58 protein-coding genes and 1 riboswitch (2 of these 59 cut by a window edge) are annotated in these 54328 nt (G+C 65.3%); of the genes, 33 read left to right on the top strand and 25 right to left on the bottom strand.

Annotation, left to right across the window (positions count from 1 at the left end):
• Together AABA84_RS17290 and AABA84_RS17285 are read right to left on the bottom strand one after the other, a co-directional pair.
• Positions 1 to 998, bottom strand: the 5' portion of a protein-coding gene (locus tag AABA84_RS17290; RefSeq protein ID WP_338312579.1) for an acyl-CoA dehydrogenase family protein. 136 nt of this gene lie to the left of the window's left edge; only the first 998 of its 1134 coding nucleotides appear in the window; its start codon is at positions 996 to 998; the stop codon falls past the left edge of the window.
• Between the two features lie 35 nt (positions 999 to 1033).
• On the bottom strand, positions 1034 to 1576 hold the full coding sequence (locus AABA84_RS17285) for an OsmC family protein (protein ID WP_338306488.1): 543 nt from the start codon (positions 1574 to 1576) through the stop codon (positions 1034 to 1036).
• A 246-nt stretch (positions 1577 to 1822) separates the two neighbouring features.
• On the opposite strand from AABA84_RS17285, the gene AABA84_RS17280 reads away from it, so the two are divergent.
• A complete protein-coding gene (locus AABA84_RS17280) occupies positions 1823 to 2500 on the top strand; it encodes a TetR/AcrR family transcriptional regulator (RefSeq protein ID WP_338312578.1) in 678 nt (225 codons plus the stop codon).
• 157 nt (positions 2501 to 2657) lie between these two features.
• Positions 2658 to 3863, top strand: a complete 1206-nt coding sequence (locus AABA84_RS17275; protein WP_212251798.1) for a GGDEF domain-containing protein — start codon at positions 2658 to 2660, stop codon at positions 3861 to 3863.
• A 73-nt stretch (positions 3864 to 3936) separates the two neighbouring features.
• On the opposite strand, the gene AABA84_RS17270 is transcribed toward AABA84_RS17275, so the two are convergent.
• Entirely contained in the window at positions 3937 to 5490 is a 1554-nt protein-coding gene (locus AABA84_RS17270) for an alpha/beta hydrolase (RefSeq protein ID WP_338312577.1), read from the bottom strand.
• Between the two features lie 147 nt (positions 5491 to 5637).
• Here AABA84_RS17270 and mddA point away from each other — a divergent pair, with 147 nt between their 5' ends.
• The 4 genes from mddA to AABA84_RS17250 are packed head-to-tail and all read left to right on the top strand — an operon-like array spanning position 5638 to position 8864.
• Entirely contained in the window at positions 5638 to 6429 is a 792-nt protein-coding gene (mddA, locus tag AABA84_RS17265; RefSeq protein ID WP_338312576.1) for a methanethiol S-methyltransferase, read from the top strand.
• Positions 6426 to 7112, top strand: a complete 687-nt coding sequence (locus AABA84_RS17260; RefSeq protein WP_283814281.1) for a helix-turn-helix transcriptional regulator — start codon at positions 6426 to 6428, stop codon at positions 7110 to 7112. Before mddA ends, AABA84_RS17260 begins: the two co-directional genes overlap by 4 nt.
• A complete protein-coding gene (locus AABA84_RS17255) occupies positions 7109 to 8086 on the top strand; it encodes an NADPH:quinone oxidoreductase family protein (RefSeq protein ID WP_338306491.1) in 978 nt (325 codons plus the stop codon). Before AABA84_RS17260 ends, AABA84_RS17255 begins: the two co-directional genes overlap by 4 nt.
• A gap of 25 nt (positions 8087 to 8111) precedes the next feature.
• Entirely contained in the window at positions 8112 to 8864 is a 753-nt protein-coding gene (locus tag AABA84_RS17250) for a hypothetical protein (RefSeq protein WP_212251806.1), read from the top strand.
• A gap of 42 nt (positions 8865 to 8906) precedes the next feature.
• Here the strand turns inward: AABA84_RS17250 and AABA84_RS17245 are convergent, their stop codons facing one another.
• The 3 genes from AABA84_RS17245 to AABA84_RS17235 all read right to left on the bottom strand — a co-directional run bounded on the left by AABA84_RS17245 (position 8907) and on the right by AABA84_RS17235 (position 12384).
• A complete protein-coding gene (locus AABA84_RS17245; protein WP_338306492.1) occupies positions 8907 to 9344 on the bottom strand; it encodes a DUF2721 domain-containing protein in 438 nt (145 codons plus the stop codon).
• Positions 9345 to 9388: 44 nt separating this feature from the next.
• Positions 9389 to 10828, bottom strand: a complete 1440-nt coding sequence (locus AABA84_RS17240; protein WP_212251810.1) for a DUF1254 domain-containing protein — start codon at positions 10826 to 10828, stop codon at positions 9389 to 9391.
• A 356-nt stretch (positions 10829 to 11184) separates the two neighbouring features.
• Positions 11185 to 12384, bottom strand: a complete 1200-nt coding sequence (locus tag AABA84_RS17235) for a TrmJ/YjtD family RNA methyltransferase (RefSeq protein WP_212252809.1) — start codon at positions 12382 to 12384, stop codon at positions 11185 to 11187.
• Positions 12385 to 12722: 338 nt separating this feature from the next.
• On the opposite strand from AABA84_RS17235, the gene AABA84_RS17230 reads away from it, so the two are divergent.
• Both AABA84_RS17230 and AABA84_RS17225 read left to right on the top strand, forming a co-directional pair.
• Positions 12723 to 13937, top strand: a complete 1215-nt coding sequence (locus AABA84_RS17230; protein WP_028142824.1) for an NADP-dependent isocitrate dehydrogenase — start codon at positions 12723 to 12725, stop codon at positions 13935 to 13937.
• Between the two features lie 97 nt (positions 13938 to 14034).
• A complete protein-coding gene (locus AABA84_RS17225) occupies positions 14035 to 14535 on the top strand; it encodes a DUF3455 domain-containing protein (protein WP_338312575.1) in 501 nt (166 codons plus the stop codon).
• A gap of 4 nt (positions 14536 to 14539) precedes the next feature.
• On the opposite strand, the gene AABA84_RS17220 is transcribed toward AABA84_RS17225, so the two are convergent.
• Both AABA84_RS17220 and alaS read right to left on the bottom strand, forming a co-directional pair.
• Positions 14540 to 15766, bottom strand: coding sequence for a cyclic nucleotide-gated ion channel (locus AABA84_RS17220; RefSeq protein WP_338306495.1), 1227 nt, complete (start codon positions 15764 to 15766; stop codon positions 14540 to 14542).
• A gap of 6 nt (positions 15767 to 15772) precedes the next feature.
• Positions 15773 to 18454 carry an alanine--tRNA ligase gene (alaS, locus tag AABA84_RS17215; protein ID WP_212252817.1) on the bottom strand — a complete coding sequence of 894 codons (2682 nt, stop codon included), beginning with the start codon at positions 18452 to 18454 and terminating at the stop codon, positions 15773 to 15775.
• 233 nt (positions 18455 to 18687) lie between these two features.
• Positions 18688 to 18776: riboswitch (glycine riboswitch) on the top strand.
• A 144-nt stretch (positions 18777 to 18920) separates the two neighbouring features.
• On the opposite strand from alaS, the gene gcvT reads away from it, so the two are divergent.
• The 3 genes from gcvT to gcvP are packed head-to-tail and all read left to right on the top strand — an operon-like array spanning position 18921 to position 23333.
• The gene (gene gcvT / locus AABA84_RS17210) at positions 18921 to 20069 is read left to right on the top strand and encodes a glycine cleavage system aminomethyltransferase GcvT (RefSeq protein WP_338312602.1); all 1149 of its coding nucleotides are present in this window, start codon (positions 18921 to 18923) and stop codon (positions 20067 to 20069) included.
• A 10-nt stretch (positions 20070 to 20079) separates the two neighbouring features.
• On the top strand, positions 20080 to 20448 hold the full coding sequence (gene gcvH, locus AABA84_RS17205; protein ID WP_212252819.1) for a glycine cleavage system protein GcvH: 369 nt from the start codon (positions 20080 to 20082) through the stop codon (positions 20446 to 20448).
• Between the two features lie 17 nt (positions 20449 to 20465).
• Positions 20466 to 23333, top strand: coding sequence for an aminomethyl-transferring glycine dehydrogenase (gcvP, locus tag AABA84_RS17200; protein ID WP_212252821.1), 2868 nt, complete (start codon positions 20466 to 20468; stop codon positions 23331 to 23333).
• A gap of 118 nt (positions 23334 to 23451) precedes the next feature.
• Here the strand turns inward: gcvP and AABA84_RS17195 are convergent, their stop codons facing one another.
• Together AABA84_RS17195 and recA are read right to left on the bottom strand one after the other, a co-directional pair.
• On the bottom strand, positions 23452 to 24453 hold the full coding sequence (locus tag AABA84_RS17195) for a hypothetical protein (protein WP_212252823.1): 1002 nt from the start codon (positions 24451 to 24453) through the stop codon (positions 23452 to 23454).
• 106 nt (positions 24454 to 24559) lie between these two features.
• Complete coding sequence (gene recA, locus AABA84_RS17190; protein WP_063195387.1) at positions 24560 to 25648, bottom strand: recombinase RecA; 1089 nt, start codon at positions 25646 to 25648, stop codon at positions 24560 to 24562.
• Between the two features lie 425 nt (positions 25649 to 26073).
• Here recA and AABA84_RS17185 point away from each other — a divergent pair, with 425 nt between their 5' ends.
• The gene (locus AABA84_RS17185; RefSeq protein WP_212252825.1) at positions 26074 to 26277 is read left to right on the top strand and encodes a hypothetical protein; all 204 of its coding nucleotides are present in this window, start codon (positions 26074 to 26076) and stop codon (positions 26275 to 26277) included.
• Between the two features lie 155 nt (positions 26278 to 26432).
• Entirely contained in the window at positions 26433 to 26600 is a 168-nt protein-coding gene (locus tag AABA84_RS17180) for a hypothetical protein (RefSeq protein WP_212252827.1), read from the top strand.
• A gap of 620 nt (positions 26601 to 27220) precedes the next feature.
• Here the strand turns inward: AABA84_RS17180 and AABA84_RS17175 are convergent.
• Positions 27221 to 27529: a DUF2798 domain-containing protein gene (locus tag AABA84_RS17175; RefSeq protein ID WP_212252829.1), complete on the bottom strand. Its 309-nt coding sequence runs from the start codon at positions 27527 to 27529 to the stop codon at positions 27221 to 27223.
• Between the two features lie 323 nt (positions 27530 to 27852).
• On the opposite strand from AABA84_RS17175, the gene AABA84_RS17170 reads away from it, so the two are divergent.
• Both AABA84_RS17170 and AABA84_RS17165 read left to right on the top strand, forming a co-directional pair.
• A complete protein-coding gene (locus AABA84_RS17170; protein WP_212252831.1) occupies positions 27853 to 28050 on the top strand; it encodes a hypothetical protein in 198 nt (65 codons plus the stop codon).
• A 167-nt stretch (positions 28051 to 28217) separates the two neighbouring features.
• Positions 28218 to 28451, top strand: a complete 234-nt coding sequence (locus tag AABA84_RS17165) for a DUF6894 family protein (protein ID WP_212252833.1) — start codon at positions 28218 to 28220, stop codon at positions 28449 to 28451.
• 82 nt (positions 28452 to 28533) lie between these two features.
• Here the strand turns inward: AABA84_RS17165 and AABA84_RS17160 are convergent, their stop codons facing one another.
• Positions 28534 to 28788 carry a hypothetical protein gene (locus AABA84_RS17160; protein ID WP_095425257.1) on the bottom strand — a complete coding sequence of 85 codons (255 nt, stop codon included), beginning with the start codon at positions 28786 to 28788 and terminating at the stop codon, positions 28534 to 28536.
• A gap of 151 nt (positions 28789 to 28939) precedes the next feature.
• Positions 28940 to 29236 carry a hypothetical protein gene (locus AABA84_RS17155; RefSeq protein WP_091965475.1) on the bottom strand — a complete coding sequence of 99 codons (297 nt, stop codon included), beginning with the start codon at positions 29234 to 29236 and terminating at the stop codon, positions 28940 to 28942.
• Between the two features lie 366 nt (positions 29237 to 29602).
• Between AABA84_RS17155 and AABA84_RS17150 the strand changes: the two genes are divergently transcribed.
• Positions 29603 to 30067, top strand: a complete 465-nt coding sequence (locus AABA84_RS17150; protein WP_338306506.1) for a PaaI family thioesterase — start codon at positions 29603 to 29605, stop codon at positions 30065 to 30067.
• Between the two features lie 124 nt (positions 30068 to 30191).
• Here the strand turns inward: AABA84_RS17150 and AABA84_RS17145 are convergent, their stop codons facing one another.
• On the bottom strand, positions 30192 to 30485 hold the full coding sequence (locus tag AABA84_RS17145; protein ID WP_026201704.1) for an HdeA family protein: 294 nt from the start codon (positions 30483 to 30485) through the stop codon (positions 30192 to 30194).
• 182 nt (positions 30486 to 30667) lie between these two features.
• Between AABA84_RS17145 and AABA84_RS17140 the strand changes: the two genes are divergently transcribed.
• Positions 30668 to 30910, top strand: coding sequence for a PilZ domain-containing protein (locus AABA84_RS17140; protein WP_212252839.1), 243 nt, complete (start codon positions 30668 to 30670; stop codon positions 30908 to 30910).
• Between the two features lie 44 nt (positions 30911 to 30954).
• On the opposite strand, the gene AABA84_RS17135 is transcribed toward AABA84_RS17140, so the two are convergent.
• Positions 30955 to 32991 (bottom strand): pyrroloquinoline quinone-dependent dehydrogenase, encoded by a 2037-nt coding sequence (locus tag AABA84_RS17135; RefSeq protein ID WP_338312574.1) that lies wholly within the window; start codon positions 32989 to 32991, stop codon positions 30955 to 30957.
• 13 nt (positions 32992 to 33004) lie between these two features.
• Positions 33005 to 33229: a hypothetical protein gene (locus tag AABA84_RS17130; RefSeq protein WP_212252841.1), complete on the bottom strand. Its 225-nt coding sequence runs from the start codon at positions 33227 to 33229 to the stop codon at positions 33005 to 33007.
• Positions 33230 to 33393: 164 nt separating this feature from the next.
• Between AABA84_RS17130 and AABA84_RS17125 the strand changes: the two genes are divergently transcribed.
• Positions 33394 to 33798, top strand: a complete 405-nt coding sequence (locus AABA84_RS17125) for a hypothetical protein (protein WP_212252843.1) — start codon at positions 33394 to 33396, stop codon at positions 33796 to 33798.
• 99 nt (positions 33799 to 33897) lie between these two features.
• A complete protein-coding gene (locus AABA84_RS17120; protein WP_212252845.1) occupies positions 33898 to 34233 on the top strand; it encodes a hypothetical protein in 336 nt (111 codons plus the stop codon).
• A 78-nt stretch (positions 34234 to 34311) separates the two neighbouring features.
• Here the strand turns inward: AABA84_RS17120 and AABA84_RS17115 are convergent, their stop codons facing one another.
• From AABA84_RS17115 to AABA84_RS17100, 4 genes are all read right to left on the bottom strand, one after another.
• Positions 34312 to 34668 (bottom strand): carboxymuconolactone decarboxylase family protein, encoded by a 357-nt coding sequence (locus tag AABA84_RS17115; protein WP_212252847.1) that lies wholly within the window; start codon positions 34666 to 34668, stop codon positions 34312 to 34314.
• 10 nt (positions 34669 to 34678) lie between these two features.
• The gene (locus AABA84_RS17110) at positions 34679 to 37903 is read right to left on the bottom strand and encodes an efflux RND transporter permease subunit (RefSeq protein ID WP_338312573.1); all 3225 of its coding nucleotides are present in this window, start codon (positions 37901 to 37903) and stop codon (positions 34679 to 34681) included.
• A complete protein-coding gene (locus AABA84_RS17105; protein WP_246550995.1) occupies positions 37900 to 38922 on the bottom strand; it encodes an efflux RND transporter periplasmic adaptor subunit in 1023 nt (340 codons plus the stop codon). Before AABA84_RS17105 ends, AABA84_RS17110 begins: the two co-directional genes overlap by 4 nt.
• A 101-nt stretch (positions 38923 to 39023) precedes the next feature.
• The gene (locus AABA84_RS17100) at positions 39024 to 39323 is read right to left on the bottom strand and encodes an ArsR/SmtB family transcription factor (RefSeq protein ID WP_246550997.1); all 300 of its coding nucleotides are present in this window, start codon (positions 39321 to 39323) and stop codon (positions 39024 to 39026) included.
• Between the two features lie 115 nt (positions 39324 to 39438).
• Between AABA84_RS17100 and AABA84_RS17095 the strand changes: the two genes are divergently transcribed.
• The 4 genes from AABA84_RS17095 (at position 39439) to AABA84_RS17080 (ending at position 43816) form a co-directional block, all read left to right on the top strand.
• Positions 39439 to 40725: an NAD(P)/FAD-dependent oxidoreductase gene (locus tag AABA84_RS17095; RefSeq protein ID WP_212252853.1), complete on the top strand. Its 1287-nt coding sequence runs from the start codon at positions 39439 to 39441 to the stop codon at positions 40723 to 40725.
• 94 nt (positions 40726 to 40819) lie between these two features.
• Entirely contained in the window at positions 40820 to 41023 is a 204-nt protein-coding gene (locus tag AABA84_RS17090; protein ID WP_212252855.1) for a YgaP family membrane protein, read from the top strand.
• 39 nt (positions 41024 to 41062) lie between these two features.
• The gene (ccoG, locus tag AABA84_RS17085; protein ID WP_338312572.1) at positions 41063 to 42502 is read left to right on the top strand and encodes a cytochrome c oxidase accessory protein CcoG; all 1440 of its coding nucleotides are present in this window, start codon (positions 41063 to 41065) and stop codon (positions 42500 to 42502) included.
• A gap of 150 nt (positions 42503 to 42652) precedes the next feature.
• The gene (locus AABA84_RS17080) at positions 42653 to 43816 is read left to right on the top strand and encodes a GNAT family N-acetyltransferase (RefSeq protein ID WP_338312571.1); all 1164 of its coding nucleotides are present in this window, start codon (positions 42653 to 42655) and stop codon (positions 43814 to 43816) included.
• Between the two features lie 6 nt (positions 43817 to 43822).
• On the opposite strand, the gene AABA84_RS17075 is transcribed toward AABA84_RS17080, so the two are convergent.
• Together AABA84_RS17075 and AABA84_RS17070 are read right to left on the bottom strand one after the other, a co-directional pair.
• Positions 43823 to 44488 (bottom strand): DsbA family oxidoreductase, encoded by a 666-nt coding sequence (locus AABA84_RS17075; protein ID WP_338312570.1) that lies wholly within the window; start codon positions 44486 to 44488, stop codon positions 43823 to 43825.
• 92 nt (positions 44489 to 44580) lie between these two features.
• On the bottom strand, positions 44581 to 45402 hold the full coding sequence (locus AABA84_RS17070; RefSeq protein WP_212252863.1) for a helix-turn-helix domain-containing protein: 822 nt from the start codon (positions 45400 to 45402) through the stop codon (positions 44581 to 44583).
• 101 nt (positions 45403 to 45503) lie between these two features.
• Between AABA84_RS17070 and AABA84_RS17065 the strand changes: the two genes are divergently transcribed.
• Complete coding sequence (locus AABA84_RS17065) at positions 45504 to 45734, top strand: hypothetical protein (RefSeq protein WP_212252865.1); 231 nt, start codon at positions 45504 to 45506, stop codon at positions 45732 to 45734.
• Between the two features lie 38 nt (positions 45735 to 45772).
• Positions 45773 to 46171, top strand: coding sequence for a hypothetical protein (locus tag AABA84_RS17060; RefSeq protein ID WP_338306516.1), 399 nt, complete (start codon positions 45773 to 45775; stop codon positions 46169 to 46171).
• Positions 46172 to 46214: 43 nt separating this feature from the next.
• Here the strand turns inward: AABA84_RS17060 and AABA84_RS17055 are convergent, their stop codons facing one another.
• Positions 46215 to 46778 carry an SET domain-containing protein gene (locus tag AABA84_RS17055; RefSeq protein ID WP_212252869.1) on the bottom strand — a complete coding sequence of 188 codons (564 nt, stop codon included), beginning with the start codon at positions 46776 to 46778 and terminating at the stop codon, positions 46215 to 46217.
• A 163-nt stretch (positions 46779 to 46941) separates the two neighbouring features.
• On the opposite strand from AABA84_RS17055, the gene AABA84_RS17050 reads away from it, so the two are divergent.
• Positions 46942 to 47547: a hypothetical protein gene (locus tag AABA84_RS17050; protein ID WP_338306728.1), complete on the top strand. Its 606-nt coding sequence runs from the start codon at positions 46942 to 46944 to the stop codon at positions 47545 to 47547.
• Between the two features lie 21 nt (positions 47548 to 47568).
• Here the strand turns inward: AABA84_RS17050 and AABA84_RS17045 are convergent, their stop codons facing one another.
• Positions 47569 to 48312, bottom strand: coding sequence for a TetR/AcrR family transcriptional regulator (locus tag AABA84_RS17045; RefSeq protein WP_338306517.1), 744 nt, complete (start codon positions 48310 to 48312; stop codon positions 47569 to 47571).
• Between the two features lie 106 nt (positions 48313 to 48418).
• Here AABA84_RS17045 and AABA84_RS17040 point away from each other — a divergent pair, with 106 nt between their 5' ends.
• The 7 genes from AABA84_RS17040 (at position 48419) to AABA84_RS17010 (ending at position 53844) form a co-directional block, all read left to right on the top strand.
• Positions 48419 to 49816 carry a carotenoid oxygenase family protein gene (locus AABA84_RS17040; protein WP_338312569.1) on the top strand — a complete coding sequence of 466 codons (1398 nt, stop codon included), beginning with the start codon at positions 48419 to 48421 and terminating at the stop codon, positions 49814 to 49816.
• 73 nt (positions 49817 to 49889) lie between these two features.
• Positions 49890 to 50165 (top strand): hypothetical protein, encoded by a 276-nt coding sequence (locus AABA84_RS17035; protein ID WP_338306519.1) that lies wholly within the window; start codon positions 49890 to 49892, stop codon positions 50163 to 50165.
• A 76-nt stretch (positions 50166 to 50241) separates the two neighbouring features.
• Complete coding sequence (locus AABA84_RS17030) at positions 50242 to 50817, top strand: hypothetical protein (protein ID WP_338306520.1); 576 nt, start codon at positions 50242 to 50244, stop codon at positions 50815 to 50817.
• A gap of 12 nt (positions 50818 to 50829) precedes the next feature.
• The gene (locus tag AABA84_RS17025; protein WP_338312568.1) at positions 50830 to 51384 is read left to right on the top strand and encodes an inner membrane-spanning protein YciB; all 555 of its coding nucleotides are present in this window, start codon (positions 50830 to 50832) and stop codon (positions 51382 to 51384) included.
• Positions 51385 to 51485: 101 nt separating this feature from the next.
• Positions 51486 to 51782, top strand: a complete 297-nt coding sequence (locus AABA84_RS17020; RefSeq protein WP_338306522.1) for a hypothetical protein — start codon at positions 51486 to 51488, stop codon at positions 51780 to 51782.
• 11 nt (positions 51783 to 51793) lie between these two features.
• On the top strand, positions 51794 to 52714 hold the full coding sequence (locus AABA84_RS17015; protein WP_338312567.1) for an SH3 domain-containing protein: 921 nt from the start codon (positions 51794 to 51796) through the stop codon (positions 52712 to 52714).
• Positions 52715 to 52797: 83 nt separating this feature from the next.
• Complete coding sequence (locus AABA84_RS17010) at positions 52798 to 53844, top strand: DUF3616 domain-containing protein (RefSeq protein WP_338312566.1); 1047 nt, start codon at positions 52798 to 52800, stop codon at positions 53842 to 53844.
• 58 nt (positions 53845 to 53902) lie between these two features.
• Here the strand turns inward: AABA84_RS17010 and AABA84_RS17005 are convergent, their stop codons facing one another.
• A protein-coding gene (locus AABA84_RS17005; protein ID WP_038948099.1) for a fumarate hydratase crosses the window boundary here: on the bottom strand, positions 53903 to 54328 show its end. 1230 nt of this gene lie beyond the right edge of the window; only the last 426 of its 1656 coding nucleotides appear in the window; its start codon lies off the right edge, out of view; it ends in the stop codon at positions 53903 to 53905.

The following is a 54328-nucleotide window of genomic DNA, read 5'->3' as shown; positions in this document are numbered from 1 at the left end:
TGCGCCGCCGCGACGCTGGCCTCGCCCGCGCGCAGGCGCAGCGCGATCACCTTGCGCCAGTAGGTCTCGTCCTCGTTGTAGGGATCGCGCGCCAGCGCCATGGTCTCGGCTTCGAGCTCGGCGGCGAGATCGCGGAAGTGCACCGGCTGCTGCGGCAAATAGCGGTTGATGTGGCCGAGGGGACTATCGACCTCGCCCATGATGTTGATGCAGTCCTTGATGAGGCCGAGCGCCATGCCGGCCTGCAGCAGGATGAACCCGGCGCGGATCCTCTTGACGAAGGGGCCGGCGGGGTCGGCGAGGATCAGCTCGTCGGGCACGAAGACGTCGCGGAACTGCACGCCATAGGTGCCGGTGCCGTCCATCGCCATGAACGGCTTGCACGGCGTCAGCGTGATCGCCGGGTCCGAGCAGTCGGCGAGGAACATCACAGTGCCGGGCTCGCCACTTGCGATGCCCTGATCGTCCTCACGCTCGAAGATGGTGCCGAAATAATGGTCGGGACCGAGATTGGAGACCCAGGGCAGCGCGCCGCGCACGATGTAGCCGCCCTCGACCTTGCGCCCTTTCAGCTTCAGCTTCTCGATCCCGAAAAAGCTCTTCATCGGGTTGGAGAGCCCGGTGCCGCCGAGCACGCGGCCGGTCGAGAAGGCATCGCCGAAACGCTTTGCGAGCTTCAGATTGGTCGAGTTGGCGGCGTACCAGACCAGCGTGTTCTGGCACCAGGCCATGAAGGCCGTCGCCCCACACACCTCGCCGATCGCAGCCATCGCCTGGATGGCACAGCGCAGGTCGGCCGGACCTTCGTGCGGCACGTGACTGCCCCAGGCGCCGACCGCGCCGAACTTGCGCAACAACTCGGCCGGATAGACCGAGCCGTCGTCGATACCGACGGCAAGCGGCGCGAGATCTTCGCGCGCGATCCGCGCCACCTCCCCTGCAATGGACGGTGCGGGCTGATCCAAACTTTCGGCCCGCGATAAAGCCAGTGACCCCATGATCGTCTCCCGCACCTTGTCCTGGTTGCTATCAGCTAGATGCCGACCTCGAGATTGACCGGGCGGGTGAAGGTGTTGGCGACCGGCGACCATTTCTTCACATGGGCGACCAGCGCGTTGACCTCGTCCTGCGAGACGCCCTCGCACGCCATGTCGACCTTGACCCGCACGTCGGTGAAGCCGACCGGCTTGTCCGAGGTATCGCCGGTGCCCCAGACCGCGGTGATGTTGAGGTCGCCTTCGAGCTCGAGCTCGAGCTTGTTGACGATCCAGCCGCGATGCACGGCGTTGGCGTGCAGGCCGACGGCGAGGCACGAGCCGAGCGCGGCAAGCGAGGCTTCCGACGGATTCGGCGCGGTGTCGTCACCCAAAAGGCCCGGCGGCTCGTCGACGATATAGGGCGGCAGATTGCGGATGTAGTTGGCGTGACGGAATTTGCCTTCCGCGACCGTCTTGCACTTCAAGGTCTTGACGACCTTCGGATTGGCCTTGCCGCTCGCGATCAGTTGCTCGAGGCCATTCTTGTCGATGGGCGCAAGGCACCCCGTCAGCACTGTCTTTTGAACGACGGCAGTCATCATCTTCTCCCTGGCAGCCGTGGAAAACGGCAGGATACCGAACGGTCTGTTTCCTTGCATGGAGCGTGCCAGAAGAGGCCGAAAACGAAATGCGAGGCATTGGAGCCGCTTAGCGATGGCTGCCTGCGGATTGATCAGCCGCGCTCTGCTCAAAGGCGATGCAGATGAGATCACCGATGCGAATCTTTTTGGCGCGGACGAGATGCGGCTTGATGATACCGCGCGGCTGCGATTAAGTTGCAGTCCATGGCCAAGCCTTCACTGAACAAGTCCTCACTGAACAAGATGTCGTCGAAGAAGAACGCGCCGCATTCAGGCGCTGGCGACGACGAATCCGCGCGCGGGCGCCTGCTCAGCGCCGCCTCGCATCTGTTCTGCAAGAATGGGATCAACGCCACCGGCATCGATGCGATCATCGAAGAGGCCGGCACCGCGAAGACCACGCTTTACAAATTGTTCGGCTCCAAGACCAACCTCGTCAACGCGGTGCTGGAGAGCGAAGGCAAGCAATGGCGCGAATGGTTCATCGGCGCCATGGAAGACGGCGGCGGCGACGCGCAGGCGAAACTCACGCGCATCTTCCCGGCCCTGAAGAGCTGGTTTGCCGAAGAGCGCTTCTACGGCTGCCCCTTCATCAACGCGGTCGGCGAGCACGACAAGGACGCCAAGCAGTTCCGCAACATCGCACTGAAGCACAAGAAGATCGTGCTCGGCCACATCGAGAAGCTCGCCGGCGAGCTCGGCTCGAGCGAGCCCGCGGTGCTTGCCCATCAGCTCGGCCTCCTGATCGACGGCGCGATCGTCGCCGCGATGATCTCGCGTGATCCCGGCGTGGCAGATACGGCGGCGCTGACGGCCGGCCCCCTGCTCGGCCAATCCAAGTCGAAGAAGAAGCGCGGCGCAGACCAGCTCGAGACGGTGTGACCTCACACCTGCACCAAACCGCATCTTCCTGCACGGCCGCCGTGCGCGTCGGCCGGTTTACCATGTGCCAAGCAACGGCCGGCGATCCCTGGCTGCCTTAAAAGGCTGTTAGGAGCGGTCATCGTTGTTGGCGCCCGGAATACGGGGACGCTCTGCAATGCAATCGGACAAGGGACTCTACAGTGCGCCGCGCTGGCGCCTGACACGCTGGCTCGCCGAGCCGGGGCCAGGCGCGCCCGACGACATCCGGGCCGCCCTCATCGCCCAGCTTTATGGATCGCTGCCGGTGTTTGCCGCCGGCGCAGTCAATACGATTGCCGTTGCCGCCGTGATTGCCGGCCGTAAGCAGACCGCGCCGTTCGTGATCTGGCTGGTGATGGAGATCGCGATTTGCCTCGCCCGTCTCGTCGTGCTCGTGAGCGCGCATCGCGCGGCGCACCTGCAGCGACCGACACCGACCGACCTTCATCTCCTGCTTGCGGTCGCCTGGAGTGCCAGCGTCGGATTTGGCGCCATTGTCAGTCTCGCCAGCGGCGACTGGGTCGTTGCCATGCTGGCGTCGCTGTCGGCGGCGGCGATGGTCGGCGGAATCTGTTTTCGCAATTTCAGCGCGCCGCGGCTGGCCGGGACCATGATCCTGTTGAGCCTCGGCCCCATCGTCCCCGGCGCCGCGCTCGCGGGCGAACCGCTGTTCTACATCGTCTTCCTTCAGGTGCCGATGTATCTGGCCGCGATGACGGCCGCGGCCTTCCGCCTCAACCGGATGCTGGTCACCACCATGCGCGCCGAGCGCGAGAACAGCCATCGCGCCCATCACGACGCGCTCACGGGCCTGCTCAATCGCGCAGGCTTCGTCGAGGCGCTCGGCGGCAGGCTTGCAGCGCGCGCCGAACGGCCGTTCGCGGTGATGTTCTTCGACCTCGACAATTTCAAGCCGATCAACGACACGTTCGGACACGCGGCGGGGGACTCGGTGCTGAAAGCGGTGGCCGCGCGCGTGCGCCGGCTGCTGCCTGATGACGCATTGGTCGCCCGAATGGGCGGTGACGAATTCGTGGTGCTCCTCGACGGCGTCACCGCCGAGACGGCACAGCAGACGGGACATCGCCTCATCAGCGAGGTCGCATTGTCCTATGAGCTCAGCGGCGAGATGCACGCCTGCATCGGCGCCAGCGTCGGCATTGCGCTGTCACCGGATCACGGCGCCGACGTCGCCGGATTGCTGGCTGTCGCCGATGCCGCGCTGTACCAGGCGAAGTCGGGCGGCAAATCGCGTTGCTGCCTGGCGTCGGTCGGGTCCAACCTCGCGGCGTTGCGCCAGCTCCAGCAGGGCCCGAAAGCCCCTCTCCCAAGCGCGGCCTGAGGCGGAGCTCGGAGGGTGGATTAGCGAAGCGTAATCCACCAAATCGATATCAGCGAGCAATGGGAGCGGTGGGTTACGCCCTGCGAAGTGGCAGCGCATCCGTGAATCGCTTGATCGCCGCGAGCACCGGGCGCTGATCGCCGGCGAAGAACCAATGATCGTTGCCGTCGAGCTCGACGAACTCCGCACCGCTGATCCGGCTCGCGATATCGCGGCCGGCCGCGATCCGCACCGCCTGGTCGCCGCGCCGGTGCAGCACCAGCGTCGGCACGGCGATCTGCGCCAGGAGATGCCGCACGTCGGCGTCGCGAAAGGCCTCGAGCACGGCCGAGATGCCGCCGGGACTGGACGCCGCACGCAATAGCCCGGCCCACCAGGCGCGCGCCTGCGGATCACCGGCCAGACTCGGCGCAAAGGTCTCGATGCCGACCGGGCCGCCCCATTGCGCGACGAGCTGGCGGCTCCAGGCGTCGTACTGGCTGGCGCGCAACGCGTACGGATAGTCCTCCGCCCAACATCCCTTGGCCAGCGCACCGAACAGGATGAGCCCGGCCACGCGGCGCGGTTCGTCGACCGCAAATTTGACGCAGGCCGGCCCGCATTCGGAGGCGCCGAACAGCACCACGCGGCGCGAATCCACCGCCCGCAGCACGGTGCCGATATCCTCAGCGGTGACGTCGATCCCCGGGGCCGATCCGACCCGGTCGGACAGCCCGATGCCGCGACGGTCGAACACGATGAGACGCCCGAGCTTCATCAACGACGCCAGGAACGTCCGGCTTGCAGGGCTCTCCCAGGCCCGCTCCACATGCGACACGAAGCCGGGCATCACCAGGATATCGAGCGGGCCGCTGCCATAGGTCTGATACGCCAGGTGCACGCCGGCGCCCTTCACATAGCGCGTGGTCGGAACAGCGTTCAGCGCCGTTGCGGGACTCATCAGCGCCTCGGTCTCGGCTTCCGGCGCAACCCCGAGTTCGTCCCGCAGCCGCTGTGTCAGGGCCGCATGATGACGTTCGGCCGCGCTGCGGTCGCCGGCCAGCAGCAGGCTGCGGATCAGATGCCGGCCATAGACTTCGCTGAGCGGATCGAGTTCAGCCAGCCGTCCCGCATGCGCGGCCGCGGCAAAATGGTCGCCGGCGGCATTCTTGTCCTGCACGAGACGCTCGAGCGCATGCATGAGCCGTCCCCTCAGCGCCTCCCGGTGAAAGAACGCCCAATCGTCGAACTCGGGACAGTCGCCTAGCGCAAAGCCCGCCAGGAAGTCGCCGCGATAGACCCGGCAGGCCTCCTCGAAGTCGCCGCGGTCACAGGCGCTCTCGAATGAATGCGCATCGGCCTTCAGCACGGCGGCCGGAGACCACCGCACGCTGGTGCGGTCGGTCTCGAATACCGGCTGACCGAGCGCGAGCTCGACGCGATGAAGCAGCCGCCGCAGCCGGGCGAGGCCCGTCTCTCGATCGGTCTCAGGCCAGAGCAGCGTGGCAATGACGTCGCGCGCGACCGCCGCCTTGGCCTCCGCCAAATAGACGAGCAGCGCAAGACCCTTGCGCAGGTTCAACTTGATCGGACGGCCGTCAGCATGGACCTCCGGGAACCCGAATGTCTCCAGCGAGAAAGCCGTCATGGAAATCCTCTCTCCCCCCAGGGCGTCCCCAGGGGACGCACAGGGGACGGCGCCGCGGTAGCCATCGGCCCAGATCGAGCCGGCTCGCCGGCGGCCGCCTCGAGCTCTGCATGCGGCACCGCTGGATCAGGCACAATAGGAAAAACCATGTTCTCACGCCTCGCAATCCTGCTCTACGCAATCGTGAGCTATGCCGTATTCACGGTGTCCTTCCTCTATGCACTCGGTTTCGTCGGCAATTATGTCGTACCCAAGTCAATCGATCAGTCGATCGACGTCGGCAACCCTTCGAACTTGACCGAGGCCATCGTCGTCAACCTGCTGCTGATGAGCCTGTTTGCCATCCAGCACAGCGTCATGGCGCGCCCGGCCTTCAAACGCTGGTGGACCAAAGTTCTTCCGGTGGCCTGCGAGCGCAGCACCTATGTGCTGCTTTCCAGCCTCATCCTCCTCCTGCTGTTCTGGCAGTGGCGTCCGATCCCGATATCGATTTGGCAGACCAGCGGAATCGTGGCGTGGTTGCTGACCGCCGTCCATTGGCTCGGCTGGCTGATCGCATTCGCATCGACCCACATGATCGATCATTTCGACCTGTTCGGCCTGCGCCAGGCCTTCTCGTCGCTGCGCGGGACCGAGTTGCCCGGTCAATCCTTCAAGGCGCCACTGCTTTACAAGATCGTGCGGCATCCGATCATGCTGGGCTTCCTCCTCGCATTCTGGGCCACGCCCGAGATGACCGCCGGCCATCTGCTGTTCGCGCTCGCGAACACCGCCTATATCCTGGCCGCGTTGCAGTTCGAAGAACGGGATCTGATCGCGGAGTTCGGGGAGACCTATCGGCAGTATCGCCGCCGCGTGCCGATGCTGGTGCCGCGCCTTTTCGCGCGGACCCGGACCAAAGACCGTGACGTGACCCGGAGCATCGGAGCGCCCCGATGAGCGCGATGGTGTGGAGCGTGTCCCCCTGTCCCCAAATGTCTGCCGACGCTGCCATGTTTGCCGATGCTTTCGACGGGCTCCATGCCGGGATGTATCTGGTCGAGGCGGACGCCCATCTCATTCACACTAATATCGCCGGCCGGGCCCTCATCGATGCGGGGGACATCCTGCATGAGGTTCGCGGGCGTCTCGTCATCAGTGATCTGCCCGCCAACCTGACATTGCAACGGGCGTTCGCCGCGGCGGGCCGCGCGGAGTGGATTCCCGCCGCCGGCGCGACTGCCGTGCCGATGACCGGGATGGACGGACAGCGCTACGTCGCCGATACGCTGCCGCTGCCCGCGGGCCCGCGCCGACGCTCCGGCGCAAACCACCGAGCGGCGGCAGCGCTGTTCGTTCGCAAGACGGCGCTGCTGATCCCGTCCCGGGCGGACGTGATCAGCAAGGCGTTCAAATTGACGCCGGCCGAGTTACGCGTCCTGCTCGCCATCGTCGAGCTCGGCAGCATTCCCGAAGTCGCAGCGACGCTCGGCGTTGCCGGATCGACGGTCAAGACGCATGTCCGCCGTCTGTTCGAAAAGACCGGCGCGGCGCGGCAGGCTGATTTTGTCAAGATCGTCGCAGGATACGCGACACCGCTGAGAGAATTCGCCAAATGCAACCCCGTTGGAGCGCCACGATGAAAGCGGTTCTGTGCCATTCGTTCACTGGACCCGACGATTTGCGCCTCGGCGAGATCGATGCGCCCAAGCCTGCCGGCGATGAGATCCTCATCGACGTCCACGCGGCCTCCGTCAGCTTCATGGACCAGTTGCTGGTCTCGGGCCTCTACCAGATGCGGCCGCAGACGCCCTTCGTGCCCGGCACGGAATCATCCGGAACCGTCGTCGCGGTCGGCGGCAAGGTGACAAAGTTCGCGCCCGGCGATCGCGTGGCCTGCAGCAGCTGGACCGGCGGCTACGCCGAACGGATGATCGCGAAGGAGTCGAAGACCGTACGCCTGCCTGACGGCGTCGCGTTCGAAGCGGCGGCAACCATCCTGCACAATTACGGCACGGCCTATTATGCGCTGGTCGAACGGGCACGAGCCGAGCGCGGCGAAACGCTGTTCGTCACCGGCGCTGCCGGCGGGGTTGGACTGGCCGCCGTCGACCTCGGCCGCCATCTCGGCCTGCGCGTCGTCGCCGGCGTCGGCTCCGACGACAAGGCGGCCCTGGTCCGCGGCTACGGCGCCAGCGAGGTCATCAACTATCGCAGCGAGGATCTGCGCGACCGGATCAAGTCGATCACTTCAGGAAACGGTATCGATGTCGGCTTCGACAATGTCGGCGGCGCGATTTTCGAGCAAATGGCCCGGCTGATGAAATGGGGCGGACGGCTGATGCCGATCGGCTTCACCGGCGGCGAGATTCCGTCCATCCCGATGAACCTGCCGCTGCTGAAGAACTATTCCATCATCGGCGTCTTTGCCGGCGCCTGGGCGGAGAAATTCTCCAACGAGGCAGCGCGCATGAACGCCACGCTGATGCAATTGCTGGCGGAGGGACAAATCCGCCCGCACATCGACCGCATCCTCCCTTTGGAGGAGGCCGGCGAGGCCATGCGCGCCGTGGCCAACCGGACGGTTCAGGGACGAATTGTGCTCAAGATCAGGTAGAGTGCGCCAACTCTGAGGAAGACTGATGGCTCCGATCATCATCGACAAGCGCTATTGCGGCCCTCCGAACTCCGGCAACGGCGGCTATGTCTGCGGCCGGCTCGCCCGTCACATTCCCGGGGCTGCGGAGGTGACGCTGCGCGCTCCGCCTCCCCTGGACACGCCGCTCGATGCGATCGCGAGCGACGGCGGCACATGGGAGCTTCGCAATGGCGACACAGCCGTCGCCACCGGCCGCGCCGTGAGCGTCGAGCTTGCAGAGGTCGAGACAGCCAGCTTGCCGGAAGCCCGCGCGGCCGAATTGCTGGCGCTGTCCAGGCCGCACGAACATCCGCTGCCACACTGCTTCGTCTGCGGTCCCGCAAGGGCGCAAGGCGACGGCCTGCGCATCTTCGCCGGCCCGCTCCGCCGCCAAGCACAAACTCCCGTTCTCGCCGCGAGCTGGGCCCCCGACCCGAATCTCGCCGCCGAGGATGGCCTCATCGCGCCCGAATTCCTCTGGTCCGCGCTCGATTGCCCCACCGGCTTTGCCTGCAATTACGATCAGCAGAGCGGCAGCTTCGAGAAGACCCCGCTCCTGCTCGGACGGATGTCAGCCCGCATCGAAGCCCGCCCCCACCCCGGCGAGCCCTGCATCGTCACGGCCTGGCCCACCGGCCGCGACGGCCGCAAGCGCACAGCCGAGGCGGCATTGCATGATGAAGGTGGGAGATTGCTGGCGGTGGCGCGGACGACCTGGATCGCGGTGGAGCGCGACGTGCAGCTCGGGCGCGGGTAATTCGCCGCCGACGGACATGCGCAGGCGGCGGCTTCCGCGGCGCTAGCTCCCCAGATCGTACTCGTGCACGGAAACCCTGATCTCGCGGACGAGATTTATCAGCGCCAGGGTGAAAAACCCGAGGGCAATGGCGAAAAGCACAGCGACACCGTATTCGTGTCGCAGTTGATAGTATGCGCTGATGAACGCCACGATCACGAGCAGGCATGTCAGGATCGCGCTTGTTCCGGAGAACAGGATAGCCCGGTTCAGCAATTCGGCACGACGCCGCAGCTGAGGCAGATCCTTGTCGAGCCTCAACCTGGCGCCGTCACCATCCAGGACAGCATTGAGCGCTTGAATCCGGTCGCTGACCCGGTTCATGCGGGCGATCAGCAGCGAGACAAACCCGGCAACCGCTCCGAGAACGAAGGAAGGAGCGGTGACCTGAACGATCACCTGCGACAATTGCTCGACCGACGGAGTATCCGGAAACAGCATCTCGCCTCCCGCGCCATCGTTCACCGGCTGAGCAGGATATCTCCCTAGCTGCTCGTCACTTGCCGGACGGGAGGCGGCTTCCAGGTCCCGTTGACGATCGAGGGTGACTTCTCGTTCGGCCAGTACATCCGCAACATCAGGACGAACTTGCCCGCCGGCGCGGGAAGCCAATTGCTCTCCTTGTCGGGGCCGGGACTGTCCTTCTGGATGTAGAGATCGACCGAACCGTCCGGATTGGCTTTGAGATTCTGGCGGGCGCTGATCGACTGGCGGTTGATCGGATTGGCGATGAAGAAGTAGTTCTCGTCATACATCGTGATCGACCAGAAGCCTCCGACCGGAGGAAGCTGCCCCTTCGGGAAACGCATCACGTATTTGTTGCTGCCGACGTACCCTTTCCCGTCGGCGTCCTTCTGGGATGTCGGATAGCACGCATCCTGGATCCGGTTGGCGCCAAGGCCGATGGCCGTGACAAGCGCACGGTTGAGATAATTGGTGCCGTAGATACCGGCTTCGCTGTCGAAGGCCCAGCCGTTGATGTTCTTGATCGCCTTGTTGACCTTGAACTGGAGCATGATGCGGTCGAATGCCACCTGCGGGACGCGCTTGGCGAAGGCAGCATCGAATTTGCTCGCGTCAAAATCCTTGCCGGAGACAAGACCGATCTTCGCGAATTTGGCGACCTCAGCCGCGTCGGCGGCGGCCGGCGGATTGCGCTTCATCAATTGCGCGAGAAGGGTGAAATAGGCCGCGGCGTCCAGGCGGTTGACCTGCTCGCGCACCGCCGTCTTCATGTCGATCGACGCATCGACCTTGCCTGCCGGGGGCGTAAAGGACTTGTCGTATGCGCTGAGCGGCACGAGCTTGAACTGGTCCTGCGCGGCGTGCACGGCCGCGTAGTCCTCCGGCGTACCGGTGCAGTAGATGCGGCCCAAGATCCACACCATGCCCGTGGGGGATTTGTATTCCTTGACGCCGGCGGGAAGCGTTCCCTTCCAGCCCGGGCCGGTGATCGCATAGGTCTGCGCCTTGGTGCCGGTGGTGCGCTTGCCAGGCACCTGGAAGACATTGGTCCAGCCGTCCAGCATCGGAAACAGGAAGTAGCGGTCCTTCATGTCCGGCATGCTCAGGACCCAGGGCTCGTCTCCCACGTCGATCCAGGCCGTCGTGTAGAGCGTATCGGCATTGGGTGCCGTGACATCCTTGAAGGTGGCATCAGGGTACTTGCGGAGCTTGACGAATTGCCCCATCGGCCCGCGCGTGCCTTCCACCGCCGCAACGTTCGTCATGACCCGGCGGGTCATCTCCATCGTCACGAGAGGATATCCGTAGATATAGGCATCCTGGGCGAGCCAGAAATCTTCGCCGCCCTCCAGGGCCCTGACAACAGGACCGTCAAACTCGGCACGTGCGGTGCGGGAAATCGCGAGCGCCGATACAGCGGCGCTGAAGGCGGCAAGTGCTTGGCGACGGCTGATTGACATATCGAACCCTCCCTGTTGCCTCAAAACCGTAACGGGCGGGGTTCCATGTTCCTTGACATGCATCAATGGGGCTGGATGGTCTTGGGCGCAGCGCCGCTCGCTCGCCTGGGCGTGGCCGCCACGCCTGCGTCAACTGGCGGTAGAAGTGGTGGTTACGCCAACGCTAGCCTTCCCTAGACGACGTGTGCTCTTGGCACTCCCAACTCGTAGGGCGGGCAAAGGCGCGTAGCGCCGTGCCCACCACCTCTGTCTGAGCTTCGTCGATCGACATAGGTGGGCAAGCTTCCGCCTTCGCTCTTCGAGCTACGGCGGACAAGCCGCTTTGCCCACCCTACGAGACCTGCGCTCGACGACAGCTACGCCCTCTGCTCCATCATCCCCTGCAGCCGCACCAGCTCTGCCTCGAGATCGCGCTCTACGTCCGCCGCCCGGATCTCGAGCACACGATAGTCCCGTGCCTCGAGCCAGGCCCGACGCGCCGCGCGATCCGCTGCGATCGCTTCCCCCTCACCCGGATTCACCAGCTCGATCGCGATCCGGTGCGGGAACGAGACGAAGTCCGGGATGTGGCGGCCGACCGGGGTCTGGCGTTTGAACTGACCTGCGAAGCGACGATCACGTGTCAGCGCCTGCCAGAGCAGCCGCTCGGCATCGGTCGGGTTGCGGCGGAGCAGGCGGGCGAGGCCGCGCACGGTCGATCCGCTGTCGGGCACGCCGCCGCCCTGCCCGTGCTCGGCGAGCAGCGCGCGTAGCCGCGTGGCCTGCTCGCCGTCGAGCACGCCGCCCTTGGCCGGGCCCTTACGTCCCTCGGCGATCGCCATGATCACCCCGTGCAGGGTGTGCATGTCCTGCTTGGTCGGCTCCATCCGGCTGAAGATGTTGCGCAGGTTCACCAGCATGGTGTCGCGCTTCTCGGCCGGGCGCAAAAATTCCACCTTGTCGAGCTCGCGGATGAGGTTGTCGAAGAACGCCTGCATCTGGTGCTGCGAGGCGCGCTCGGAGCGCTCCGGCATGGCGTGGGGCAACTCACCGGATGTCGCCAGCTTGAACCATTCATAGCCGACCAAGAGCACGGCCTGGGCGAGGTTGAGCGAGGCGAACCCCGGATTGACCGGGAAGGTGATGATGCGGTTGGAGAGGCCGACCTCCTCGTTGGTCAGCCCCCAGCGCTCGCGGCCGAACAGGATGCCGGCCTTGCCCCCGCTGGCGACGTGCCCGGCGATCTCGCTGGCTGCGGCTTCCGGCCCGACCACCGGCTTGGCCTGGTCGTGGGGGCGAGCCGTGGTCGCGAACAGCAGGTCGAGGTCGGCAACGGCCTCGCCGACCGTGCCAAACAATTCGACCTTTTCCAGGATGTGGTCGGCGCCGGCGGCGGCCCGCTGTGCCGCGATGTTGGGCCAGCCGTCCCTGGGGTTGACGATGCGCAGGGCGCCCAGGGCAAAATTGCCCATGGCGCGTGCGGCCATGCCGATGTTTTCGCCGAGCTGCGGCTCGACCAGGATCACGATGGGACCGTCGAGGGACAAACCCGCCTTGCTCTTGTCAGTCCCCGACATCTCGTTTCGCTTTCACTCTGGTTCTCAAGGCCTTGCAAAGGCCGCCTTAGGAATTGATTCAAACCGGCCGCCGGTCGAGCGCCGCCCTGCCGCCTGTCGTTTGCCTGTCCTGACAGAATTCTCAAGGAAAATAACGGGGTTAGAATCGACTTTTGAATCTCTTCTGAAGCCTCAGGCCGCCCCCGCCGGGGGGCCGTCGCCCGCCCCCCATCCGGGCAAGCTGGATCGGCTAAAAGTGCATAATCCCTTGGCTTTCGCCCGCCGCGTCTGGGTGCTAAGAGGCGGCGGATATTCCCGTGGCGCGCCAAAAGCGCCGTTCCCAAGAGGCTTCCCCGATCATGGCAAAAATCAAGGTATCCAATCCCGTCGTCGAACTCGATGGCGACGAGATGACCCGGATCATCTGGCAGTACATCAAGGACAAGCTGATCACCCCGTTCCTGGATGTCGAGCTGATGTATTTCGACCTGGGCATGGAGTACCGCGACCACACCAACGATCAGGTCACCATCGACGCCGCCGAAGCCATCAAGAAGGTCGGCGTCGGCGTCAAGTGCGCCACCATCACCCCGGACGAGGCCCGGGTGAAGGAGTTCAACCTCAAGCAGATGTGGAAGTCGCCGAACGGCACCATCCGCAACATCCTCGGCGGCGTGATCTTCCGCGAGCCGATCATCTGCAAGAACGTGCCGCGCCTGGTTCCCGGCTGGACCAAGCCGATCATCATCGGCCGCCACGCCTATGGCGACCAGTACCGCGCCACCGACTTCAAGTTCCCCGGCAAGGGCACGCTGTCGATGAAGTTCGTCGGCGAGGACGGCACCGTGATCGAGAAGGAAGTGTTCAAGGCGCCCGACGCCGGCGTCGCGATGGGAATGTACAACCTCGACGACTCCATCATCGACTTCGCCCGCGCCTCGCTGAACTACGGCCTGCTGCGCAACTACCCGGTCTATCTCTCGACCAAGAACACGATTCTGAAGGTCTATGACGGCCGCTTCAAGGACATCTTCCAGGACATCTACGACCGCGAATTCAAGAAGGAATTCGAGGCCAAGGGCCTGACCTACGAGCACCGCCTGATCGACGACATGGTGGCCTCGGCGCTGAAATGGTCCGGCGGCTATGTCTGGGCCTGTAAGAACTACGACGGCGACGTGCAGTCCGACACGGTCGCGCAGGGCTACGGCTCGCTCGGCCTGATGACCTCGGTGCTGCTCACCCCCGACGGCAAGACCGTGGAAGCCGAGGCCGCCCACGGCACGGTGACCCGCCACTACCGCGAGCACCAGAAGGGCAAGGAGACCTCGACCAACTCGATCGCCTCGATCTTCGCCTGGACCCGCGGCCTGTCGCACCGCGCCAAGCTCGACAACAATGCCGAGCTCGCCAAGTTCGCCAACACGCTGGAGAAGGTCTGCGTCGACACCGTCGAGGCCGGCTACATGACCAAGGACCTCGCGCTGCTGGTCGGCGCCGACCAGCGCTGGCTCTCGACCACCGGCTTCCTCGACAAGGTCGCCGAGAACCTGACCAAGGAGCTGGCGGCCTGAGCCGACCGCAATTTCGCCCGACTGGGCCAGACATCATCGCGGGCCGCGCTCAAAGCGCGGCCCGTTTCTTTTTGAGACCTTGCGCGGAGATGCCACCATGTTCATCAAGCTTGCCGGCCCCACACTGCTGCTCGCGGCCCTGATCGGACCGGCCGGAGCTGCCGAGCCGCTTCCCGACGCCATCGCCGCACCCGGAGAGAGCGTCGTGCTCAGCGTCCACGCCGAGGGGGCACAGGTCTATGAGTGCAAGGCTGGCCCCGATGGCAAGCTCGCCTGGGCCTTCCGCGAGCCGATCGCGACGCTGCTGTCCGAGGGCAAGACCATCGGCCGGCACTATGCCGGCCCGAACTGGGAGCTCGCCGACGGCAGCGCCGTCGTCGCCAAGGCCGCCGGCAACGCGCCGGGCACAACAGTGGCCGACATCCCCTGGCTGAAGCTGGAAGTGACCGCCCGCCGCGGCAGCGGCGTGCTGACGCCGGTCACGACCGTCCAGCGCATCAACACCCATGGCGGCAAGCTCGACGGTGCGTGCGACAAGGCCGGCGAGTTCAGGAGCGCGCCCTACTCCGCCGAGTATGTTTTCCTGAAGAAAGGCTGACCGCTCAGCGGTCGGGGTTCTCCTTCTCTGCCTGCGCCAGCTCTGCCGCCGCGAGATCGCCGCTGTCGGCGAGCCGCGCCTTGGCGGTGGTGTGGACGTGGTCGGCGAGCGTCGGCATGCGCGCGATCAGGGCGTGAAAGTCCTGGGCGTCGAGCACGAGCAGGCGCGTCTTCCGCGTCGCCGTCACCGTGCCGCTGCGCTTTGTTTTATGCAGCAGCGCGATCTCGCCGAAGAAGGTGCCGTCCGTGAGCCGCACATGCTGGCTCGGCAGCGCGATCTCGACCTCGCCGGCGGTGATGAAATACATCGACGAGGCCGCATCGCCCCGCCGCACCAGGATCTCGCCCTGCTCGATGGTGCGCGCGCGCAAGAGCCGCATGATGTCGGCGATCTCCGCGGCCGACAGATGCGAGAACAGCGGCACCCGCGCCAGCATGCCCCAGGTGACGACGAAATCGCGCCGCTTCACCTCTTCGGCAAAGGCCGTGGAGATGATCGCGACAGGCAGCGCGATCATGGCGAAGCCGCTGATGATCGTGAACACCGAGATGAGCTTGCCGAGCGCTGTCACCGGCACGACGTCGCCATAGCCGACGGTGCCGAGCGTCACGATCGCCCACCACATCGCATCCGGAATGGTGCCGAGCTTGCTGGGCTGCACGTCGCGCTCGATGGCGTAGAGCAGCGAGGCGAAGGTCAGCACCGCGCCGATCAAAATGACGATGCAGCCGATCAGTGCCCGCCGCTCGGCATGCACGGCCGCGAGCAGCGAGCGCATCGCCGGCGAGTACCGTATCAGCTTGAAGAACGGCAGCACGCCGAGCGCCGCCAGCGTCGCATGCCGGCCGGTAGTGAGCACGACGGAAGCGGGCAGGAACGCCATGAGGTCGATGATGCCGAGCGCGGAGAAGGCGTAGCCGAGCCGGTCGGACAGCGCGGAGGCGTTGCGCTGGGTATGGCCCGCCACGGTCCACAGCCGCGCCAGATATTCCAGCGCGAACACGATCACGGACAGGATGGTGACGGCTTCGAACAGCGTGCCGAACTGCGCGTCCAGCTCCGGCACCGAGGCGAGGATCATCGCGGCCACATTGAGCACGATGACGCCGATGATGATCTGGATGAAGCGCGACCCGGCTGAATAAGCCAGCGGATCGTGCTCCAGCAATTCGTAGAGGCGATCCCTCAAGTTGGGATCGCGCAAGCCACGTCCTCGCGGAACGGGGCGCATGGCGGCTTACGCGCCCGCCATCGCTTTTTCGATCGCCGCCAGCGCCTCGGTCGCCTTGGCCCCGTCAGGGCCGCCGGCCTGCGCCATGTCGGGCCGGCCGCCGCCGCCCTTGCCGCCGAGCGCCTCGGAGGCAACGCGCACCAGATTGACCGCGTTGAAGCGCGCGGTGAGGTCGGCGGTGACGCCGACCACGATGCCGGCCTTGCCGTCCTCGGTGACGCCGACGATGGCGACGACGCCGGAGCCGATCTGCTTCTTGCCGTCGTCGGCGAGGCTCTTGAGATCTTTCATCTCGATGCCCTCGACCGCGCGCGCCATCAGCTTGACGTCGCCGATTTCGCGCACGCCGCTGGCTGCGCCATTGCTGCCGGCCGAAGCGCCGCCGCCCATCGCCAGCTTCTTGCGGGCGTCGGAGAGCTCGCGCTCGAGCTTCTTGCGCTCCTCCATCAGCGCGGTGATGCGCGCCGGAACGTCGTCGAGCGAGGTGCGCAGCTCGTTCGCCGCGGTCTTGGCCAGCGCCATGGTCTCGTTGGCGTGCCTGCGCGCATAATTGCCGGTGAGCGCCTCGATGCGGCGCACGCCGGAGGCGACCGCGCTCTCGCCCGTGAGCGTGATCAGGCCGATATCGCCGGTGCGCCTCACGTGGGTGCCGCCGCAGAGCTCGACCGACCAGCCGAGCGCATTGGCGCCGCGCTCACGCGCGGTCCGGCCCATCGAGACGACGCGAACTTCATCACCGTATTTCTCGCCGAACAGGGCGCGTGCGCCGGCTTCGCGGGCCTCGTCCACGCCCATCACACGCGTGGTGACCTCGTCGTTCTCCAGCACCACGTCGTTGGCGATGTCCTCGACCCGGGCCAGCTCCTCCGCCGTGATCGGCTTCGGATGCACGAAGTCGAAACGCAGCCGATCCGGCGCCACCATCGAGCCGCGCTGGGCGATGTGGTCGCCGAGCACCTGGCGCAGCGCCTCGTGGATGAGATGCGTCGCCGAGTGATGCGCACGGATCGACGAGCGCCTGGAATGATCGACCTCAAGCTGCAGCGCGGTGCCGAGCTTGACTTCGCCGCTCTCGACGGTGCCGACATGCACGAAGAAATCGCCGAGCTTCTTCTGCGTGTCGGTGACGCGGAACTTGATGCCGCCCTCGCCCGTGAGCACGCCGGTGTCGCCGACCTGGCCGCCGGATTCCGCGTAGAACGGCGTCTGGTTCAATAGAAGCGCGCCCGTCTCGCCGGCCTTGAGGCTGGCGACCTCCGCACCATCCTTCACCAGCGCCGACACCACGCCTTCGGCGCTCTCGGTCTCGTAGCCCAAAAATTCGGTAGCCCCGAGCTTTTCGCGCAGCGGGAACCAGATCGCTTCGGAGGCCGCTTCGCCCGAGCCCTTCCAGGATTCGCGCGCCTTGGCCTTCTGGCGCTCCATCGCATCGGTGAACGAGGCCTGGTCGACGCCGATGCCGCGCGACTTCAGCGCGTCCTGCGTCAGGTCGAGCGGGAAGCCGTAGGTGTCGTACAGCGTGAAGGCGACATCGCCATCGAACATGTCGCCCTTTTTCAAGGACGCGCTCTTCTCGTCGAGGATGGCGAGGCCCCGCGACAGCGTCTTGCGGAAGCGGGTCTCTTCCAGCCGCAGCGTTTCCTCGATCAGGTTTTCCGCGCGCATCAGGTCGGGATAGGCCTGGCCCATCTCGCGCACCAGCGCCCAGACCAACCGATGCATCAGCGGCTCTTTCGCACCCAAGAGCTGCGCATGGCGCATCGCGCGGCGCATGATCCGGCGCAGCACGTAGCCGCGGCCCTCGTTCGAGGGCAGCACGCCGTCAGCGACCAGGAACGCCGAGGAGCGCAGATGGTCGGCGATGACGCGGAACGAGGCCACGGTCTGCTCGTTCGGCCCGCTGCCGAGCGCGGACGCGGTCGCATCGATCAGATGACGGAACAAATCGGTCTCGAACACGCTGTCGACGCCCTGCATGATGCAGGCCATGCGCTCCAGGCCCATGCCGGTGTCGATCGAGGGACGCGGCAGATCCACGCGCTCCTCTTTCGTCACCTGCTCGTATTGCATGAACACGAGATTCCAGAATTCGAGGAAGCGGTCGCCGTCCTCTTCCGGCGAACCGGGAGGGCCGCCCCAGATGTGATCGCCGCGGTCGATGAAGATCTCCGAGCACGGGCCGCACGGGCCGGTGTCGCCCATCGCCCAGAAATTGTCCGAGGTCGGGATGCGGATGATGCGGTCGTCGGAGAAGCCCGCGATCTTCTTCCAGAGCCCGTGCGCCTCATCGTCGGTGTGGTAGACGGTGACGAGCAGCTTGTCCTTGTTGAGCCCGAAATCCTTGGTGATCAGCTTCCAGGCGAGTTCGATCGCGCGCTCCTTGAAATAGTCGCCGAACGAGAAGTTGCCGAGCATCTCGAAGAAGGTGAGATGGCGCGCGGTGTAGCCGACATTGTCGAGGTCGTTGTGCTTGCCGCCGGCGCGCACGCATTTCTGCGACGTGGTGGCGCGCTGATAGGGCCGCTTCTCGACGCCGGTGAAGACGTTCTTGAACTGCACCATGCCGGCATTGGTGAACATCAACGTCGGATCGTTGCGCGGCACCAATGGCGAGGACGACACGATCTCGTGGCCGTTCTCGGCAAAGAAGTTCAGAAAGGTCGACCTGATCTCGTTGACGCCGCTCATGTTCATCCAATCGGGTGTGCTTGGACCCGCTTCTCGCCATCCAAACCGTAACGTTAAGGCTGATATCTGCGGGCCACAGCGCTTTTAGACAAGGCCAGCTTCGCTGTCCAGAAACTGTGCAAGGAGATCAGAGGGTTGCCGCAGGCGCTCAATCCGGTTGCAATCCCGTTGATAGGGCAAGCGGACGCGTTGACAGGCTTGGCCGCCCTGTGGTCTGTACCCATCTGTATCGTACGGCCACGTCGGGAGAGACCGGCACTGGTGCCGGCGCCGAAGGAGCAACCGCCCCGGAAACTCTCAGGCAAAAGGACCGCGTGGCTTTGACAGCATCTGGAAAGAGGCGCCGACGGGCTTAGACCCGGACGGCGTCCGCCGACGGGATAATACTCTCAGGCACAGCGACAGATGGGGCTTCGACTGGTGTCCTCAGGGAATCGTCCCGGGGGAACCGCCGAGGGCCCCTGTGATGCTAGCGCGCGACGACCAAGATTCCCTGAAACGTACGCCCCTTCATGGGCTTCATGTCTCCCTGGGCGGCAAGATGGTGCCGTTCGCGGGCTATGACATGCCCGTGCAGTACCCCGCGGGCGTGCTGAAGGAGCACCTCCATACCCGAGCCTCCGCCGGCCTGTTCGACGTCTCCCATATGGGCCAGATCGCGCTCCGGCCGAAATCCGGCAAGGTGGAGGACGCCGCCCGCGCGCTGGAGCGGCTGGTGCCGCAGGACATCGTGGCGATTGCGCCGGGACGGCAGCGCTACGCCCAGTTCACCAATGAAGACGGCGGGATTCTCGACGATCTCATGGTCGCCAATTTCGGCGACCACCTCTTCCTGGTCGTCAACGCCGCCTGCAAGGAAGCCGACGAGGCACATCTGCGCGCGAATCTCTCTGGCGACTGCGTCATCGATTCTCTCCCAGACCGCGCGCTGATCGCGCTGCAGGGGCCGAAGGCCGGGGCGGCGCTGGCGAAATTGTGTGCAGAGGCGCCCGCCATGACATTCATGGATGCCGGCCCGCGCAAGGTTGCCGGCCTCGGCTGCTTCGTCTCGCGCTCCGGCTACACCGGCGAGGACGGTTTTGAAATTTCGGTTCCCGCGGCCGATGCCGAACGTCTCGCCAAGACGCTGCTCGAGAACCCCGACGTGCTGCCGATCGGCCTCGGCGCCCGCGACAGCCTGCGGCTGGAAGCCGGGCTCTGCCTTTACGGCCACGACATCGACACCGCGACCACGCCGGTCGAGGCCGCGCTGGAATGGTCGGTGCAGAAGAGCCGCCGCAGCGGCGGCGCCCGTGCCGGCGGCTTTCCCGGTGCCGACAAGATCCTCGCTCATTTCGATAACGGCGCGGCCCGCCGCCGCGTCGGCCTGCTCGCCCAGGGACGCGCGCCGGTGCGCGAGGGCGCGCTGCTGTTTGCTGACAGCACGGGCGGCGAGCCGATCGGACAAGTCACATCGGGCGGTTTCGGCCCGACCCTGAGCGCGCCGGTGGCGATGGGCTATGTGCCTACCGCATCGAGCGCGCTCGGCACACAAATCTTCGCCGAGGTGCGCGGCCAGCGGCTGCCGCTCACTGTCGCCGCCATGCCCTTCGTGAAAAACACCTACAAACGCTGAGGATTCGAGAATGACCACGACGCTGTACAGCTCCGACCATGAATGGCTCGCCATCGAGGGCGACGTCGCCACCGTCGGCATCACCGACTACGCCCAGCAGCAGCTCGGCGACGTCGTGTTCGTCGAACTGCCCAAGGTCGGCCGCGCGCTGAAGAAGGCAGAAGCCGCCGCCGTCGTCGAATCGGTCAAGGCCGCCTCCGACGTCTACGCGCCTGTGACCGGCGAGGTGCTCGAGACCAATGCCGAGCTCGCTGCCGAGCCGGCGCTGGTGAACTCGGACGCGCAAGGCAAGGCCTGGTTCTTCAAGATCAAGATTGCCGACAAGAGCGAGCTCGGCGGCCTCATGGATGAAGCCGCGTACAAGGCACATACGGCTTAAGGACGATGGAGCAAGCGATGACCGCGCACCGCAAGACCAACGGCGACACCGCCGCCAGTTTCGTTCGCCGCCACATCGGCCCGTCGGCGCGCGATGTCACCGCAATGCTTGAAACTGTCGGCGCCAAGAGCGTCGACGCGCTGATGGCGGAGACGCTGCCGGCCTCGATCCGGCAGGTCATCCCGCTCGATCTCGGCAGGCCGCTCAGCGAGACCGAGGCGATCGCGCATATGGGCGAACTCGCGGCCCAAAACCAGGTCTTCACCTCGCTGATCGGCCAAGGCTATTCCGGAACGATTTTGCCCGCGGTGATCCAGCGCAACATCCTGGAGAATCCGGCCTGGTACACCGCCTACACGCCCTACCAGCCCGAGATCAGCCAGGGCCGGCTGGAGGCGCTGCTCAACTTCCAGACCATGATCTGCGACCTCACCGGGCTCGACGTCGCCAACGCCTCGCTGCTCGACGAGGCGACCGCCGCGGCGGAAGCGATGGCGCTCGCGGAGCGGCATTCGCAGGTCAAGGCGCAGGCTTTCTTCGTCGACAAGGACGTGCATCCGCAGACACTCGCTGTGATGCGCACCCGCGCCGAGCCGCTGGGCTGGACCCTGATCGTCGGCGATCCCCTCACCGATCTCGCTGGGAGTGACGTGCTCGGCGCGCTGCTGCAATATCCGGGCTCTTCGGGCGCGGTGCGCGACCTCAGGCCCGCGATCGCAACACTGAAGGCCAAGGGCGCGCTCGCGATCGTGGCCGCCGATCTGCTGGCACTGACGCTGCTGGCTTCGCCCGGCGAGCTCGGCGCCGACATCGCGATCGGCTCCGCGCAGCGTTTTGGCGTACCGATGGGCTATGGCGGGCCGCATGCCGCCTATATGGCGGTGCGCGATGCGCTGAAGCGCTCGCTGCCCGGCCGCATCGTCGGCCTCTCGGTCGATTCCCGCGGGATGCCTGCCTACCGGCTCGCGCTGCAGACCCGCGAGCAGCACATCCGCCGCGAGAAGGCGACCTCCAACATCTGCACCGCGCAGGTCCTGCTCGCCGTGATCGCCTCGATGTACGCGGTCTATCACGGGCCCGAGGGGCTGACGCAGATCGCGCGCCACGTTCACCGTCGCACGGCCGTGCTCGCGGCTGGCCTGCGCAAGCTCGGCTTCGCGCCTGATAGCGAGAGCTTCTTCGACACGATCAGCGTCGATGCCGGTGCCAAGCGCGCCGAGATCGTTGCGCGCGCGGCGGCCGAGAAGATCAATCTCGGCGTCGGCGACACCAGCTTGCGCATCGCGCTCGACGAGACCACGACGGCTGCGACGGTCGAAGCGGTCTGGCGTGCCTTCGGCGGCACGCTTGCCTATGCCGAGTTAGATGCGACCACGCGCGAAGCGCTGCCGGAGGCGCTGAAGCGCGCGACCTCCTTCCTCACCCATCCCGTCTTCCACGCGCATCGCTCGGAGACCGAGATGCTGCGCTACATGCGCAAGCTCAGCGACCGCGACCTCGCGCTCGACCGCGCGATGATCCCGCTGGGATCCTGCACCATGAAGCTGAACGCGACCACCGAGATGATGCCGCTGACCTGGCCGGAGTTCGGCTCGCTGCATCCGTTCGTCCCGCGCGAGCAGGCACGCGGCTATCACGCGCTGTTCGCGCGCCTGGAAAAATGGCTGTGCGACATCACCGGCTATGACGCGATCTCGCTGCAGCCGAATTCCGGCGCGCAGGGCGAGTACGCCGGACTGCTTGCGATCCGCGGCTATCACGCGTCGCGCGGCGAGGCGCACCGCAAGATCTGCCTGATCCCCTCCTCCGCCCATGGCACCAATCCGGCTTCGGCCGCGATGGTCGGCATGGACGTGGTGGTGGTCGCCTGCGAAAAGAACGGCGACGTCGACGTCAATGATCTCCGCGCCAAGGCGGAAAAGCATGCGAACGATCTCGCCGCGGTCATGATCACCTATCCCTCGACCCACGGCGTGTTCGAGGAGCACATCCGCGAGATCTGCGACATCGTGCATGGCCATGGCGGCCAGGTGTATCTCGACGGCGCCAACCTCAATGCGCAGGTCGGTCTCTCCAGGCCCGGCGATTACGGCGCCGATGTCAGCCACCTCAACCTGCACAAAACCTTCTGCATCCCGCACGGCGGCGGCGGCCCCGGCATGGGCCCGATCGGCGTCAGGACGCATCTGGCGCCGTTCCTTCCCGGTCACCCCGCGACGCAAGGCGACGCACCGGTCGGCCCGGTCTCGGCCGCGCCGTTCGGTTCGGCCTCGATCCTGACCATCTCCTACATCTACATCCTGATGATGGGCGGCGAAGGCCTGAAGCGCGCCACCGAGATCGCGATCCTCAACGCCAACTACATTGCGGCGCGCCTCGATCCGCACTTCCCGGTGCTCTACAAGAACGCAAAGGGCCGCGTCGCCCATGAGTGCATCGTCGACCCCCGTCCGCTGAAGACCACAAGCGGCGTCACCGTCGACGACATCGCAAAACGCCTGATCGATTACGGCTTCCACGCGCCGACCATGAGCTTCCCGGTGCCGGGCACGCTGATGATCGAGCCGACCGAATCGGAATCCAAGGCCGAGCTCGACCGGTTCTGCGACGCCATGATCGCGATCCGGAAAGAAATCGCCGAGGTCGAGGCCGGCCGCTTTGAGATCGCGGCGTCACCGCTGCGCCATGCTCCGCACACCGTGCACGACATCGCCGATGATGATTGGAAGCGCGCCTATACCCGCGCCGAAGGCTGCTTCCCCGCGGGCACCTCGCGCAACGACAAATACTGGAGCCCGGTGGGGCGCGTCGACAACGTCTATGGCGATCGGAATCTCGTGTGCTCCTGCCCACCGGTGAGCGATTATGCGGAGGCTGCGGAGTAAGACACGGCGGAGGTTACGTAGGGTGGGCAAAGCGGAAGCGTGCCCACCACCCTTTCGCCGCGTTGGAATATGGTGGGCACGGCGCTTGCGCGCCTTTGCCCACCATACGGCTGCTGACTTAAGGCGCAATCAACAATCGACTTTCGCGATCCCAACGCCATAGCTGCTCATTGGTCAGCAGCGTACCGCCCAACCAGCGCCGAATCGGATTGTGACGGCGAAAATCCTGCCGACCATCCAGAACCGCTTTGCCCAACTCCGTCAGCGACAGCCGGCTCCGGCGAAAGGCGGCGTTGCGACCGCGCGCGTTGTCCGGATCGAGTGTCGCCAGCTTGCCGTCCAGACCCGCAATCGCTGGCGCAGGGCCGAATGCGAGCCCTTCAAGCAGCGCGCCCAATTCCCACTGATCGAACACGCGTGTTCCCAGCGCGCCCGGCCGAAACAGCTCATCGGTACGATTGTGTCCGCCTGCAACCCGCTCGAGAAGCCGCGTCTCGGTCGCCCCCAGTCCCGTCGCCGGCGACGGCAGTTCTGCGAGCAGGTCTTCCATGGCCGGCTTCAGGAAAGACAGCTTGCCGAGCGGCCTGTCGAGCAGCCCGGCGCAAAGCTCGGGTGTCGGTGCGCGGTAGGCCTCCCATGCGAGGGTCGCGCCTTCAAGATCGCTTTCCGCGATATCGAACTGCTTCACGTCACGATGGCGAAGCTCTGAGGGATCTGCTCCGCGCAGATCGAAATCGACGAGTCGTAGTCTCAGACTCTCAGTAAGTGACGGCTTGAAGCGCAGGTAATCAAGGATCCAGATCAACTGCAATTGACTATTGGGTTCAGGATCGAACCACAGTTCGATGAGATCGACCCCGTAAGTTTCGCAGATCCAGAGCAACGCACCGGCTCGATCCTGGCGCCTGATGAGGGGCGACTGACGCAGGGGGACGCAATCCGACCAGTGCATTTGGTCGACCCACGTCCTGGACTCCCGCCAGCCGAGATAGCGGATGAGGTGGTCAGCCGTCGGAAGTGGCCCCGAAACAAAGCGATAGATGAACGGGATGACCATGTCAGCGCGATCGGCATAGGTGAGACCGGCGCCGGACGAACTGGTCAGAATCATCCGTTTCATCGTCGGCGCACCCCACCCTTACGCAAAACGAAACGGGCACTGACGACGTCGGCAACTCAACGTCATCAGCGCCCGCTCCTCGCGAAAACTCTCTTCGCGTTAGGTCTTACTCCTCCGCCGGCTCCTCGCCGTCGGCGTCGCGCTCCGGCGTGCCGGCGAGAATCTGCTCGGCGATCAGGCCGGAGTTCTGGCGGATCGAGGTCTCGATCTTGGCGGTGATGTCGGGATTGGCCTTCAGGAACGCTTTCGAGTTCTCGCGGCCCTGGCCGAGACGCTGGCTGTCATAGGAGAACCAGGCGCCTGATTTCTCGACGATGCCGGCCTTGACGCCGAGATCGAGGATCTCGCCCATCTTGGAAACGCCCTCGCCGTACATGATGTCGAACTCGACCTGCTTGAAGGGCGGCGCCAGCTTGTTCTTGACGACCTTGACGCGGGTGGTGTTGCCGACCACTTCGTCGCGCTCCTTGATCGCGCCGATGCGGCGGATGTCGAGGCGGACGGAGGCATAGAATTTCAGCGCGTTGCCGCCGGTGGTGGTTTCCGGCGAGCCGTACATCACACCGATCTTCATGCGGATCTGGTTGATGAAGATCACCATGGTGTTGGACTTGTTGATGGAGGCCGTCAGCTTGCGCAGCGCCTGGCTCATCAGACGGGCCTGCAGGCCCGGCAGCGCATCGCCCATCTCGCCCTCGAGCTCGGCCTTCGGCACCAGCGCCGCGACCGAATCGACCACCAGAACGTCCACCGCACCCGAGCGCACCAGCGTGTCGCAGATTTCCAGCGCCTGCTCGCCGGTGTCGGGCTGCGAGATCAGGAGCTCGTCGATATTGACGCCCAGCTTCCTCGCATAGACCGGATCGAGCGCGTGCTCGGCGTCGATGAAGGCGCAGATGCCGCCCTTCTTCTGCGCTTCCGCCACCGTATGCAGCGCCAGCGTGGTCTTGCCCGAGGATTCCGGCCCGTAGATTTCCACGACGCGCCCCTTCGGCAGGCCGCCGATGCCGAGCGCAATGTCGAGCCCGAGCGACCCGGAGGACACCGCCTCGACATCCATCGATCGATCGTTCTTGCCGAGCTTCATCACCGAGCCCTTGCCGAACTGGCGCTCGATCTGGGAGAGCGCGGCGGCCAGAGCTTTACTCTTGTCCATGGAAGATCCTTCGACGATACGCAGGGCAGTGGCGGACATTGGGTCGTGCTCCTTATGGCGAGGATTCGCTAGGGGGACAAACGATTGGCGAGGCGGCTCGGCGATAAAACCAATGTACCCCATTTGTTCTAGGTTCGCAATATGTTCTTTTTGCCTGGCGCTAGGGATTCTCGAACAGGGACGAACCGGCCTTTATCGGATAACGGAGATCGGACGCGCCGCCTTGGAAGCCGAACTCGACCGCGAATGAGGCCCTCTTGGTCGGCGGCCTCTTTTCATTCCCGCCGCTTGCCCGCCGGCGATTCTCTCTACTTCCGCCTCCCCAATTCGCCTTGTGCGCACAACTGAACAGACGCCGATCCGTGAACCGGCCTTAATCGTTCGTCACCGCACAACCGTGGCCACAATCGGTGACGAGAACACCGATTGTGCTCCCGCCTTCCTCGCACGGAAAGGAGCGCGCCATGCTCAAGAGACGACGTTTCAAGCAGCAGTTGACCCTTCAAGATCGGCTGTCCGCATGGGTGAAGCAGGTCCAGGAACAGGCCTTGAGGCTTCCGCCCGGGCCCGAGCGGGACGCCCTGCTCAAGAAGGCTCGCCAGGCCGACGTCGCCAATCATCTGCTGCACGACTGGGCCATATCCTCCGGGCTGCAACCGCCGAAATAGCAGGGCTGCCGCAACCTCTTTCCCGGGCCGGAGCTGACGCGTATCAAAGACGCCGCCGCCGGGCGCCGTCAGAATTCCGTAATCTTACGGCATCGAACCTTTTCGCGGTCTTGGGCCTTCTCCAGGATGAGACCGCAACTCTGGGGACCTCAGTCATGACGGAAAACACGCAGCGCGACGCGATCAGGCGCAAACCTCTGCTGGAGGCGGCGCATGAGGAGATGATGAAGTTCGAGCGCCAGGAAAACGAGTTCCGCAAGAAGGACCGCGACGAGCGCGCCGCCGAGCTCCAGCTTCCCCTGAACAAGATCGAGATTCACTGAAGGCCGGCGACACGCCGGCGAGGCGGCTGACGGCGTCCCGACGATCTGGCGGCAGAGGTGGCCGCCCGGAGCGGTCGCCAGGTCACCCGCAAGGAGTCGGCATCGCAGCTCGGGGCGAGGCGCACGGCCCACAGGGCGGGTCGCGCGCAATGAAGTATCTAAACTCTACTCTTAAGCCACTGAGAAGACATCTGAATTTCCATGCCGCCTACTGTGCATGGGGTTGTTTTCCCAATTTTGAGAATGCGGCATGCCTCGTGTCCCTGAACCTGGCAGGGCACGGCTGCCGCCCGCGCGCCGGTCGCTACAGCAGCGCCAGCAGCACGAGGCCGATCACCAGCACCACGAAGCCAGCCGCTGTCGCGGCGGCAAATGACCGCTCTACGTTATCCATGATGCCACCCCGTGGTCGGCGCGCCACGTTTCCCCCATGGCTGCGCCGAACGGTGTGAAATCTTGCCGACGGGTGTGTCCGCAGTTGTGCGAACGGATGTCGAAATTGGGACGGGTGCGGGGCCAGTCTGCGGCCCCGGCGTTGGGCCCGGAAATCTGCCGCCTGTCAGGCTGCCGTAAGCGGGGCCGGCTAGGATGATGAGGCTATGGTGTTGCAGCCCAGCACCTCAGCCTCCAATAACTCTCTGCCCCGCCTGGCTCTCCCCAGGCGGGGCTTTTTCATGCCTGCCGGCGGTTCGCGGATCCCTCTCCTCCCGCGTCAGGAGCAACGAGAAGGCGCGGATCGCGGGCGCGGCCAGCAGCACGATCGGCAGCATCGCGGCCCATGCGATCAGCCACGACACCATCCAGTGCCCGACGAAGCTCATCGCGCCGCCCGCAGGCAAGCTGGCGATCCCCGCCGCGATCAGCGAGGTCAGTCCGGACTGGATGATGCCGAAGACGAAATGACTGTAGCGGCGGGGAATGCCGAGCATGACGGGCCCACGTTGTTTTTGCTGTCGTCAGATCAAGCAAGGCACATGCCGCTTGCATGGGATCCCGCAACCGTGGCCGGAACCGCGCAAGCGCGTGCAGCTCAGGAACTCTGTTCATGGTCGGAGAACCACGGGTATGCGACAGCCTCACTGTCTCACGGACGGGCGTCTTTCGAACGCCGGCTTCGGTTGTTTCGGGGCACGCGCGCTTTCGAGATATCCCCGAATTATCCGGGGCTTACCGACAGAATTTGCTTGTCTCTGGAATATTACGACGCCCAACATGTTTGCAGTCATGGAGAGTGAATCGTGGGGAGGTCACCATGAATCACAGGGGCATCGAGTTCACTGTCGCCAAGACGGCGATCCCTGGAATCTGGCAGTGGCAGTTCCGCATCGGCGAGCAGGTCAAGACCGGCAAGACCGAGACGAAAATCGACCTGTTGGCGATCCGGCGCGTGCAGCTGCGCATCGACCGGGAGCTGAAGCGATCGGCCGGGCGGCCTGAGCCGACCGGATGAAGGTCGGCATCGGATGGCGCCTTGTGCGCCCGCAGCGCCACGGCTGGCGGTTGCGGCGGAACATCATCCGTAGCCGCCCGGAATTGATCTGACGGTGGTTTGGGATTGGACTGCGCGCGCCCATGGCCCTGGGGGCGAGGCCATCACGCGCGCGATCGGTGCCAGCTATGCCGTTGTATTTCTTTCGAATCCGGAACGGCCGTTATTCGGGCTGCGCGGACCAGGCGACGGAATTCGTCGATCGCGATTCGGCCTGGAAAGAGATGACCAATGTCTGCGCCGACATGACCGCCGGCATTGCCCGCAAGCTCCAGGAAAATTCCGAATGGCACATGGAGCTGCTGGACGAGACCAAGGAGCCCGTGTTCCGGATCCGCATCGTTGCCGAAACCCTCGATTAGCAAGACCGCTGGATCAAGCTTTAGGTTGTTGTTTGAGCATGATCTTTTCGGAAAACCGCTTCGCACTTTTCCGGATCATGCTCTAGTCGGCGCTGGGCAGCCGCCGCATGGTGAATTCGATGTCGCCGCCGGGCAGCTCGCGCCAGCTCTCGACAACGCTCATATAGCCGGCCTTGGGGTAGCGCGCGAAGAAGGCCTGCGCCCTTTCCCGCGCCGCCGCGCGCGGCAGCGTGAACGTCTCGCGCAGGTAGCCGTCGCGGACCGTTTGGCCCGGCTTGCCGGCGATCTTGCGCCGGCGCGCCATCCGCTCGGCGAGATCCCGCGGACGGTCGGCCATGTCCTCCTCCTCTACGCACTACGCTCGGCCCAATGTAGGGCGTGAGCCGGGTGAAGAGGAGTCCCGTCCGAAAAGCGTTGCACCGCCTCCCGAACGGAGCTGCGGTCAGTTGGCAGCCGTGCCGCTCTTCAGTTGGCGGCCGTGCCGCTCGTCAGTTGGCGGCCGTGCCGCTCTTGGATTTCTTCGGCGCGCTGGTTGCGGCCGAGGCCTTCGGCGCCGCCGGCTGCTTCGGCGGGTCGGCGCGCATGCCGCCCCAGGGATCGTTGGACGTCTTGGAATCCGGGATCTTCTTCAGCGTTTCCTTGTAGGCCTTGTCACGCTCGGCTTCCGCGGCCTTCTCCTCGGGGGTCTTGCTCGGGGCGTCCTGCAGCAAATTCAGATTGGGCATTTGCGCATAGGCAGGTCCCGCCAGCACGGCCAGCACCGCGGCCAAACGGAAAAGCTTCATCGTCTACTCCTTGATCATCCATACAGGCACGGATCGCCCGCGCCTGGTCATCCCTTGTCGCGGCCGGTCGCGACCGCCGGGGCCCGCTAGAGCCGATCTGATTTGCACGATTTCGGCGCATGCAGCCAGTCGTCCCAGATCGGACCGCATTTGGTGCACCCGCTCAGCGCTAGGCCGAGCGCGGCCATGCAAAAGACGAGGACACACCGACGCAACATCGTCCACCCCTACCCAACCGAGCCATCATATCGGCCCAAGTCAGGCATTTTCAAGCCGGCGGGACCGGCGCCAGACCGGGTGACTTTGCCGCGCCGATGCGCGCACAATGGGGCGAAACATCCGGCAATACAGGAGAGCGCGACAGCAATGCAAATGCAGCCAGACGCCGAATTCGGCCTGCCCGACGCCAGACGCATCCTCGGCGAGGTTTTTGCCCCCTGGGTCCAGGATCTCAACCTCGCCGTCGAGCGCCTCGAGCACGCGCAGCCGGCGGATGTGCCCGACTGGCAGCCGGGCGCGCTGCTGCGCATGCCGTTCTCGGAGCGGCTGTGCCGGAACGGCGGCGTGGTCTGCGGGCAGGCCCTGATGGCGCTCGCCGACACCGCGATGGTGATCGCGATCCTGGCTGCCAATCGCGGCTACCGCCCGATGACCACGGTCGACCAGACCACGCATTTCATGCGCGCGGTGTCCTCGTCGGACGTGCTGGCGGACGCCCGCGTGGTGCGGCTCGGGCGCACCATGAGCTTTGGCCGCGTCACGCTGCTCTCGGCCGCCGACAACAAGCCGGTCGCGATGGTGTCGAGCGCGTTCGCGATGCTGCCGGGCTGAGCGGCATCTCAAGAGAAGAGAGCCGCGTGAGCGCAAAGCGCACCGCGACTCTCCATTGCGTTCTCGTCGAAGCGAGCGACCGAAGCACGATTGCATCCGCGCTTCAGTCGGCAAGCTTCAAAGATTACTTGCCGAGCACTTCGTCGGCTGCGGTGACGATGCTGGCGGTCGGATTCTTTCCGCAATAGGCACCGAACTTCTTGGCGTTCTCGATGAACACGTCGGTGTCGATGATCGCGTTGTCCTCGTCGCCCTTGTACCAGCCGTCCATCCAGGTCAGCACGACCTGGATATTGTCTTCGCCGCTCTCGAGGAACTGCTTGCAGCTCATGGTCGAGAGGTCCCACTTGACGGCGTGGGCGGGCATCGACGACAGCGAGAACGCGGCGGCGAGCAAAATCGAAAGCGTGGTCTTCATCAGTATCTCCATTGGCGCGTAGCGCCACAAAAGAAAAGCGTGTGAGGAAAGTCGGCGGAGAGACTCTCCGCGTCGACGTCGTAAACGAAGTCTGAAGCGCTGTGCAAGTAGCGCCAGTATTGAGTTTAGTTCAACGTAATTTCTATGCACTACTTCACGATCATCATGATGGACCAACGCGGATGATCGAGAAGCGTGCAGCGCAGCGGCACCGTGTTTTCAAGGGTGGAACGATCACCTTTGAAAACAGCGGCATCCCCTGCACCGTGCGAAACATGTCGGCGGGCGGCGCGGCGATCGACCTCGACACCCCCGTCACATTGCCGCAATCGTTCACGCTATCGATCGCGCGCGACGATTTCGTGCGGAATTGTCGCACAGTTTGGCGCAGTGACAAGCGCGTCGGCCTCGCCTTCGTGCAATAGCGCGCTCGATGTGAACGAACGTTCGCATCGCATCCACAACACGATTATGATTGTGTGATACGACGACGGCGACGCCAGCGCAGGCTTGCGATCACGAGCGCGGCGATCGCGATTCCGATCGCCGCGGATGCCCCGAAAAATCGTCCACCGGGACGATCGATGGTGCGCGACCACAATGTCGGCGCCTCGCCCGGCCGCGCCAGGCGGAACGCAACCACGCTGTCGCCGATCGAGGTGCCAGCTTCGGAGTGGCCGCCGGCGCCGATCGCGACATATTGCTCGCCCCTCCACAGATAGGTCATGGGATTGGCGACGCCGGGCACCGGCAGCCGTCCCTGCCACAACTCCTTGCCGCTTCGCGCATCGAAGGCACGCAGATAAGCATCCATCGCGCCGGTGAAGACGAGACCGCCCGCCGTGACCGCCAGTCCGTTGACGAGAGGCGCGCCCCAGGGCAGCGGCGCGCCGAGCGGCGCCAGATCTTCGGTGGTGCCGACCGTCGAGCGCCAGAGGATCTTGCCGGCCTTCAGATCGACCGCAACCATCTCGCCCCAGGGCGGCTTGTTGCAGAGCAGACCGAGCGGCGACATCATCACCGCGCGCGACATCGCAAACGGCGCGCCGCGCTGCTGGCCGAAATCATGCCCCGGCGGCGGGTTGTACCCGGCGGCCTCGGCGCGCGGGATCAGCCTGATGAGATGAACGGCGCGCCCGGTGTTGGCATAGAGAATCTGCCGGACCGGATCGAAGGCCGCGCTGCCCCAGTTCACGCCCCCGCCGGTGAAGGGAAACTCCAGCGTGCCCCGCACGGAAGGCGGCGTGAACAGACCTTCGTTGCGCGCCTCCGTGAACTGGCGCTCGCAGGACGAGCGGCGCAGCTCCGGCAACGGCGAGAGCGCGTCGTCGGTCGAGATCGTCTGTGACGTCAGCGCCGGCACATGCGTCGGAAACGGCTGCGTCGGCGACAACGTCTCCCCTTCCGCGCCGCCCTGCGGCACCGCGCGTTCTTCCACCGGCCAGACCGGCTTGCCGGTATCGCGGTCGAGCACGAAGACAAAACCCTGCTTGGTCGGCTGGATCACGACGTCGCGCTGGCCGTCAGCCGCTTCGAGGCGCGCGAGCGTCGGCTGCGCCGCCAGATCGTAATCCCAGACGTCGTGATGCACGGTCTGGAACGCCCATGCGAGCTCGCCGGTCTCGATGCGCAGCGCGACCACCGAATTGGCATGCTCGTTGTTGCCAGGCCGCTTGCCGCCCCAGAAATCCGGCGACGGCGAGGACGTCGGCAGGAACACCAGGCCGCGCGCCGCGTCGACCGACATTGGCGCCCAGACATTGGCGTGCCCGGCTTCGATGCCGTCACGCTTGAGCGGCTCGAAGCTCCAGCGCGCCCGGCCGCTGCGCGCGTCGAACGCACGCACGACGCCGCTCGGCGCATCGACGCGTCGGTTGTCGGAGATCGAGGAGCCGACCACGACGACACCCCGGCAGACGGCGGGCGGCGAGGTGATCTGGAATTCACCGGGCCATTCCAGGGCAACACCAATATCGAGCTTCACCTCGCCGCCATTGCCGAAACCGGCACAGGGAATTCCCGTCTTCGCGTCCAGCGCGATCAGGCGAACGTCGTTCGTGCCCATGAAGATGCGCGATCGACAGGCGGCATCCGCGGGCGCCTCATCGTCGGTCCAGTGGGTGACGCCGCGGCAGACGTAACGATTGGCGGGACGCTGATTGGTCGCGATCTTCGGATCGTAGCGCCATTTCTGCGCGCCCGTGCCGGGATCGAGTGCAATCACCTCGTTGAAGGGCGAGCAGAAGATCAGGCTATCCTCAACGAACAGCGGCGTTGCCTGGAATTTGGTTCGCCGCATCACCTCCGGCGGGCGCACCGCAAGATCGCCGGTGCGGAATTCGAAGGCCCGAACCAGATTGCCGACATTGTCGGGCGTGATCTGTTGCAGTGGCGAGAAGCGCGAGCCGCCGGCATCGCCGCCCCAACTCTCCCAGGCCGCGCTTGGCCGCACTGCAATCAGCAGCAGCGCAACGAGCCCGATCGGAATTCGCCGGCCGGTCCGCAACGTTTCCCTCGCTCTATTTCGGCTTCTTGGCGGGTTCGCTCGGACGAGCCCCGCCCCACGGGTCGTACTTGTCCTTGGGCTCGGGAATACGCTCGAGCGCAGCCTTGTAGGCTTTCTCGTCGACCTTGGGCTTGTTGTCCGCCGGTTTGGATGCGTCATTGGATGGCCGCCGGCCCTGCGCCTGCGCCGAGGCGACCGTCAGTGCCATGACCGCGGCCGCGATGACCAAAATCCTCATTGGTGCAATCCCCCTCGTCTGGGGTACAAACTTAGCCTGCAATTCCGGAATATGAAATGCCGCGAGCTCCCAGGCTTCCATAAGACTTCAGCAAATCTTGATCGCCGGGGACTTCGCCGGATCGCATTCCTGCCTATCTGTTGGCCCGCAGGGGACCTTCACGGATGTTGCGGATCATTGCTCATGCGGCGCTGCTCGCCGCCGCGCTCGCGCTCGGCGGCTGCGGCATTGCCGACAGCCGCGCGCCAGTGCCGGAATTCATGCGCATGAAGGAAACCGAGCAGCCGCCGCCCGAAGCGCCTCCCGACGTCAAGCGCCTGGTGCGCGAGCAGATCGACGTCGTCTTCCTCGCCACCTCCTATCCGCGCGAGGTGCACGTCGCTTCACCCCATCGGGAGGTGCGCGGGCCGGGCTGGACCGCCTGCGTCCGCGCCCAGCTCACCTCCGCGACCGGGACCTCGCTCGGCGCCCAGACCTACATCGTGACGATATCAGGCGGAAAGGTGGTCGACCGCCGGCGCGCGGAAGCCGACGATATCTGCGGAACGGAGACCTACGAGCCGATCTAGGACCGCAAAGACGGTGGTTCCGGGAAAAACCAGCATTAGAGCCGGGAACGATCGCCGCCTCCCCTTCTTGTTACCGGCAAGGGCAGTTCGGAGGAGGACATGATGAAGACATTTACGATTGCGCTGTTGGCGGGCGTCGGCGCTCTGGCAGCCGTCTCGGGCGCGAAGGCTTCCGATATCTACACGAGCAGCGAGTACACCAATCCGGATCTGGTTCAGCAGGTTCGGCTTGTCTGCGACGACGCCGGCCGCTGCTATCGCACGCGCGGCGGCTCGCGCGTGATCGTGCGCGATTCCTACAATTCCATGCCGCGCGAACGCTACTATGAGCGGCGGACGTATCATCGCGACTGGGATGACGGGCCGCGCGGCGGCGTCGGCATTCGCGCGCCCGGCGTCAGCGTCGGCGTCGGCGTGGGCGACGACCGCTGGTAATGACCGCAAGGTAAGGCAAAAGGACCGGACGACGATCGTCGCCCGGTCCTTTTCGTGTCAGGCAGCCGACGGCGCCGCTCAGCCGGAAGCGGTTTGCTGCTGGAACTGCTCGTAGGCCGCGATCGCGTCCGCCGCATACATCAGCGACGGCCCGCCGCCCATATACACGGCCATGCCGAGCGTCTCCTCGATCTCTTCGCGGGTCGCACCGAGCTTGACGAGCGCCTCGGCGTGAAAGCCGATGCAGCCATCGCAATGCGCGGCGACGCCGAGCGCCAGCGCCATCAGCTCCTTGGTCTTCTTGTCCAGCGCGCCGTCCCGCGTGGCGGCCTGGGCGAGTGCGGAAAATCCCTTCATCGTATCGGGAATGTCGCTTCGCAGCTTCTTCAGATTGGCCGAGATGTTCCTGGTGATGTCGACATAGTTCTTGTCCATTGGACCCTCGTTAGCTGGATTTGGCTGTGGTCGGCGCCGCCTCGCGCGGGGCGCGCAAGGCGATATAGATCGCGGGAATCACCAGCACGGTGAGCAGCGTTGATGAGGCAAGCCCGAACAGGAGCGAGATCGCCAATCCCTGAAAGATCGGATCGAGCAGGATGGTCGCGGCCCCGATCATGGCGGCGAGCGCGGTGAGCAGGATCGGCTTGAAGCGGACCGCGCCGGCCTCCAGCACCACCTCGCGAAGCGACTTGCCGTCTGCGCCGCTGTGCCGGATGAAATCGACCAGCAGGATCGAATTGCGCACGATGATGCCGGCCAGCGCGATGAAGCCGATCATCGAGGTCGCGGTGAACGGCGCCCCCAGCAGCCAGTGCCCGATCAGGATGCCGATCAGCGTCAGCGGGATCGGCGTCAGGATGACGAGCGGCAGACGAAAACTCCTGAACTGGGCGACGACCAGCACGTAGATGCCGAGGATGGCTGCACCGAAGGCGGCACCCATGTCGCGGAAGGTCACCCAGGTGATCTCCCATTCGCCGTCCCACAGCAGCGTGGGCCGCGACTCGTCCGCCGGTTGGCCGTGCAGGCTGATCGCGGGCTTCGGCAGCTTGCCCCAGTCATGGGCCTCCACGCGATCGGCAACCGCGAGCATGCCGTAAAGCGGCGCCTCGAACCGTCCGGCGAGCTCGGCCATCACCATGTCGGCGAAGCGGCCGTCGCGGCGGAAGATCGTCGGCGAGCCCTGCTCCATGGTCGCCTTCACGACCTGACCGAGCTCGACCACCGTCTTGCTGCCGGGCAACGTGTTGGCCGGCACTGGCGTCGAGGCCAGAGCCTCGTCCCAGACCAGATCGCGCTTTCCGAGATGCACTGCGATCTCGATCGGGTTGCGGTCCTCGCCGCGATGCGAATAGCCGATCGAGATGCCGCCGAACAGCGCCTGGATGGTGTCGTAGACGTCGCGCTGCTCGACGCCGAAGAACTCGAGCCGGTCCTGGTCGATCGAGAGCCGCAGCCGCGGCCGCTTCTCGCCGATGGAATCGTCGACGTCGACGATGAACGGCACTTCCGCGAACACCTTCTTCAGCTCGGCCGTGACCGCACGGCGCGTGGTCGCATCGGGACCGTAGACCTCGGCGAGCAGCGTCGACAGCACCGGCGGCCCGGGCGGCACCTCGACGACCTTGATGCTGGTGCCGGCGGGCGGATCGAGCGCCTTCAGCTTCTCGCGCAGCTCGAGCGCGATCTCATGGCTTGCGCGCTTGCGCTCGCCGCGCGCGGTCAGGTTGACCTGTACCTCGCCGAGCTCGGGCCTCTGGCGCAAGTAATAATGCCGCACAAGGCCGTTGAAATTGAAGGGAGCGGGCGTGCCGGCGTAGGATTGCAGCGAGGTGACCTCCGGCAATTGCCGCGCGATCTCGGCCGCGCCGAACAGCGTGCGCTCGGTCGCTTCCAGGCTCGCTCCTTCCGGAAGGTCGACAACCACGGCGATTTCGGACTTGTTGTCGAACGGCAGCAGCTTGACCGTCACCGACTTGGTTGCAAACAGCGTCATCGACAGCAGGGTTGCGATGCCGACGCCGAGCAGGAATATCCAGGCCGACCGCTTGCTCCGCACGATCGGCGTGGCGAAGCGCCGGTAGAGCCGGCCGAGCCGGCCTTCGTCGTGCGCCGCATGCGCGGAGGCAACCTCGCCCTTCGGCGCGAGCTTGAGCATCAGCCAGGGCGCGACCACCATCGCGACGAAGAACGAGAACAGCATGGCGGCCGACGCGTTGGCCGGGATCGGCGCCATATAGGGGCCCATCAGGCCCGACACGAACAGCATCGGCAACAGCGCCGCGACCACGGTCAAGGTCGCCACGATGGTGGGATTGCCGACCTCCGCCACCGCCTCGATGGTCGCCTGCAGGCGCGGCCGGCCGTCGCGCATGCCCCAATGCCGCGCGATGTTCTCGACGACGACGATGGCGTCGTCGACGAGAATGCCGATGGAGAAGATCAGCGCGAACAGGCTGACGCGGTTGATGGTGTAGCCCATCAAATTGGCGGCGAACATCGTGAGCAGGATCGTCGTGGGAATCACGACGAAGGTCACCAGCGCCTCGCGCCAGCCAATCGCGATCGCGATCAGGACGACGATCGAGACGGTCGCGAGGCCCAGGTGGAACAAGAGCTCGTTGGCCTTCTCGTTGGCGGTCTCGCCGTAGTCGCGCGTCACCGTCACCTGGATATCTTCGGGGATCAGGCGCGACTTCAAGCCTTCGAGGCGTTTGGCGATGTTCTCGGAGACTACGACCGCGTTCGCACCGGCCCGCTTGGCCAGCGCCAGGCTGACGGCAGGCGTCCGCGCCCACTGCCCACCGGCCTCGCGCGAATCCGTCCAGACCCGATGCTCGACAGTGCTCGGCCCGACGACGACGGAAGCGACGTCCTTGACATAGACCGGCCGGCCGTCACGGCTCGTGATCAGCAATAGTCCGATGTCGGGAATGCCGGACAGCGTCTGCCCCGCCACGACGCTCCGCACGATGCCGGCATCGCGGACCTGCCCGGCCAGGAACGAGCGGTTGGCGTCCTTCACCTTGGCCACGAGCTGCTGCAGCGTGATCCCGAACAGCGACAGCTTCTCCGGATCGGGCTCGACCCGGCTCTGTTGCGCCGCGCCGCCGGAGATGTAGGTCAGGCCGATGTCATCGACCTTCATCAGCTCCGCGCGCAGCTTGTCGGCGAGCTCGTAGATGTCCTTGTCGGTCCAACGGCTGGCGGCTTCCGGCTTCGGCGACAGCGTGAGCACCGTCACCGCGACGTCGTTGATGCCCCGGCCGACGATCAGCGGCTCCGGGATGCCGACGGGAATGCGGTCGAGATTGGCGCGGATCTTCTCGTGCACCCTGAGGATGGCATCCTCGAACTTGGTGCCGACCAGGAACCGCGCGGTGACCATCACGCGGTCGTCCTCGGTCTGGCTATAGACGTGCTCGACGCCGTCGATGCCCTTGACGATCGATTCCAGCGGCTTGCTCACCAGCTCCACCGCGTCGGGCGCGCGCAGGCCGTCGGCATTGACGCGGATGTCCACCATGGGAACGCTGATCTGCGGCTCCTCCTCGCGCGGGATCACCACGACCGCGATCAGCCCCACGACGAGCGCTCCGATCAGGAACAGCGGCGTCAGCGGCGATGCGATGGTCGACCGGGTCAACCGTCCTGACAGACCGAGATTCACGGCCGCACCAATTGGTCACCGGCCTGGATACCCGACAGGATCTCGAGCCCGTCGGGGAGCGAAGGCGTCGGCATGTCGCGGCCGCGCTGCACGGGCACGTCGATCGTCTCGTTGCCTTTCCGGAGCTGGACGTAGTCGATTCCGAACCGCGTCGTCACATAGCTGGACGGAATGACGAAGGCCGGCCGCGCGCCGCCGGCGATCCAGACCCGCAAGCGATCGCCGACGAAATATTCGCCGAGCCCCTCGACGGTCGCGTCCGCAATGACGCGCCCCTCCTCGATCTGGGGATAGACGAGGTCGATCACGCCCCGTTTCGAAGCTTCTCCCCCCAGCTCCGCGCCATCGACGCGGACCCTGTCGCCGGCCTTCAAGGAGCGCGCGTGGCGCTCCGGCACGCGCAGCCGCAACTTGAAATTCTGCTCGGCGACCGTCACGATCGGGTCGCCGGCGAGCACGACGGACCCCAGGGTGATCAGCCGCTTCAACACGCGCCCGTCCGCGGGCGCGAGCACCTGTCCCTGGTTGAGCTGCTCGTTGATGACGGCACGCTCCGCAGTCCTGGCGCGCAGGCCGTTGTCGGCGACGTTGAGCGCCGTGCGCTGTTCGTCGAGCTTGACGCGCGGCAGGATGCCGCGCTCGACCAGTCCTTCGGTCCGGGTGAAGTCGAGCTGCGCCTGCCTGGCCTGGGCCTGCAGCGCCTCGATCTGCGCATCGAGCGATTTCATCTGCAGGACCAGCTTCTCGTCGCCGATCGCCGCGATGACCTGGCCTGCGGTGACGCGATCGCCTTCCCGCACCTTGAGCTGAACTACGGTCCCGCCGATGCGGCCGCGTGCGGGAACCACGCTGATGCTTTCGACGGTCGCGAAGACGGCCTTCTCGTCGCTGACCGTCTGCTGCGCAACGGTCAGCGTTCCCGCGGCGGCAGCGGACCCCGCCGGTACTCCGATCACCGCCCACGCGGCCAGAAGCCCCAGGCGCGCCAGATATTGCAAAGGACACATTCGTGTCGTCATCGGTTCATCACACCGCGCCGCGGTGCCCTCTCATTTCATCGACATCGGGCGAAGGCGCGTTGATCTCGCGCAAGGCGCGCCCTCCCGCCCACTCCTAAGCTTCACCTCGTCCTTGCGGACTTCGGCGCGCAAAACACTTGGTAAAGCGTCTTCAGGATCTCGCGGGCCGGCTCGCTGGCGATCGAATAGAAGATCGTCTGCGCATCGCGCCTGGCGGCGACCAGGCCATCCTTGCGAAGGAGCGCAAGATGCTGGGAGACCGTGGAGTCGCGCAGGCTCAGGAACTCGGCCAGCTCGCCGACCGACCGCTCACCGTCGATCAACTGGCAGATGATGAGAAGACGGTGACGGTTCGAGAGCGCCTTGAGCAACTCGCTCGCCTGGTCCGCCGCCCGCTCCATGATCTCGCTATTTATTTTCATACTTGCGTATATACGCAATTACGAATATATAGTCAAGCGCTGCACGACAACCGGCACAGAACCGGTGAAGCGGCCTGATCCAACGGAGGAACCCATGGCGGAAGTTGTCGTAGTCGGAGCCGGTCTGAGCGGAACGCTGATGGCCTATGAATTGCTACCCCAGTTGCGAAAGGAGGACCGCCTCAGCGTCATCTCGCAAGGCGCGGTCTATCATTTCGTGCCTTCGAATCCCTGGGTGGCCGTCGGCTGGCGCAAGCGCGAGGAGATCGAGATCGATCTCGCGGACATCATGAAACGCAAGGGCGTGCGGCTGCTGACGCAGGGCGCAAAGCGCGTCCACCCCGAGGAGAACCGTGTCGAGCTCGGCGACGGCACGTCGATCGACTATGATTATCTGGTCGTCGCGACCGGTCCCGAACTTGCCTTCGACGAAATCCCGGGCCTCGGGCCGCAGGGCCATACCCAGTCGATCTGCCACGTCGATCACGCCGCGCATGCCCGCGACGCCTTCGAGCAGCTCGCGGCCAATCCCGGCCCGGTCGTGATCGGCGCCGTTCAGGGCGCCTCCTGCTTCGGCCCGGCCTACGAGTTCCTCTTCATCCTGGAGACCGAACTGCGCCGCCGCAAGCTGCGCGACCGGGTGCCGATGACGTTCGTCACCTCGGAGCCGTATATCGGCCACCTCGGTCTCGACGGCGTCGGGGATACCAAGGGTCTCCTGGAAAGCGAGATGCGGGAGAAGCACATCAAGTGGATCACCAACGCCCGCATCGACAACGTCGCCCCCGGCCTGATGACGGTGGAGGAGTTTTCCGACGACGGCACGTCCCGCAAGGCTCATGAGCTGCCATTCGTCTATTCGATGATGCTGCCCGCCTTTCGCGGCGTCGAGGCGGTGCGCGGCATCGAGAAGCTGACCAATCCGCGCGGCTTCGTCATCGTCGACAAGCACCAACAGAACCCCACCTTCCCCAATGTCTTTGCCATCGGCGTCTGCGTCGCGATTGCGCCGGTCGGCGCGACACCGGTACCGGTGGGCGTCCCCAAGACCGGCTTCATGATCGAATCCATGGTGACGGCGACCGCGATGAACATCGGCGCCCTGCTCCGCGGCAAGGCGCCGACGGCGCAGCCGACCTGGAACGCGATCTGCCTCGCCGACTTCGGCGATTCCGGCGTCGCCTTCCTCGCGCAGCCGCAGATCCCGCCGCGCAACGTCAATTGGTCCTCCAAGGGCGAATGGGTGCACCTCGCCAAGGTCGCGTTCGAGAAATACTTCCTGCGCAAGATGCGGCGCGGCGAGAGCGAGCCGTTCTACGAGCGCTTCGTTCTCGACAAGCTGAACATCGCCAAGCTCAAGGAGGTCCGAACCGGCACCTGAGCACGACACGCCATTCCGGCGCGATGGATGCGCGCAGCATCCGTCGCCTGGACCGAAACCAACCTGACCTGTTCGAAAGTAGAAGGAGCCTGCCATGAATGTCGATAGAGCCGTCCTCGCCTTTGCGGGATGCGTCGTCCTGCTCGGTCTCGCACTGGGCACCTATGTGAATGCGTATTGGTACCTGCTGACGGCGTTCGCCGGGCTGAACATGTTGCAGGCCTCGTTCACGGGCTTCTGCCCGGCAGCGATCGTGTTCAGGAAGCTGGGCCTGAGCAGCGGCTGCGCGTTCTCCTGAACACGCGCGGATGCAGCCAGTGATGCGGGGGAATTTGCCATGACCGACGACACCTTCATCGAGGGGCCTCTCTACGAGAAGCGCAGGAAGGTCTATCCGCAATCGGTCCACGGGCCGTTCCGCCGCATCAAATGGGCGATCCTGTGCGTCACGCTCGGGATCTACTATCTCTTGCCGTTCGTGCGCTGGAATCGCGGCCCCGGCTTGCCCGACCAGGCCGTGCTGATCGACTTGCCGCATCGCCGCTTCTATTTCTTCTTCATCGAGCTGTGGCCGCAGGAAGTGTATTACTTCACCGGTCTGCTCATCATCGCGGCGATGGCACTGTTCCTGATGAACGCGGTCGCGGGGCGACTGTGGTGCGGCTATTTGTGCCCGCAGACCGTGTGGACCGACTTGTTCTACGCCGTCGAGCGCTGGGTCGAAGGCGACCGGCGCGAGCGTATGCAGGGCGACAAGCGCTACTGGACGTTCGACCACATCCGAAAGGTTGCGCTCAAGCACTTCCTCTGGATCATGATCGCCTGGTGGACCGGCGGCGCCTGGGTGCTGTATTTCGACGACGCGCCGACGCTGGTGAAGGAGCTCGCCACCTTCCAGGCCCCGTTCATCGCCTATCTCTGGATCGGCATCCTGACCGCGACGACCTACGTCTTCGCCGGCCACGCCCGCGAGCAGATGTGCATCTACATGTGCCCGTGGCCGCGTATCCAGGCCGCTTTGACCGACGAATGGGCGCTCAACGTCACCTATCGCCGCGACCGCGGCGAGCCGCGCATGTCGGTGAAGAAAGCGGAAGCTGCCCGCGCCCATGGCGATTTCGCCGGCGATTGCGTCGACTGCCACCAATGCATCAACGTCTGCCCGACCGGCGTCGACATCCGCCACGGCATCCAGCTCGGCTGCATCCAGTGCGGCCTGTGCATCGACGCCTGCGACAACGTCATGCAAGAGATCGGACGGCCCAAGGGCCTGATCGGCTACGACACCGATATCAACATGCAGCGCCGGCGCGACGGCAAACCGCCGATCTATCGCATCGTCCGCGCGCGCACGCTGATCTATACCGCAGCCATTGCCATCGTCGGCACCATCATGGTCTACACCCTCGCCACACGCGCGACCATGGACGTCAACGTGCTGCACGAGCGCAATCCGCTGTTCGTTCAGCTCTCGGACGGCGGGGTCCGCAACGATTACACCGTGCGCATTCTCAACAAGGGCGCACAGCGATCGTTTGCGATCGATGTCTCCGGACTGCCCGGCGCGAGCATTCGGGTTGCCGGCATCGAAGCCGCCCCCGGTGGCAAGCCCGTCGTCGAGGTCGGGCAGGACCAGACCCGCGAGGTCAGGCTGTCGGTGCAGGTCGGGCCCGCCGATCTGCCGAAGAGCTCGCGCGATCTCGAGGTTGCGATCACCGATACCGCCAGCGGCGGACGGGCGAGCGCCCGTGATCACTTCCTGCCCGGCGACAAATAGGGATCTGCGTTGAGCATCCGGCACCGGATGCTCAACGAGACGTTAACATTACCGTTCGAATTGAAGCGGCGCGCCAACGGTATTTTCCAATCTTTGCGCTAAGCATGGCCATGTGACGCGGCCTTTGCCCGCGTGAACGGACGAGGGGACGTGGTCGACATCGCGCAGCAGGCAGCGATCCATGCGGCATCGAGAACGGATGCCATGGCGGCGCGCGTCCCGCTCATTGCGATCGATCCCGGCCAGTGGCGCGCGCTCGCGCAGCGGGCGATCGAGCCGAACGGATATTATTTGCCCGCCTGGGAGCTCGCGGTCAGCGCAACCGCGCGCGGCCGCAGCTCAGCCTCGGCGCTGCCCGCATTCGACGGCTCTTCGACGCGGCTGATCGGGCTGATGCCTGTGGTCTCGCTGTGGCACGCGCTCAAAATTCCCCTGCCCGCGCTGGTGAGCGCGCATCCCTACGGCACGCTGTGCAGCCCGCTGATCGACCGCGACGCCCCGATCGAGGCGGCCGCGCGGCTGTTGCAGAGGGCGCGCGAGGCCGGCGCGCATGCGCTCGTGCTGAACGACGTCGCACTCGACGGCGCGGCGATGACTGCGCTCAAGCAGGTCCTGAGCCGCGACGGCCTGAAGCCGCGCGTGCTGTCCTCCTACATGCGCGCCAGCCTTGATGCGACACAGGATGACGAAACCCTGCTGCGCGACGCACTCGGCGCCAAGAAGCTCAAGGAGCTGCGCCGACAACGCCATCGCCTCGAAGAGCACGGCCCTGTTACGTTCGACGTCGCACGCAAGCTAGATGAGATCGGGCCCGCACTCGAAACATTCCTGCAGCTCGAAGCCAGCGGCTGGAAGGGCAAGCGCGGCACTGCGCTGGTGCAGCATGCGGGCGATGCGACCTTCATCCGCCGAGCCGTCCCGGCGCTGGCAGAGACCGCGCAGTGCGAGATCATCACGCTTCGCGCCGGCACGACACCAGTGGCCGCCGGCATCGTGCTGCGCCATCAGGACCGCGCTTTCTTCTTCAAGCTCGGCATCGACGAGCACTTCGCAAGATATTCGCCGGGCGTGCAGCTCACAATCGAGCTCACCCGCCATCTCTGCGCCGATCCCGCCATCGCCAGCGCGGATTCCACCGCGAGCGCCGACCACCCCATGATCAATCCGATCTGGCGCGGGCGTTTTGCGGTCGGCGACGTGCTGATCCCGCTGCGGCGGCACGATCCAGTCGTGGCGCTGGTGCACGGGGCGTTGGTCGGCCTCAACGCCGCGCACGAAAGCGCGCGGCGCCTGGTCCGCCGGCTCCGCAACTAAGGGAAGCTACTCCGCCGCCTGTGCGTTGATCTCCGCGGAGACCTGGCGGATGGCGCGCGCGAGCAGGTTGGGGTCCTGCGCGCCGGAGACGGCGTATTTCTGAGCGAACACGTAGGTCGGCACGCCGGAGATTCCCTTCTCGGCGGCTTCCTGCGCGTCGGCCGAAACGCGCGCGACGTCTTCGTCGGTGGCAAGGCGCCGGCGCACATCCTCGGCATCGAGGCCGACATCGGCGGCCGCCTGCACCAGCACGTTCATATCGGTGAGATCGCCGCCGTCGCGGAAATACAGCTCCATCAGGCGCTGCTTCATCTCGGGCGCCTTGCCGATCGCTTCCGCCCACAGGATGAGGCGATGGCAGTCGGTGGTGTTGGGCTGACGCGCCACCAGCTCGGGCTTGTAGAGCAGGCCCTCCTCGCTTGCGGCCGCAACGACGCGCCCGGCAATGCCCTTATAGGCCTCGACCGAGCCGAACTTCTGGGTGAGATAGGCCTCGCGGCTGATGCCCTCGCGCGGCACCCAGGGATTGAGGAAGAACGGGCGGAAATTGAGCTTGACCGGGACGTCCGGCACGAGCGCCAGCGCGCTCTCGATCCGGTGCTTGCCGATATAGCACCAGGGGCACACCACGTCGGAGACGACGTCGATCTGGAGCGGTTTCAGCGTGCTCATGTCAGGCGCCTCCTTCGGGCGATCAAGGTTGGCCCAAAGATAAGCCGAAGCCGCTCGGAGGCAAGGGCGCCAAGGGCTCCAGGTCAAGGGCTCTAGGTCATGGCTGCCGCGATCTGCTTCAGCCGCTCTGCGGTGCGCTCGTCGGCCGGGAAGAAGGTCTCCAGCGCCAGCTCCGACAGGGTGATATCGACGGGCGTGCCGAACACCATGGTGGTGGAGAAGAAACTTAGTATCTCCCCGCCGTGGCGCAGCTTGAACGGGATCGCGACATTGTCGCTCGACAGCGGCCCCGCGCGCGCCGGGATGGGGTAGCTCTTGAGATCGTTGTAGAGCTTGATCAGCTCAGGATCGGCCGTCACTTCGCACTGCCGGTGCAGACGCTCCAAAAGGTGGCCGCACCACTCCGCGAGATTGACCGTGCGCGGCGCCAGTGCCTCGGGATGAAAGGCGAGCCGCAGCACGTTGAAGGGCTGACCGAGCAGCCGCTGCGGAATGCCGTCGAGCAGCGGCGCCACCATGCGGTTGGCCGACACCAGGTTCCAGTGCCGGTCCACCGCGAGCGCGGGATTGGGCTCATGCGCCCTCAGCACGAGATCGATCGCCTGGCGGGCTGATTTCAAGGCCGGGTCCTCCAGCTGGCGCTGCGGAAACGCCGGCGCGTAGCCGGCCGCGACCAGCAGCACGTTGCGTTCGCGCAAGGGCACGTCGAGACGCTCGGCGAGCCGCAGCACCATGTCGCGCGAGGGCGCGGCGCGGCCGGTCTCGACGAAGCTGAGGTGACGCGCCGATATTTCGGCCTCGCCCGCGAGATCGAGCTGGCTCATGCGGCGGCGCTGCCGCCATTCGCGCAAATGGTCGCCGATGTGAACCGGCTGGCTGCGGTCGGCCTGCGCCGTGGATGCATGTGCGTTCATGACCAGAAACCTAGCATGCGGATTTCGGCCCTTCCATTACCCGCGAGGTAATCGAATTGGCGCGCCGGCGCGCGCATCTTCATCGGCGACAGGAGATGACCATGATCGCGCTGCTGCTCTACCGGACCGTCGCAGACCACCTTGTTCCCTGGGCCATGGCCTTCGCAACGCGGATGCTGGCGCGCAGCCTCAACATGCCCGAGCCGCTGGTGCACTCGACCGGCGACTATGTGCTCGCGCAGGTCACGGCCTTCGAGCACGGCGTCGGCAGGAGCCTCTGTCCGTTCCGCCTCGCCCGCCTGGTCCGCGCCTGGTGGCGCGGACGGCACTGAGTTTCACCCCGAGCCCACCCCAACCACGGAGACCTCCGATGATCGACACTTCCACCTTCCTGCGCCGCGCGCTGCTTGCCGATGCCATCTTCAGCGGCGTCGCCGCCCTCGGCTTCAGCTTCGGCGCGAGCGCGTTCGCGACGCTGTTCAACCTGCCGGAAGCGCTGCTGCGCGAGACCGGCCTGTTCCTGATCGCCTACGCCGCGCTGGTCGGCTGGCTGGCGTCACGCGCCTCGGTGGCGAAGGCGCTCGTGCTGCTGGTCGTGATCGGCAATGCGGCCTGGACGGTCGGCAGCATTGCGCTGCTGCTCTCGGGCGCGGTGTCGCCGAACCTTGCCGGCGAGCTCATGGTCGTGGCGCAGGCGATCGCCACCGGCGTGTTCGCCGAGCTGCAATATGTGGGATTGCGAAGAAGCGCGAGTGCGGTGGCGGCGTGAGGCCCGGGCTTGGCCGCGCATCATTCGCGGCCATCGCCTGCGACTACGCCCTCGCCCGGCCGACCTTGCCGGCGAAGTGCTTGCCGTTCAGCTTCTTCTTTTTTGCCGTGCTTTTCGTGCCCGCCTTCTTGGCCTTGGCTTCCGTGCGCGCCTTCACCTTGGCGCGCTCGGCCCGCGCCTCGGCGCGCAGCTTCTTGCGCTTCTTCTCGCAAGACTCGCACTTGCAACCGATCGGCTTCAGATAGGCTTTGAAATAGTCGGTGCCGTAATCATAGTTGATCTCGTCACCCGGCTCGATGTTCCTGATGGCGCGGATGAAGACCTTGCGCTCGCGCGGCCGGACGTCGGACTCGGCGTTGGGCCGGCAGGAATGGTTGATGTAGCGGGCCAGATTCTTGCGCACCGAACCGTCGATGGTCCAGCGGCCGTTGAGCTCGAACAGGTACTTGTTCTCGATGTCGTCCTGCTCGGGGATCCGCGAATCCAGGATCGGTCCGTAATAGCGGATGATCCGGGTGCCCTTCTTGATCGGCTTGGTGGCGAAGAGGCCGAGTCCGGTCTTGGAGCGGCCGACGCGGTAGGGTTTTTGCGAGGAGATGGCTGGCATGATCAAGTAAAGGAGGACGCGAACGAGGCTGGAGGAGCCCAAGCGAAGCCGCTCTTCTAGAACGATTCCGCGCCGCTGTCAGGTCTATCCCACCCCTGTTTGAACCTTGCCCACAATGAAGACGTCTGATGGTACGGAGTTCCCAGCGATCGAAGCCCTCATGATGACCCGCATCACCTGCACAGGCCTGGCTGTCTTGATGATTTGCATCGGTCTGAACAGCGCCGGCGCCCAATCCGTGGGCAGCACCTACACCTCGGCGGCGCCAAAGGATTGCCGCCAGATCGGCAAGCCCAGCGAGCTCGACGGCAGCACGACGCGCAGCTGCCCGGGCAAGGACGGCCTTCTGGTGCTGATCGCCGAGGACGATCTTCGCGAAATCGTCTCGATCGGCCGCAATCGCAGGCAAGCAGCCGAGGAACCGGCAGCCAAGGTCTGGTTCGCACCGTTCAATTCGTCGGAGACCACGATCGAATGGCGCGCCGTGGGCGCAAAGCCGTTCGCGATCATCCAGCGCTGGCACATCGCCGACAATGCCGATCCCGACAAGCAGGGCCGGCCGAACACCAAGGCTATGCTGGTCGTGACCCGGCTGCCGCCGGGCCCGGTCTGTCACGTCGCCTATGTCGATGCGATCGCCAACCCCGCCGCCAATGAGCTTGCGCGCAAGGCCGCGGACGATTTCGCCCGCGGCTTCATGTGCGGCAAGGACGAGGTGAAGATCATCGGCACGCGCGGCCGCGCCGTCGAGCTTGCGACGATGCGGTAGCGTTGCCTTCGTGCCAGGCGATCAGGGGCCGGGCAGCTTCCCCGCCACCGGCGCCATCAGCATCGCCTCCATTAGCCGCTCGGCCGTCGTTCCCTCAGGCAGACGTCCCAAGATATCCTCGAGCCGTCCGTCGAGCAGCAGCATGGTGAAGCCATGCACCATCGACCAGGCACGTGCGATCGCGGCCCCCTGGCTCAGCGTCAGCGCGTCACCGCTGATCTGCTCCTGCCGCATCATGCCGATCGCATTCGCGAGCCCGGCGAAGGAGGCTTCGGCCGCCTCGTGCAGCGAGGGCCTGGAATAGTCCAGGCGCTCGGTACGGAACATGATGCTGTACATGCCGGGATGGGCTTGCGCGTAGGCGACGTAGGCCTTGGGCCGCGCCAGCGCGGCTTCGAGCGGCGTGGTGGCGGCACCGCAGGATGCCGCCATCGCCGCGTTGAACTGGCGGAAGCCGACGGCCGCGAGTTCGCTGAGCAGGCCGGTGAGATCACCGAAATGGTGGGTGGGTGCGGCATGGGAGACGCCCGCCTCCCGCGCCACTGCGCGCAAGGTGAGGCCGGCGAGTCCGTCGCGCTCCAGCACCCGTTCGGCAGCCTGCAGCAGCGCCTCGCGCAAGGCACCGTGGTGATAGGGCGTCTCGGACTTCGCGCTCGCCGCGCCACGCCTTGGGCGCGATGCCGCAGGCGAATTCGTCTTTCTGGGGGCACGCGCGCGTCGCGCCGTTTCGCTCTTGGTATCGGTCTTGGTGTCGATCTTGGCCATTTGCAAGCTATATGACGCAATATTGACAGTGTAAAGATTTCGCTTGACCGATGCGGCAATCGGCGCTATCCGATCTTTACGATGTAAAGATAGGGAGAGATACGCCGTGCAGCACGACGCCGTCGCCGAGCGCCGCAACAACATCGCGCCGATCCCGTTCGAAGCGGACGCGCCATTCCTGAAGATCATCGGCGAATTGCCGCGCGAGCTGAACGGCACGCTCTATCGCAACGGTCCCAATCCGCAGTTCGATTCCCCCGGCGCCCATTGGTTCGTCGGCGACGGCATGCTGCACGCGTTCCACCTCGACAATGGGCGCGCCAGCTACCGCAACCGCTGGGTCCGCACGCCGAAATGGCTCGCCGAGCACGACGCCGGCCGCGCCTTGTTCGGCGGCTTCGGCCGCAAGCTGCCGGATGCGCCGACTGATCTCACCGACGGCGGCGTCGCCAACACCAACATCATCTTCCATGCCGGCAAGCTGCTGGCGCTGGAAGAGGCGCATCTGCCGACCGAGATCGAGCCGGGCACGCTGGCGACGCGCGGCTATCACAACTACCAGGGCCGCGTCGCCGGCAGCTTCACGGCGCATCCGAAGATCGATCCCGTCACCGGCGAGCTCGTGTTCTTCGGCTACAACGCCGCAGGTCCGTTGACCCCTGCCCTCTCCTACGGCTCGATCGATGCCTCCGGCAAGGCGACCCGCTTCGAGCGGTTCGAGGCGCCCTATGCCAGCATGGTGCACGACTTCATCGTCACCGCGAACCATGTGCTGTTTCCGATCCTGCCGATCACCGGCAGCATGGAGCGCGCGATGCGCGGGCAGCCGCCCTACGCCTGGGAGCCGGACAAGGGCGCCTATGTCGGCGTGATGAAGCGGAGCGGCACCGCAAAGGACATCGTCTGGTTTCGCGGTGAAGCCTGCTACGTCTTCCACATCATGAACGCGTGGGAGGACGACAACCGCATCATCGCCGACGTCATGCAGTTCGAGGAAGCACCGCTGTTTCCGCATCCCGACGGCCGGCCGACCGATCCGGACAAGTCGCGCGCCCGGCACTGCCGCTGGACCTTCGATCTCTCAGGCAATACCGACCGCTTCCAGCAGACCTATCTCGACGATCTCACCGGCGAATTCCCGCGCATCGACGACCGCCACGCCGGGCTGAAGAACCGTCACGGCTGGTACGCCTGCGCCAATCCGAAACTGCCGATGTTCGGCGCGCTCTCCGGCGTCGTCCATGTCGACGGCAACGGAAGACGTCTCGGCCATTATCTGCTGCCCGCCGGCGACACCATCTCCGAACCGGTGTTCGTCGAGCGATCCAAGGATGCGGTCGAAGGCGATGGCTGGCTGCTCGCCGTGGTCTGGCGGGCGCGGGAGAACCGCAGCGACCTCGCGGTGTTCAACGCCACCGATATCGAAGCGGGCCCCGTCGCGCTGGTGCAGCTCGGCCATCGCGTGCCCGACGGCTTTCACGGCAATTGGGTGGGTGCGCAGTAGCTCCCCTCATTCCGCGGCGCGCCACTTGGCGCGCCCGGAGCCACAGCACGGACGTGTCACCAAAGAGGCCCGTATGCAGATGCCCTCAATCACCGCAGACCTCCTCGCCATCCTCGCCATGGTCTGCGCCGCGCTCACGCTCGAGGTGGTCCATCTGCGGCGGAGCGGCCAAGTCATCTTCAACGGCATCTTCAACGGCGGCATCCTGCTCGCCCTCGGCCTCGCGATCGCCTGCGCGCTCCCCATTCTGTCGCGCCTGCCCTGGGCGGAATTGGCCGACGAGGCGTCCGACCAAGCCGTTGCGGCACTTCAACTTTTACATGCCGCCTACATCATTTTGACACTGTAAAGATTTCGCTTGACCCAGCCTCGCCTCTGACCTATTGATCTTTACATCGTAAAGATCGGCCTGACCGAGGTAGGCAATGGCGATTTTCCTGATCCTTGCGCCCTACGGCGCTTACAGCTTCCTGATGCTGGTGACGTCGGCCGCGATGAGCGTGTTCGTGGCCTCCGCGATCTGCCTCGCCACCGTCGCCATCGATGTGGCGCGCGGGCGCTCGGTGAAGACCCTGGCCGCGGGCTCGGCGATCGTGTTCGCCGCAATCGGCCTCTACCTGGCGCTGCTCGACCCGCAGCTCGGCACGCTCGGCGTCAAGCTGTCGGTCGATATCGGCATCTTCGTCATCTCGCTCGGCTCGCTGCTGGTCCGCCGTCCCTTCACGCTGCAATATGCGCTGGAATCAGTGCCGGCCGAGACCGCGGCGATGCCCGGCTTTCTCACCGCCAATTACGTCATCACCGGCGCCTGGACCGTGGCCGCGCTGTTGATGGCGGCCGGCAATCTTGTGCTGCTCTACGTCCCCGGCCTGCCGCTCTGGTCGAGCCTTGCGGTCGCCTTCGCCGCCCGCAACAGCGCGATTTACTTCACAAAATGGTATCCCGAGTATCGCCAGATCAAGTACGGTACGCCCGCCCGCGCATTGCCCAACGCCCGCTGAACAGGATTGACGATGAAGGACGTATTCGCCCGCCTCGCCTCCGATCTCTTCTCCGCCATCGTCTTCCTGGTCGTCTATCTCGTCACCGACAACGTCATCCTGGCGACCTCGGTGGCAGTGGCCGGCGCGATCGCGCAGGTGATCTACGCCCGCATCAAGGGGCAGCAACTCAATTACATGACGTATGCGAGCCTCGCGCTCGTCGTCGGACTGGGCGCGGTCACGCTGCTGACCAATGATCCCCGCTTCATGATGGCAAAGCCTTCGATCGCGCATTTCGCCATCGGCGCGATCATGCTCAAGCGCGGTTGGATGCTGCGCTACATGCCGCCGATCGTCGTCGAGACCGTTCCGGAATACGTGACGGCCGCGGGCTATGCCTGGGCGGTGCTGATGTTCGTGATCGGCGTCGGCATGATCGTCGTCGCCTCCACGGGCGATCTGAAGCTGTGGGCGTTCTACCTCACGGTGGTCGCCGGGGGCGCTAAGATCCTCGCCTTCGCCGTGCAGTATGTCGTGCTCCGGCTCATCGTCACCAGCCGCCGTCGCGCCGCCGCCCGCGCTTAAATGCTCTATCGGAGGGTTAGGCAGGAGTTGCGAGTTGGGTTATAGGCTCGCTCGGACTGACCGCGGATCGTCGCGGTCCGCCAGAATTTTGGGAGACGCGAATGGCCGTGGACGGCACCTGGACTCTGACCACGACGACGCCGATGGGCGAGCGCCAGACGACCCTGAGCCTCAAGGCCGCGGGCGGCACGCTCACGGGCACGCAGAGTGCGGAAGGTAATACCACCGAAATTTTCGACGGCACCGTCTCTGGCGACAATGTCTCCTGGAAGGTCTCGATCGACAAACCGATGCCGCTCACGCTCGAATTCACCGGCACCGTCTCCGGCGACAGCATCAGCGGCGAGATGGGCATCGGCCCGATGGGCAGCTTCCCGTTCTCGGGCGCCCGCGCGTAAGGCCGCAGCACATGCGCGTGCTTCGTCTCATCGCGGCGACGATGCTCTGCGTCGCGACGCAAGCGGCGCGCGCGGATGATACCGAACCGGCGTGGCGCGCAAGCGCGCTCGCCATGGTGCCGGCAGGCTATGTCGCCGGCACAGCTTATCGGACTGATGGCTCGACGGGATATCTCGCCGTCTATCCGGCGCCATCGAACGATCCGAAAACACCGGCAAGCGTGTTCGCTGCGCGCCAGGCCCTCGTGGTCAAGCTGACACCGGATGCGACACGCGCAGTTTCCGCCGAGTTGAAGCCGCGCGCGGAGCCAGATCCGGACAATGACGAGACCGATTTCGCCAAGCTGCACGCCGATCTCGCCGCGAAGCGCACGACGCTGCCCGATGGCACCGAGCCCTGCAGTCTCGGCGCCTGGTCCATCGACAAGGACCCCGCTGGGCTCAACGTGCGCGCCGAGCCGTCGGCGACAGCGCGTGTGCTCGGCACACTGCCGCCGCCCTACCGCTTGAAGTTGGGAGGCGCTGAGAACACGCCCGATGGCGGCTGGCTCACCGAATTCCGCATCATCGGCTTCAAGAGCGGCTGGTTTCTGATCGAAGGCGCCAAGCCGCCGGGCAAGGACTACGAGGACGAGAAGAGATATCCGCGCAGCGCGCCCAAACCCTATGCCGGGCGCGGCTGGGTCGCCTCCAACAAGGTCGGCGCGAGCTACGCCAACGGCTATACGCGCGCCGGCGGGCTGTTCCAGGCGCCCTTCGTCGACGCCAAATGGATGCCGGCCCAGCGCGAGCTCGGCGGTCCGATCGACGGTGACGGCGGCCCGAAGCGCCTCTTCGCCTGCAGCGGCTTCTGGGGTCTGGTCGAGAGCCATGACGGCGTCCGCGGCTGGTGGCGCGCGCTGTGCTCGAACCAGGTCACGAACTGCAGCTGAGAAGAGAGCGCTCCGCGACATTCTCGCCCTTGCCTTCTTCACAATTGGGGATTGTATTTGAGCATTGCACCCGGGAGGGAAAAATGCCGTACATCACGCATGCATTTCATCGACCACTGACGGCCGCGTTCGTTTGCGTATTGCTGGGGGCAACGATCTCAGCCGCACGCGGCGAACAATTGCCGCCAAAGATTGCCCCGGAGGTAACCGCCTGGAAGCCCGCCTCGATCTTCGAGAAGGACGACAAGGACGACAAGTTCAAGGATCAGCCGCGCATGAATTTGAGCGGAGCGGCGTGCGTGCCGACCACGCCGAAGTTCACGTCGTGCCTGATTGCCAATGACGAGAAGAAATATGCGCAGTTCTTTTCGATCGAAGGCAACGTGCTCGTGCCCCGGAAGCTCATCCGGCTTTCGGATGACGACAAGGATGCCGATGCCGAAGGCGTCGCGTATGAAAAGGGCTTCTTCTATGTGACCGGCTCGCACGGCCGAAGCCGCAAGAGCGACAAGGAGAATCTGTCGAGCTATGTCGTGTTTCGGATTGCCGTGGATCCGCAAACGGGCGTTCCCAAGACCGAACCCAACGCCAAGAAGGTCGATGGCGTGGAGTCGAGCGCGCGGATGCGCGAGGTCATTGAAAAGGACGAACACGTCAAAGCAAAATTCAACAAGCCGCTTTCGGAAGGCGGGGTCAATATCGAAGGGATTGCGGTCAGGAACGGCCGCATGTACTTCGGATTGCGAGGACCGTCGCTGGAGCAACAGGCCTTCGTTCTCAGCGTCAATGCGGACGCGCTCTTCACCAAGCTCGATGATCTCAAGCCGGAGCCGACCCCGCTAAAGCTGGGGGAGAACACCGGGATACGCGACCTTGCCGTGGTGAACGACGGCATCTTGATCCTCGCAGGCCCGACACGGGACGAAGAGGTTCCCTATACGGTCTGGTTATGGGATGGCAGCAGCAAGACGGCAAAGCCGCTGGCTACGCTCGACCTCAGCACGGTCACAGCGGGCGCCAAAGCCGAGATTTTGGTTCCTCTCGAGGAAGACGCAGCGAGCATTCGCGTCCTCGTGATGTTCGACAGCGCGGAAAATGGCGGCGCCGTCTCGTTCAACGTCAAGCGCTGAGGGCACGCTCCATAAATCGTCCGCCGGTCCAGGAACCGGCGGACGACGCAGGACCTGACTAGCCCAGGTTCAACTCCTTGAAGAAGTCGTTGCCCTTGTCGTCGATGATGATGAACGCCGGGAAGTCGACGACCTCGATGCGCCAGATCGCTTCCATGCCGAGCTCGGGATATTCGAGCACCTCGACCTTCTTGATGCAGTGCTCGGCAAGGTTCGCCGCGGCACCGCCGATCGAGCCGAGATAGAAGCCGCCATATTTCTTGCAGGCCTCGCGCACCGCCGGCGCACGGTTGCCCTTGGCCACCATCACCATCGAGCCGCCAGCGGCCTGGAACTGGTCGACGAAGGAATCCATGCGGCCCGCCGTGGTCGGACCGAACGCACCGGAGGCGTAGCCCTCGGGCGTCTTGGCCGGGCCGGCGTAGTAGACCGGGTGGTTCTTGAAGTAATCCGGCAACGGCTCGCCCTTCTCCAGCCGCTCGCG

The sequence above is a fragment of the Bradyrhizobium sp. TM239 genome (assembly GCF_036247985.1).
Lineage (GTDB): Bacteria > Pseudomonadota > Alphaproteobacteria > Rhizobiales > Xanthobacteraceae > Bradyrhizobium > Bradyrhizobium ottawaense.
The sequence above is the reverse complement of the archived record's forward strand: the minus strand, read 5'-3'. Positions and strand labels throughout refer to the sequence as shown.

Excerpts from the sequence above, each read along its gene's own strand:
- AABA84_RS17285 (WP_338306488.1), bottom strand. The coding sequence starts at position 1,576 with ATGACTGCCGTCGTTCAAAAGACAGTGCTGACGGGGTGCCTTGCGCCC.
- AABA84_RS17280 (WP_338312578.1), top strand. The coding sequence starts at position 1,823 with ATGGCCAAGCCTTCACTGAACAAGTCCTCACTGAACAAGATGTCGTCG.
- AABA84_RS17275 (WP_212251798.1), top strand. The coding sequence starts at position 2,658 with ATGCAATCGGACAAGGGACTCTACAGTGCGCCGCGCTGGCGCCTGACA.
- AABA84_RS17270 (WP_338312577.1), bottom strand. The coding sequence starts at position 5,490 with ATGACGGCTTTCTCGCTGGAGACATTCGGGTTCCCGGAGGTCCATGCT.
- mddA (WP_338312576.1), top strand. The coding sequence starts at position 5,638 with ATGTTCTCACGCCTCGCAATCCTGCTCTACGCAATCGTGAGCTATGCC.
- AABA84_RS17260 (WP_283814281.1), top strand. The coding sequence starts at position 6,426 with ATGAGCGCGATGGTGTGGAGCGTGTCCCCCTGTCCCCAAATGTCTGCC.
- AABA84_RS17255 (WP_338306491.1), top strand. The coding sequence starts at position 7,109 with ATGAAAGCGGTTCTGTGCCATTCGTTCACTGGACCCGACGATTTGCGC.
- AABA84_RS17250 (WP_212251806.1), top strand. The coding sequence starts at position 8,112 with ATGGCTCCGATCATCATCGACAAGCGCTATTGCGGCCCTCCGAACTCC.
- AABA84_RS17245 (WP_338306492.1), bottom strand. The coding sequence starts at position 9,344 with ATGCTGTTTCCGGATACTCCGTCGGTCGAGCAATTGTCGCAGGTGATC.
- AABA84_RS17240 (WP_212251810.1), bottom strand. The coding sequence starts at position 10,828 with ATGTCAATCAGCCGTCGCCAAGCACTTGCCGCCTTCAGCGCCGCTGTA.
- AABA84_RS17235 (WP_212252809.1), bottom strand. The coding sequence starts at position 12,384 with ATGTCGGGGACTGACAAGAGCAAGGCGGGTTTGTCCCTCGACGGTCCC.
- AABA84_RS17230 (WP_028142824.1), top strand. The coding sequence starts at position 12,723 with ATGGCAAAAATCAAGGTATCCAATCCCGTCGTCGAACTCGATGGCGAC.
- AABA84_RS17225 (WP_338312575.1), top strand. The coding sequence starts at position 14,035 with ATGTTCATCAAGCTTGCCGGCCCCACACTGCTGCTCGCGGCCCTGATC.
- AABA84_RS17220 (WP_338306495.1), bottom strand. The coding sequence starts at position 15,766 with ATGCGCCCCGTTCCGCGAGGACGTGGCTTGCGCGATCCCAACTTGAGG.
- alaS (WP_212252817.1), bottom strand. The coding sequence starts at position 18,454 with ATGAGCGGCGTCAACGAGATCAGGTCGACCTTTCTGAACTTCTTTGCC.
- gcvT (WP_338312602.1), top strand. The coding sequence starts at position 18,921 with ATGCTAGCGCGCGACGACCAAGATTCCCTGAAACGTACGCCCCTTCAT.
- gcvH (WP_212252819.1), top strand. The coding sequence starts at position 20,080 with ATGACCACGACGCTGTACAGCTCCGACCATGAATGGCTCGCCATCGAG.
- gcvP (WP_212252821.1), top strand. The coding sequence starts at position 20,466 with ATGACCGCGCACCGCAAGACCAACGGCGACACCGCCGCCAGTTTCGTT.
- AABA84_RS17195 (WP_212252823.1), bottom strand. The coding sequence starts at position 24,453 with ATGAAACGGATGATTCTGACCAGTTCGTCCGGCGCCGGTCTCACCTAT.
- recA (WP_063195387.1), bottom strand. The coding sequence starts at position 25,648 with ATGTCCGCCACTGCCCTGCGTATCGTCGAAGGATCTTCCATGGACAAG.
- AABA84_RS17185 (WP_212252825.1), top strand. The coding sequence starts at position 26,074 with ATGCTCAAGAGACGACGTTTCAAGCAGCAGTTGACCCTTCAAGATCGG.
- AABA84_RS17180 (WP_212252827.1), top strand. The coding sequence starts at position 26,433 with ATGACGGAAAACACGCAGCGCGACGCGATCAGGCGCAAACCTCTGCTG.
- AABA84_RS17175 (WP_212252829.1), bottom strand. The coding sequence starts at position 27,529 with ATGCTCGGCATTCCCCGCCGCTACAGTCATTTCGTCTTCGGCATCATC.
- AABA84_RS17170 (WP_212252831.1), top strand. The coding sequence starts at position 27,853 with ATGAATCACAGGGGCATCGAGTTCACTGTCGCCAAGACGGCGATCCCT.
- AABA84_RS17165 (WP_212252833.1), top strand. The coding sequence starts at position 28,218 with ATGCCGTTGTATTTCTTTCGAATCCGGAACGGCCGTTATTCGGGCTGC.
- AABA84_RS17160 (WP_095425257.1), bottom strand. The coding sequence starts at position 28,788 with ATGGCCGACCGTCCGCGGGATCTCGCCGAGCGGATGGCGCGCCGGCGC.
- AABA84_RS17155 (WP_091965475.1), bottom strand. The coding sequence starts at position 29,236 with ATGAAGCTTTTCCGTTTGGCCGCGGTGCTGGCCGTGCTGGCGGGACCT.
- AABA84_RS17150 (WP_338306506.1), top strand. The coding sequence starts at position 29,603 with ATGCAAATGCAGCCAGACGCCGAATTCGGCCTGCCCGACGCCAGACGC.
- AABA84_RS17145 (WP_026201704.1), bottom strand. The coding sequence starts at position 30,485 with ATGAAGACCACGCTTTCGATTTTGCTCGCCGCCGCGTTCTCGCTGTCG.
- AABA84_RS17140 (WP_212252839.1), top strand. The coding sequence starts at position 30,668 with ATGATCGAGAAGCGTGCAGCGCAGCGGCACCGTGTTTTCAAGGGTGGA.
- AABA84_RS17130 (WP_212252841.1), bottom strand. The coding sequence starts at position 33,229 with ATGAGGATTTTGGTCATCGCGGCCGCGGTCATGGCACTGACGGTCGCC.
- AABA84_RS17125 (WP_212252843.1), top strand. The coding sequence starts at position 33,394 with ATGTTGCGGATCATTGCTCATGCGGCGCTGCTCGCCGCCGCGCTCGCG.
- AABA84_RS17120 (WP_212252845.1), top strand. The coding sequence starts at position 33,898 with ATGATGAAGACATTTACGATTGCGCTGTTGGCGGGCGTCGGCGCTCTG.
- AABA84_RS17115 (WP_212252847.1), bottom strand. The coding sequence starts at position 34,668 with ATGGACAAGAACTATGTCGACATCACCAGGAACATCTCGGCCAATCTG.
- AABA84_RS17105 (WP_246550995.1), bottom strand. The coding sequence starts at position 38,922 with ATGACGACACGAATGTGTCCTTTGCAATATCTGGCGCGCCTGGGGCTT.
- AABA84_RS17100 (WP_246550997.1), bottom strand. The coding sequence starts at position 39,323 with ATGGAGCGGGCGGCGGACCAGGCGAGCGAGTTGCTCAAGGCGCTCTCG.
- AABA84_RS17095 (WP_212252853.1), top strand. The coding sequence starts at position 39,439 with ATGGCGGAAGTTGTCGTAGTCGGAGCCGGTCTGAGCGGAACGCTGATG.
- AABA84_RS17090 (WP_212252855.1), top strand. The coding sequence starts at position 40,820 with ATGAATGTCGATAGAGCCGTCCTCGCCTTTGCGGGATGCGTCGTCCTG.
- ccoG (WP_338312572.1), top strand. The coding sequence starts at position 41,063 with ATGACCGACGACACCTTCATCGAGGGGCCTCTCTACGAGAAGCGCAGG.
- AABA84_RS17075 (WP_338312570.1), bottom strand. The coding sequence starts at position 44,488 with ATGAGCACGCTGAAACCGCTCCAGATCGACGTCGTCTCCGACGTGGTG.
- AABA84_RS17070 (WP_212252863.1), bottom strand. The coding sequence starts at position 45,402 with ATGAACGCACATGCATCCACGGCGCAGGCCGACCGCAGCCAGCCGGTT.
- AABA84_RS17065 (WP_212252865.1), top strand. The coding sequence starts at position 45,504 with ATGATCGCGCTGCTGCTCTACCGGACCGTCGCAGACCACCTTGTTCCC.
- AABA84_RS17060 (WP_338306516.1), top strand. The coding sequence starts at position 45,773 with ATGATCGACACTTCCACCTTCCTGCGCCGCGCGCTGCTTGCCGATGCC.
- AABA84_RS17055 (WP_212252869.1), bottom strand. The coding sequence starts at position 46,778 with ATGCCAGCCATCTCCTCGCAAAAACCCTACCGCGTCGGCCGCTCCAAG.
- AABA84_RS17050 (WP_338306728.1), top strand. The coding sequence starts at position 46,942 with ATGACCCGCATCACCTGCACAGGCCTGGCTGTCTTGATGATTTGCATC.
- AABA84_RS17045 (WP_338306517.1), bottom strand. The coding sequence starts at position 48,312 with ATGGCCAAGATCGACACCAAGACCGATACCAAGAGCGAAACGGCGCGA.
- AABA84_RS17035 (WP_338306519.1), top strand. The coding sequence starts at position 49,890 with ATGCAGATGCCCTCAATCACCGCAGACCTCCTCGCCATCCTCGCCATG.
- AABA84_RS17030 (WP_338306520.1), top strand. The coding sequence starts at position 50,242 with ATGGCGATTTTCCTGATCCTTGCGCCCTACGGCGCTTACAGCTTCCTG.
- AABA84_RS17025 (WP_338312568.1), top strand. The coding sequence starts at position 50,830 with ATGAAGGACGTATTCGCCCGCCTCGCCTCCGATCTCTTCTCCGCCATC.
- AABA84_RS17020 (WP_338306522.1), top strand. The coding sequence starts at position 51,486 with ATGGCCGTGGACGGCACCTGGACTCTGACCACGACGACGCCGATGGGC.
- AABA84_RS17015 (WP_338312567.1), top strand. The coding sequence starts at position 51,794 with ATGCGCGTGCTTCGTCTCATCGCGGCGACGATGCTCTGCGTCGCGACG.
- AABA84_RS17010 (WP_338312566.1), top strand. The coding sequence starts at position 52,798 with ATGCCGTACATCACGCATGCATTTCATCGACCACTGACGGCCGCGTTC.